The sequence below is a fragment of the Bradyrhizobium sp. KB893862 SZCCT0404 genome, assembly GCF_018130885.1.
Lineage (GTDB): Bacteria > Pseudomonadota > Alphaproteobacteria > Rhizobiales > Xanthobacteraceae > Bradyrhizobium > Bradyrhizobium stylosanthis.
The window spans coordinates 1-55,901 of sequence record NZ_JAFCLT010000008.1; the positions used below are offsets into that span (position 1 = coordinate 1).

A 55,901-nucleotide genomic window follows, 5' to 3' on the forward strand; every position below is an offset into this window, starting at 1 on the left:
CCGACCGACTGCTCGGTGGCGGCCTGGATGCTGGAAATCTGCTGGCCGATCTCGCCGGTCGCCTTCGCGGTCTGCTCGGCAAGCGCCTTCACCTCCGAGGCGACCACCGCAAAGCCGCGGCCGGCTTCGCCTGCGCGCGCCGCCTCGATGGTGGCATTGAGCGCGAGGAGATTGGTCTGGCCGGCGATGGTGTTGATCAGCTCGACCACGTCGCCGATGCGCGCGGCGGCCTTGGACAGTTCCCCGACGCGCTCGTTGGTCCTGCTGGCCTGCCCCACCGCCTCGCTGGCGATGCGTGCGGATTCCTGCACCTGCCGCGCGATCTCGGAAACCGAGGACGAGAGCTCCTCGGTGGCCGAGGCAACGGCCTGAACATTGGCCGAGGCTTCCTGGGAGGCGCTGGCGACTTCCGTCGACAGGTCCTGGGCGCGCGTCGCGGTCGTCGTCAGCGTACCGGCGGAGGCTTCGAGCTCGTTCGACGCCGACGACACGGTGTTCACGATCTCGCCGACCGCCTGCTCGAACTGGTCGGCAAGCCTGACCATATCCTGCTTGCGGCTCTCCGCCTGGCGCGCTTCGACCTCGACCTGCTCGTGGCGCAGGCGGTCGGTCTCGACCATGCTCTCCTTGAACACCTGGATCGCCTTGGCCATGTCGCCGATCTCGTCGCGATTTCCACGGCCGGGAATCTCGACCTTGAGGTCGCCACCGGCCAGCCGCCCCATCGCGCGGGTCATCGTGGCCAGGGGACCGACGATGCTGCGGGCAATCAGGAAGGCAACGATGCCGCCGAACAGGATCGCAAGGCCACCGGCGACCTCCTGGATCCAGGTCGTGTTGGCAATGACGCTATCGGCGGCTGCGCGCGACTTCTGGTAATCGGCCTTGAGCCCGGTTTCCGCGACCTTGAGCCTGTCGACGCTTTCGCCGATCAGCGGCGCGATATTGTTGCGGTAGATCTCGTCGGCCTGGAGGATCGCCGCGGAGGTGGCCTCGAAGGCCACCTTGTAGGCCGCAAGCGAGGTCTTGATCGGCCCGAGCGCGGCCTTGACCTCGTCAGGCAATCCCTCCTGCTCCAGCGTCGTGAGGCGCTGCTGCGCCCGTTCGACGTTGGTGCGGAACGTCGCCGGTCCCTTGGCGTCGCGCACGGCGAGGAAACGCCAGTTCGCGACGCGGACCAGCAGGATCTTGGCTTCGAGCTCGGTCACGAAGGCGCTCACATAGGAATCGCCGGTCGCAGTGGCCGCAGCGACCACCTTGCTGGTGTTGGCGGTGAGTTCGTCGCCGCCGGCGAGCAGAGTGGCCTTGCCCTTGGTCGTCGCGTCGATGGCGGCGCCCATGCGCTCGCGCAGGGATTTCAGCTTCTCGATATCGCTGGTGAGGCCGTTGTAGATCTTGAGCCGCTCCTCGGAGACGGTCGATTTGGCCGCGGCCTTCAACAGCTCGACCGTTGCGGTTTCCCGTTCCGCGGCTTCCTTGAAGGCCGGCGCATCGGCGTCATAGATGTAGCGCAGATTGGCGCGCCGGAGCGCCTGCAGGTTGATCGAGATTTCCTGGACGCGCGCGGTGTTGTCCGAGAGAGTGGACAGGCGCGCCATCTGGTCCTGGACCGCCCACAGATTCCAGACCGCGACCGCGGCCATCACCAGGCCAAGGCCCACGAGAACCGAAAATCCGGCGTAGAGACGCCCCCGAATTCCCAAACGCAAGCTCGGCATCGCTGTCACCCATCGCAGCAGGAAAGAGAAAGCAGCCGACGCCCCTCTCGGGATTGCAACGGTGGCCCGCCGCAACCACGCCCTCGAGAATCGTGCTGCACTGCTCACAGTGCGCAACAATTGTTAATTGAGGCTGTATTTTACCGGTGCCGAATACGGAGAAACGACGAAGTCATCGTCAGCTTCAGCAAAGCTGAGCAATAAAGCGGCAGCGCGATCAGTGCCTGATCGCGCAATCGCCTTGAAAGGCCACGCGCATGGGAGTGGCCTTCTGCTTTTGATGTCAGGCGGCGTGGACCGAGTTCAGGAACTTGGTGACTTCCTGCTTCAGGCGGTTGCTGTCCGACGACAGCGAGCGCGCCGCCGACAGCACCTGCGAGGAGGCCGAGCCGGTCTCGGAGGCGCCGCGCTGCACGTCACCGATATTGGTCGAGACGCGCTGGGTGCCGCGGGCCGCCTGCTGGACGTTGCGGGAGATCTCCTGCGTCGCCGCGCCCTGCTGCTCCACCGCCGCCGCAACCGTCGAGGAGATTTCCGACAGCCGCTCGATGGTGCCGCTGATCTCCCTGATGGATCCGACCGACTGCTCGGTGGCGGCCTGGATGCTGGAAATCTGCTGGCCGATCTCGCCGGTCGCCTTCGCGGTCTGCTCGGCGAGCGCCTTCACTTCCGAAGCCACCACCGCGAAGCCGCGGCCGGCTTCGCCTGCGCGCGCCGCCTCGATGGTGGCGTTCAGCGCGAGGAGATTGGTCTGGCCGGCAATGGTGTTGATCAGCTCGACCACGTCGCCGATGCGGGCGGCGGCCTTGGACAATTCGCCGACGCGCTCGTTGGTCTTGCTGGCCTGCCCCACCGCCTCGCTGGCGATGCGGGCGGATTCCTGCACCTGGCGCGCGATCTCGGAGACCGAGGAGGACAGTTGTTCGGTCGCGGAGGCAACGGCCTGCACGTTGGCGGTGGCCTCCTGCGAGGCGGACGCAACTTCCGTGGAGAGATTCTGGGCGCGCGAGGCGGTTGCCGTGAGCGTGCCGGCGGACGCTTCGAGCTCGTTCGAGGCCGACGACACGGTGTTCACGATCTCGCCGACCGCCTGCTCGAACTGGTCGGCGAGCTTGACCATGTCCTGCTTGCGGCTCTCGGCCTGCCGCGCCTCGACCTCGACCTGCTCGTGACGCAGGCGCTCGGTCGCGACCATGTTGTCCTTGAACACCTCGATCGCCTTGGCCATGTCGCCGATCTCGTCGGTCTTGCCACGGCCGGGGATCTCGACCGCCAGATTGCCGCCGGCCAGGAGGCCCATCGCGCGCGTCATCGAGGTCAGCGGCCCCACGATGCTGCGGGCGATCAGGAAGGCGACGATCAATCCAAACAGCGTGGCAAGTCCGCCCACGACCTCCTGCACGGTGGTGGTGCCGTCGATCGCGGCCTCGGCCGCGGTGCGCGACTCCTTGTAGTCCTTCTTCAGGGTGGTTTCGGCGGCCTTGAGCTTGCCGATGCTATCGACAATTAGCGGCGCGAGGTTCTTGTGGTAGATCTCGTCGGCCTGAAGCATCGCCGCCGACGTGGTCTCGAACGCGGATTTGTAGATTCCGAGCGCGGTCTTCACCGGGGCGAGCGTGGTGCGCAGCTCGCTCGCCTGCGGGCTCTTTTCGAGCGCCGAAAGACGCTGCATCGCCCGGTCCACATTGGTCCTGAAGGCGGCGGGTCCCTTGGTGTCGCGCAGGGCCAGGAAACGCCAGCCGGAGATTTGAACCTGAAGCAGCCTGGATTCGAGGTCCGCGACGAGGGCCGCGGTGTCCTCATCGACCGCGGCGCGCGCCACGTCGACCAGCTTGCCCATCTTGACGGTCAGCTCGTCGCCGCTCGGCAGCAGCGTCGCCTTGCCGGTTCGCGCCTCGTTGACGGCGTCCCCGAGATTGTCGCGCTGGCTCCGCATTTTGGCGATGTCGCCGACGAGGCCTTCGTAGAGCGCGCGCCGCTCCTCGGACGCCGTCCCCTTGGACCCGACCTTCAACAGCTCGGTCGCCGCGGTTTCACGCTCCGCAGCCTCCTTCATCGCAGGTTCGCTGGCGTCATAGATGTAGCGCAGATTGGCGCGCTGGATCGCCTGGAGATGGGTCGATATCTCGAGCACGCGCGCCGTGCTGTCCGAAAGCGCCGATTGCTTGGCGACCTGATCCTGTACGGCCCGCAAATTCCAGACGGCGACCACCGCCATCACCAGACCGACGACCACCAGGGCCATGAAGCCTGCGTACAGGCGTCCCCTGATCCGCAAACGAAACTTCGGCATTCCCATTCCACCAGATGCATGCGACTTCGAGCGGCCGAATTCGTTCGACGATCGTCAGCGGCCACCCCGGCAGCCGCGTCTCGCATCTTTGCGATCCACGCTGCACCGCGACACAATGGAGGACACTCGTTAATTGAACCTTCCAATTTTTCGCGCAGACTGTTTGCGACGCGCACAACTTATGCTGATTTTATAGCCAGAAGCCGGCGCCACGCGCCGGCCTGCCAGCAATCGGCGGCCGTCAGGCGCTGGCCTGCGTCATTTTGCCGAGCGCGTTCTCGACCACTTCCAGCGTGTAGGGCTTCTGGATCACCGGCGCCGAGGCGAGGTCCACCGGGATCGGCGCGCGCTCGCCATAGCCGGTCGCGAAGATGAAGGGCACGCCGATCTCCTTCAGCCTCTGCGCCACCTTGATGCTGCTCTCGTTGCCGAGGTTGAGGTCGAGCAGGGCAAAGCTCGGGCGGGTGCGCTCGATCGCCCGCAGCGCCTGATCGACGCTCGCGGCGGTGTCGACGTGGCGCGCGCCGAGGTCGAGCAGGATCACCTCCGCCGCCATCGCGATGATGAGATTGTCCTCGACGATCAGCGCCGTGTCGGAAATCCGCGGACGGGCGGCTTCTTGTTCTTCTATGCGCATGGCGGCTCCCGCAATGGATGGCACCAGTTCGACGAAGTTCGGGGGAATGACGAATTTGGCCTGGACCCCCAATAGATCGAAGCGGATCTCGGCCTCGCCCTTGAGGTCGAACGGCACGGAGCGTTCGATGATGGTGGTGCCGAAGCCGCGCCGCGAGGGCGGCTGCACCGGCGGACCGCCGCTTTCCTTCCACTCGATCACCAGACTCGAGCTCGGGTCGAGCGTCCAGACCACCTCGACCTGGCCGGTGGAATCGGCGAGCGCGCCGTATTTGGCGGAATTGGTCATCATCTCGTGCACGACGAGCGCGAGGGTCGCGAACGCCTTGGGATCGAGCGCCACGTCGGGCCCGCCCATCTTCACGCGCCCGGCGCGTGAGCCGAGATAGGCGCCGGCCTCGGATTCGACCAGGCTTCGGAGCGCGACCGGTGCCCAGTTCAAATTGGTGATCTGGTCGTGGGCCCGCGCCAGGGCCTGGATGCGGCCGCCCAGCACGCCGGCGAACTCCTCCACGCTGGTGGCGGTGTCCTTGCTCTGCGCCACCAGCGCGCGAACGAGGCTCAGGATGTTGCGGACGCGATGGTTGAGCTCGGCGATCATCAGCTCTTGCCGCTCCTGCGCGCCGCGGCGCTCGCGCGCAGCAAGGTCGGACAGTTGCAGGATCACCTCGAGCAGCGTGACGCGCAGGCTCTCCGCGATACGGATATCGGCCGCCGACCACGGCTTCGACTGGCCCGCCACCGTCTCCTGCCAGAGCTCGAAGCTCTTGCGCGGGGTCAGGCGCGGCCCGTTCGGTCCCTCCTCGTAGACCTTGTCGGCGGCGCCGGCCCAGTTCACGGACCGCGTGACCTCGCGGCGGAAGAAGATCAGGCAATCGCGCGGGGTTCGCGAGATCGGAATGGCGAGAAAGCCTGCGGCGCGGTCACGGAAGGACTGGCCGGCGGCATAGACCTTGGCGATCTCGGCACTGGCGAAGATCCGGCCCGGCGAGGTCCGGTTGATGAAGGCGACGAGATCCTTCACCTCCTCCTCGGTCGGGGTCTCCCCCTGCAGCGCGATCTTGTTGTCGGACCAGACCGCGACGCCGTCGCAGTCGATCATCTTGCGATAGTCGCCGAGGAAATCGACGATCGCGCGCCGGCTGTGCTCGTGCGAGGCCGCGGTCTCGATCAACCGCTCCTGGACCTGATGGGCGCGGCTCTCATAGGCGACGTCGCCCTCGCGCTCGCGTCCCTCCACGATCCAGGAGAACATCTGGCCGAACAGCTCGGCCGCCGTGCGCTTCTCGAACGAGATGTAGCGCGGCGAGTAATGGTGGCAGGCAAACAGGCCCCAGAGCTTGCCGTCGCGCAGGATCGACACCGACATCGAGGCGCCCACGCCCATGTTGCGCAGATACTCGATATGGATCGGCGAGACCGAGCGCAGCACGCTCATCGAGAGATCGAGCAGCGCCGCATTGTGCGTGGCGGTCGAGACCAACGCGGCGGGCCTTGCATTGATGTCGGCAATGATGCGCAGCCAGTTGCGCTGATAGAGAATGCGGGCCTGCTTGGGAATGTCGGAGGCCGGATAATGCAGGCCGAGGAAGGATTCGAGTCCCGTCTCCGCGGTCTCGGCGATGACCTCGCCCGACCCGTCCGGATGGAACTGATAGACCATGACGCGGTCGAAGCCGGTCAGCACCTTGAGCTGGCGCGCGGCTTCGCGGGCGAGGTCGCTCATGCCGCGCGTCTTGCGGATGCGCTCCAGCATCAGGCGGACCAGTTCGCCGGAATTGACACCGGGCTCGTCGACGCTCGGCTCCGCCTCGATGACGAGATAGGCGGCGGAGAAATGAATGGAGACGTCGTAAGGCGGCTTGCCGGCCTGGAGCTCGACGCCGAACAGGCGCTCGGTCGCATCGGGACCGCTCAGATGATCGACGCGGCTGCGGATGGTCTCGACCGCGGCGTCCGTGAAAACGCGCGACAGCGGCTGCTGCAAGAGGTCGGCGACATCCGTCCCGAGGAAGTCGCCGGCATTCTCCGAAGCCATGCAGATCGTGAAGTCGGAGAACACGGTGAGCAGGAAGCCGTAGGGCTGCACGCTGCCGGGAACGTGGATCGGCTCGCGATCGCAATTGGTGAGATTGACCGCCTCGTTCATGCGCGGTCCGCCGCCTGCTCGAACGCGGCGAAGGCCAGGCGCGCCGCCTCGATCGCTTCGTCCTCGTCGCAACTTCCGTCGTCAGCGAGCTTCGACAGAAAGCTCTGCCAGAGCCGCTTGCCGGTGCCGTGGCTGAGATAGGCGGTCGCCTCCCCGACGCGCGGATCGGCGGAATCCGCGACCGTCTTGAGAAGGAATTTCGCCCCGAGCCTGGAGCCCTCCAGCACATACATGGTGCCGAGCACGCCGCTCTGCGTCAGCGGCGACACCGGAACGGGCCATGGCATGGCGCTGCCGAGGCGGCCGAGGTCGGCCGCGATCGCGGCACTGCGCGACCGTTCCGTCCAGTCCGGAAACGTCCTTGCGACGCCGGCGTCGACGAGCGCAGCTTCGAGCGGCAGCAAGGCGGCGGCACTGGCTTGCAGGAAGCGGCGGTAACCGGAAAACACCGTGAGATCGAACGCCGAGAGCTGCGCGTCGAGCTCGCGGTGCGCAGCCGACGTTGCGTCTCGTAGCCGTTCGCGGAGTCCGGAGAAGCTGCGGCCTACCTGCGTTGAAACGTCCGAAGCCCCAGCCAGCATGAATTTCCCGAGAACGCAGGTTGCCACGGGCGCGATTGCGCCCGGAAACCAAGGGAACGCCGGCGGAACGCAAAGGTTCCCGCCGGCGATGGCGCCTCGGATGACGCGGACGGTCAGTGTCCGCTTTCCTCTATTTCCGCCGGATGGGCTTCCTAAGCTCGTACTCGATCTCGGACCGCGACATCCCGAAATCCTGAAGCTCCCTCTCGGTCATCGCAGCGAGCTGGCACCGGACCCGGGAGCGCTTTCGCCTGATGCGCAGGCGGTCCACCAGCATCTGCCAGGACCGTGCGAGCACCCCGGGCTGTGAACAGCGATGACCGGTGGACGCGACATCGTCCAACCCGATCAGCTCGCCGCTCTCGCGGGCGCTTGCGGAAATTGGCCAAGCGCCTTCTCGGTGAGGACCGAGTCGCAATATTCGCGGATCTCCTTGATCTTGCCGTCCTCCAGACGAAACACCAGGCAATAGTCGTTGTCGTAACGCACGCCCTCGGGCGTGAAATTGTCGCCCTTGGCTTCCACCACGACGATGTCGCCGTCGGCGATGAAGCGGTGGGCGACGGTGCGCGTCCGGTCGCGCAGGCGGGTGCGCACATAGCCGTGCAGGTCGTTGAGGATCGCCTCCTTGCCCGTGAAGGTGCGCGACCAGGAATACTGGCCGGTCACGACCCATCTGGCATCGTCGGCCAGGCTTGCGGTGAACAGGGAGCGATCGCGCACGGCCGGATCGGCGCTGGCGGCGGCGGCGAAAATGTCCTGCAGCAGTTTCTTGTTGGCGCTCGCACTCATGGCGGCATCTCCTTTGGTGAGTACGGAGAGATCATCGCTGCAGGTTGATAATTCTTCAAATCGATAGCTGGTATGATATGTATTCATCTCATGAATTTGACTTCGCTCGACCTCAACTTGCTGACCGCACTGGATGCGCTGCTGCGCGAGGCCAATGTCAGCCGCGCGGCCATGAGGATCGGCCTGTCGCAGCCGGCGACGAGCCACGCGCTGCAACGCCTGTGCGACATCTTCGGCGATCCGCTGCTGGTGCGGACCGGCGCGCGGATGGAGCTGACGCCGCGGGCGCAGGCCCTGCGCGCGCCGCTGGCGCAGGCGCTCGACCAGGTGCGCGGACTGTTCGTGCCCGAGGAATTCGATGCCGCACGCAGCGAGCGGCAATTCCGCCTGATGATGCCGGACCTCGCGGTCGAGCTGTTGATGCCGCCCTTGATGGAGAAGGTGACGCGGGCCGCCCCCAACGTCCGCATCGACGTCGTGCCGTGGCGGGGGTCTGCGATCTTCCATGCCGAGTTCGCCCGCACCATCGATCTCGTGATCTCGATCGGCAACGGCTTCAAGGGCTTTCATCGGCAATTGCTCTACACCGACGCCGACGCGCTGGCGGTGCGGCGCGGCCATCCGATGGCCGCGAAGCTGAAGCGGCGCGAGACCTTCCTGGCCGCCCGCCATGTCGGCGTGATCATTCGCGGCGGGGCTGAGGACCTGATCGACACCTGGCTGCGCACCAAGGGCATCAACCGCCACATTTCACTGGTCGTGTCAGGCTATCTCGAGGCGCTGCACGTCGCCGCCCGCACCGACCTCGTCGCCTTCGTGCCGCGCCGGCTGATCGCCGCGCTGTCGAAGCAGCTCGGGCTCGTCGCGGTGACGCCGCCGCTCGATCCGGGGATCGACGAGCAGTTCATGTTCCATCCGACGCGGGCCCAGATGGACCCCGGCTCGATCTGGCTGCGAAGGCTGATGCTGGAAACAGGGCGGGAGCTGGAGCAAACCAGGCGCAAGTCGCAGGGCGGATGAGCTGCCGTAGGGTGGATTAGCCGAAGGCGTAATCCACCACTGTTTGTCTCCGCGGAAACGAAAGTTGGTGGGTTACACCCAGCAGATGCGCGTCGCGCATCCGCTGGGCTAACCCACCCTACGAGAACGATTACGCCTTCTGCGCGGCCATCACCTTGCGCACGGCCGGACGGTCGGACATGCGCTTGAAATGGTCGGCGATCTTCGGCGTGGCGTTGATGTCGACGCTGTCGCCTTCGAGCCAGGTCGAGAGCGTGTAGAGATAGGGGTCGCAGATCGTGAACTGATCGCCCATGACCCAGGGTCCCCTGAACATCTTCTCTTCGATCAGCTTGAAGCAGGCGGCCATGGTCTGCGGCACCTTCGCCTTCATGTCGGCGAACGAGCTCTCTTGCGTCGCCCAGCGCGCGCCGCGCATCTTGTGGGCGTGGTTGATGTGCACGGTCGAGCACAGATAGGAGTTGAACGACTGCACCTGGGCGAAGTCGAAGGGGTCGTCGAGCGGTGCGAGCTTCGCCTTGGGGAAGGTCTGCGCGATGTAGGCCAGCATCGCCGGTGTCTCGGTCAGGACGCCGCGGTCGGTCACCAGCGCCGGCACCCGGCCTTTCGGGTTGATGGCGAGATAGTCCGGGCTGTTCTGCTGGTTGTCCTTGAAGCTCAGCCGTTCGGCCGTGTAGTCGGCGCCGGCCTCCTCCAGGGTCATGTAGGTGGCGAGCGCGCAGGTGCCGGTTGCGTAGTAGAGCTTGAGCATGTCTGACCTCATGGGAAAGCCGGAAAATAACGGCTGCCGTCCCCCAGGTCTATAGCACGACATTCTACGTACCGTGCTCTTCGCAGTTGCCCACATCCGCCCGCCTGTGCCAAGACGCCAGCAAGTGGAGGGGTTTGGACATGACGGTACTCATCGCCGGTGGCGGCATCGGCGGACTGACGCTTGCGCTGAGCCTGCATCAAATCGGCGTGTCCGTGAAAGTGTTCGAGAGCGTCGCGGAACTGAAGCCGCTCGGCGTCGGCATCAACGTGCTGCCGCACGCGGTGCGCGAGCTGATCGAGCTCGGGCTGATGGACAGGCTCGACGCCAGCGGGGTGCGCACCCGCGAGCTCGCCTATTTCTCCAAGCACGGCAAGCCGATCTGGAGCGAGCCGCGCGGGCTGGAGGCCGGCTACAAATGGCCGCAGTTCTCGATCCATCGCGGCACGCTGCAGCAGCTCCTGCTCGACACCGCGGTGGAGCGGCTGGGGCGCGAGAACATTCTCACTAGCCATCATCTGACCGGATGGACCGAGACCGAGAACGGCGTCCGCGCCGACTTCATCGACAAGGCGACCGGCAAGGCCGCCGGCACCTACGAAGGCGCGATCCTGATCGCCGCCGACGGCATCCACTCCGCCGCGCGCGAAAAGCTCTATCCCAATGAAGGGCCGCCGATCTGGAACGGCCGCATCCTCTGGCGCGGCGTGACGCCCGCCAAGGCCTTCCTCACCGGCCGCACCATGATCATGGCCGGGCACGAGATCCTGAAATTCGTCTGCTACCCGATCTCGAAGCAGCCGGACGCTTCAGGCAACCATTTGATCAACTGGGTCGCCGAGCGCCACATGCCGCCGACCTATCAGTGGCGGCGCGAGGACTATAACCGCACCGCGCGGCTCGAGGAGTTCCTGCCCTGGTTCGAGAGCTGGCAGTTCGACTGGCTCGACGTGCCCGGGCTGATCCGGAATTGCCCGCACGCCTATGAATATCCGCTGGTCGACCGCGATCCGGTCTCGCAATGGACTTTTGGCAAGGTCACGCTGATGGGCGATGCCGCCCATCCGATGTACCCGATCGGCTCGAACGGCGCCTCGCAGGCGATCCTCGATGCCCGCACCATCACCCGCGAGATCCTGACCCACGGCCCGACGCAAGCGGCGTTGCTCGCCTATGAGGCCGAGCGCAGACCCGCGACCACCGACCTCGTCCTGCTCAACCGCAAGAACGGCCCCGAGCAGGTGATGCAGCTCGTCGAGGAGCGCGCGCCCGACGGCTACAAGGTCGTCACCGACGTGCTGTCGCAAAAGGAGCTGGAAGACATCGCGGCGAACTACAAGCGTGTCGCGGGTTTCCAGGTCGAGGCGCTGAACGCGAAGCCGCCGATCGTGAGCAAGGACGCGCGGGCAAGGGCGTAGGACTTCGCGCCAAGCGAGATGCGCATGAGTGCGCCCTCGCCCCTTGCGGGAGAGGGCAGCTCCGCTGGTGCATGCAGACTCGCCTTTGGTGAGGGGTTGTCTCCGCGCGCATCTCTCCCAATTGAGTACGCGGAGAGAGACCCCTCATCCGGCGCCGTAGCCGAAGCTTCGCTTCGGCGTTCTTAAGCACGGCGGCCGAAGGCCGCCTATGCCACCTTCTCCCGCAAGGGGAGAAGCGAAGAGGAGCGCGCAGCCAGACTATTTTCCCACCACCCGCGCCGCCTCGAGCAGCCGCTCGCTCGCGCTGGCCGTCGCCAGCACCGTGCCGTCCTCCGCCATCAACTTCGCCTCGACGAATGCAATGGTCTTGCCGAGCTGCGTCACCCTGGCTTCGCCAATGATCGTCCCAGGCTTTGCGGGGCTGAGAAAATTCACGGTCATGCTGATCGTGGTGGTGTAGAGCCGGCCTTCGCTCATCACCAGCACGGCCGGGCCCATGGTGTCGTCGAGCATGGCCGAGAGCATGCCGCCCTGGATGAAGCCGGCGGGATTGCAGAACTCCGGCTTGCCCTCGAAGGCAAGCCTGATCCAGCCCTCCTGGGGGCGGGCGTCGAGCAGGCGCCAGCCGAGCAGCTCGGCGCAGGGCGGCCGTGGGAAGTTGTCGAGCGCGGTCTTGATCATGCGAGCCTCCGTTGCCGCCGACATCTAGCGTCATCCTGCTGACACCCTAGTGGCAGCAGGCGACGCCCCGCAGCGCTGCGTCCCCGGCGAAATACGGAGAACTGTACGGATTCGAGGCATTCCGTGCGGCATTAAGCCGGTTTCAACCACCCGGTTTCACGACAGATTCAATACGATCCAATTGGGAAATCCGCCGGTAAGCGGTTGGAAGTTACCAGCATGGGACAAGCGACGGTCAAACCGGAGCCTTCCATGCGAGCCCTTCTGAAGCGGGCGGCAGACCGCCTGCACGCGATCGAAGATCGACTGACCGTGCGGACGCAGATCGCCGCCGCCGTCGCCGCGCTGTCCATCGTGCTCGTCGGCACGCTCGCCGCCGGCGCCGCCCTCGTCAGTTACCGGCACACGGCCGCGCTCATCGAGAGCAACCTCGCCGGGATCGCCTCCACCACCTCGGCCCGGCTCGACCGCTTCATGGCGACGCGGCAGCAGGAGATGAAGCTCTTCGCCGAACTCCAGCCGATGCAACGGCTGTGGCAGGGCAATCCCGCGGAATTGCGCAGCGCGCTCGAGGCGCTGCAACACTCGTTCGACTTCACCTGGATCGGCTTTGCCGATCTCGACGGCAATGTCGTCGCCTCGACCGGCGGCCTGCTGCAGGGCAAGTCCGTCGCTGCGCGTCCGTGGTTCAAGCAGGGTCTCGAAAGGATCGCCGTCGGCGACGTGCACGAGGCCATGCTGCTGGCCTCGCTGCTGACGCAGCGCGCCAACAACGAGCCCTATCGCTTCGTCGACATCGCCGTTCCCGTCCGCGACGCCTCCGGCAAGCTGCTCGGCGTGCTCGGCGGCCACCTCGACTGGAACTGGGCGAGCAACCTGATCAAGGACGTCGAAGCCAATGACGGCGACACCGACACGCAGCTCTCGATCCTGAGCAAGGGCGGCGTGGTCCTGGTCGGGCCGCAGAAGGAAACGACGCGCTATGCCGGCGAGGATCTCTCCGGCATCCTGAATGCCCGCGACGGCACGTTCCGCGAAACCGCGGATGGACGGCAGTTGCTGACCGCCTTCCATGTCGGCCGCGGCTATCGCGATTATCAGGGGCTGAACTGGATCGTCACCGCGAGCCAGCCGGCGAGCGTCGCGCTCGCCGCCGCGATCTCCTCGGCGCAGATGATCATGGCGATCGGCGCGGTCACCGCCCTGATCGCCTTGTCGCTGGCCGTGCTGTTGGCGCGGCGGATCGCAGGCCCGATCATCGCGATCACGCAGGAGGCCGACCGGATCGGACGCGCCCATGGCCCGACCATGCTGGCGCGGCAGAGCGGCTCGGCCGAAGTGGTGCAGCTCTCGCGCGCGCTGCGCTCGCTGCTGCGCCGCATCGGCCTTGCCGAGGAGCGCACCAAGGAGGCCGAACTGCGCGCCACCGAGAACGCGATGCAGCTGCAGGAGGACATGCTGAAGCTGCGCCAGCTCGCCGACACCGACTTCATGACCGGCCTGATGAATCGCCGCTCGTTCCTCGCTGTCGCCGACGACGCCGTGGCGTTCTGCCGCCGCTACAAGCGCAACATGGCGACGCTGATGATCGACATCGATCATTTCAAGAAGATCAACGACACCCACGGCCACGCCGCGGGCGACGACGCCATCAAGCGCGTCGCCGAGATCGTCAACCAGTCGATCCGGACCACCGACAAGGCCGCCCGCTTCGGCGGCGAGGAATTCGTGGTGCTGCTGCGCGAGATCGACCAGGAGACCGCGATCCTGCTCGCCGACCGCATCCGGGCATCGATCGAGAGCGCGACGGTGCGCCACGGCGACACCGTCATTCCCCTCACCGTCTCGGTCGGGCTTGCGCTGTTCGACGAAGGTGACCGCGACGTCCAGGACGTGATCGAGCGCGCCGACCAGGGCCTCTATGTCGCCAAGAAGACCGGGCGCAACCGCACCTTCCTGATGCCGGCCGAAGACGAGCGCGCCGCGCGCGCAGCGTGAGGCGTTTCAGTCCAGCGCGTGCGCGATCACCTTGCGCATGACGTTGGGCAGCGCTTCGCCGGCCAGCGTCGCAATCGGCACCCAGCGCATGCCCTCGGGCGCGCGGGTGCGGGCCTCGGCCTTCGCCGTGTAGACCACCAGCTCCAGCGGAAAATGCGTGAAGACGTGGGTGACGACGCCCACCTTGCGCTGCCAGCGCGACAGCCCCTTCAGCGCGGGCGCCTGCTGTTTCGCCGTTGCATCCTCATGTCCGGCGAGCCAGTCCGAGCCCGGCACTTCGGTCATGCCGCCGAGCAGGCCCTTTTCGGGCCGCGAGCGGACCAGCAGCTCATCGCCGCGCGTCACCACGAAGGCGGCGCCACGCCGCAGCGTTCCGCTCTTCTTCGGTGCCTTGCGCGGAAACGTCTCCTGCGTGCCCAGCGCGCGCGCGGTGCAATCCTCGGTGAACGGGCATAGCGAGCAGGCCGGCTTCTTCGGCGTGCAGATCGAGGCGCCCAGATCCATCAGCGCCTGCGCGCTATCGCCGGCGCGCGAATTCGCCAGCAGTGTCGTTGCCAGTTGCTGGATCAGCGGCTTTGCTGCCGGCAGCTCTTCTTCAACGGCAAAGAGCCGCGACACCACGCGCTCGATGTTGCCGTCCACGGGCATGGTGTGGCGGTCGAAGGCGATCGCGGCGATCGCCGCCGCCGTGTAGGGGCCGATCCCCGGCAGCGCGCGCAGCCCCTCCTCGGTATCGGGAAAGGCGCCGCCGTGCTCGCACGTCACCGCCACCGCGCAGGCGTAGAGATTGCGAGCGCGCGAATAATAGCCGAGCCCGGCCCACATCCGCAGCACGTCATCCTGGGACGCACGCCCCAGCGCCGTGACATCAGGCCAGCGCGCGACGAATTTCTCGAAATAGGGCCCGACCGCCTTCACCGTGGTCTGCTGGAGCATGATCTCGGAGAGCCAGACGCGGTAAGGGTCCGACGCCTCTCCGGGCCCGGCGCGCCAGGGCAGCCGGCGGCGGTGGCGGTCGTACCAGGCGAGCAGGAGGGTCGGACGGGCCAGCGACGCGCTTGCCGCCTTGCTCTGTTCCTTCTTGCGCGCAGTCGTGGAGGACATGCGCCCTTCCTAGAGGAGGATTTCGGCTGTGGCCAGCGGGACCGGACCGTTGCGTGCTATAACGTCATACGTTATACACAGACATGATCCAGAGCTTCGCCAACTCCGAGACAGAGTTGATCTGGTCCGGGCGGCGAAGTCGAAAACTGCCGCCCGACATTCAGAATGCAGCCTTGCGAAAACTGCGTCTGTTAAATCAGGCGCGGGTGTTGGCCGATCTCAGGGTTCCCCCGGGCAACCGGCTCGAAGCCCTGAAAGCCGACCGCCAGGGCCAGCATTCGATCCGGATCAACGATCAGTGGCGCATCTGTTTTGTTTGGGACGACGGAGGACCGAGAGATGTCGAAATCGTCGACTACCACGACTAGGAACGGGCTCCTCCGCAATCCCCATCCCGGCGAGATCCTGCTCGAGGAATTCCTGAAGCCGATGGAGCTCAGCCAGAACGCGCTGGCACGGGCCGTTCACGTTCCGCCGCGGCGGATCAACGAGATCGTGCTGGGCAAGCGCGATATCAGCGCCGATACCGACCTGCGGCTCGCCCGCTATTTTGGTTTGTCGGAGGGCTTTTTCCTTGGGCTCCAGATGGACTACGATCTGATGCAGCGGCGGCGCGAGATTGATCGCGACCTCAAGGCCATCCGGCCTCGCGCGGCGGCATAGCGGACGCCCCATGTCCAAATCCGGCCCCATCTACAAGCCAGGTCCGATCAGCGCCAAACCGCTCGGGATCCTGCTCGACGACGTCTTTGCCGAGGCCTATGCCAAGCAGGGCTTTGCGGCGCGCGAGCTGGTGACGCGGTGGGCGCAGATCGCGGGGCCGGAGATTGCGGCCCATGCCGAGCCGCTCAAGATGCAATGGCCGCGGCCCGTCGAGGGCCAGCCGCAGGAGCCGGCGACGCTGGTGCTGCGGGTCGAGGGTCCCATGGCGCTGGAGATCCAGCACTCCGCGGACGTAATCCTGGAACGGGTCAACCGCTTCTTCGGCTGGAGCGCGGTCGGCAAGCTGGCCTTCCGCCAGGCTCCCCTGTCGCGGCCGCGGGCCCGGAAACGGCCCGGCCCGCCGGACCCCAAATCGGTCGCCAAGGTGGCCGAGAGCCTAGGGGAGATCGAGGATGAAGAACTGAAGACGGCGCTGGCCCGGCTCGGGGCCGCCATCAAGCGAAATTGAGCCTCATTTCGCGGGCAATCTGGGCCCGTTCCTGCCGCTCGCCATTGCCTCAAACCACGTTTCAAGCTAGCGACAGGCCGCCCGGGAACCTTGCCAAACCTCGGGGCGAGACCACGCCAATTCGGGAGCCGACCTTGATCATCACCCGCCGCGCCTTCACCACGATGCTGTCGCTGACCGGGCTCGCCGCGCTCGCCGGGCTCTCGCCGCTGCGGTTCGTCTCCGAGGCCTTCGCGCAGTCCGCCGCCGATGTCGCCAAGCCGGTGTCGCTGCCCGACATGGCGCTCGGCCCGAAGGATGCCGCCGTCACCATCACCGAATACGCCTCGATGACCTGCCCGCACTGCGCGGCCTTCAACGAGCAGGTGTTCCCCAAGATCAAGTCGGAATACATCGACACCGGCAAGGTGCGTTACATCTTCCGCGAGTTCCCGCTCGACATCAAAGCCGCCGCCGGCTCGATGCTGTCGCGCTGCATCGCCAAGGACGACGCCGCGAAATACTTCGCCGTCACCGACATGCTGTTCCGCCAGCAGAGCGACTGGGTGATGAAGAACACCACCGAGACCCTGACGCGGATCGGCAAGCAGGCCGGCCTGACCCAGCAGCAGGTCGAAGCCTGCCTGAAGGACCAGGCGCTGCTCGACAAGATCGCCGCCGACCAGAAATACGCCAGCGACGTGCTCAAGGTGGATTCGACGCCGACCTTCTTCATCAACGGCGAGAAGATCAAGGGCGAGGCCTCGTTCGAGGAGTTCGCCAAGAAGATCAATCCGCTCCTGAAGAGCTGATTCGCTCGTCAAGATCCTGATTCGCATCTCGAAAGCCGTATCTTTCCCGGCATAAATCCCTTGGGAAAAGCGGCTTTCGCCGGTTGCCCTCGCGGCGCACCGCGGCCATTGTCCAGCCGCATGAGGCGCCTCGCGCGACTCGCCCGGATAACGACAGTGCCTTCCATGGTATTGTCCCGGCAGGGGGATTCGCGCCTGCCAACAGAGATGCGTGCTTATGAAAATCACCCGCCTGCGCCTTCACGGCTTCAAGTCCTTCGTTGAGCCCACGGACTTCGTCATCGAGCCCGGACTGACCGGCGTTGTCGGCCCCAACGGCTGCGGCAAGTCGAATCTCGTCGAGGCGCTGCGCTGGGCGATGGGTGAAACCTCGTACAAGAGCCTGCGCGCCGCCGACATGGACGCGGTGATCTTCGCGGGCTCCGGCAACCGTCCGGCGCGCAACCACGCCGAAGTGACGATGACGATCGACAATGCCGATCGCACCGCGCCGGCGGCGATGAACGACAGCCAGCTGCTCGAAATCTCGCGCCGCATCGAGCGCGAGGCCGGCTCGGTCTATCGCATCAACGGCCGCGACGTGCGCGCCCGCGACGTGCAGATCCTGTTCGCGGATGCCGCCACCGGCGCGCGCTCGCCGGCGCTCGTCCACCAGGGCAAGATCGGCGAGATCATCCAGGCCAAGCCCGAGCAGCGCCGCCGCGTGCTGGAAGACGCCGCCGGCGTCGCCGGCCTCCACGCCCGCCGCCACGAGGCCGAGCTGCGCCTGAAGGCCGCCGAGACCAACCTCACCCGCGTCGAGGACGTGATCGGCCAGCTCTCCGGCCAGATGGAAGGCCTGAAGAAGCAGGCCCGCCAGGCCGTGCGCTACCGCGAGGTTGCCGCCAAGGTCCGCAAGGCCGAAGCCACCCTGTTCCACCTGCGCTGGATCGGCGCCCATGCCGACGTCAACGAATCCGGCCAGACCCATGATCTCGCCGTACGCGAGATGGCCGAGCGCACCCAGCACCAGGCCGAAGCCGCCCGTATCCAGGCGATCCGCGCCGCCGAAATGCCGGCGCTGCGCGATGCCGAAGCGCGCGCCGCCGCCGGCCTGCAGCGCCTGACCAATGCCCGCGAGCTGCTCGACCGCGAGGAAGAGCGCGCCAAGGAGCGCGTCGCCGAGCTCGAGCGCCGCCTCGCGCAGTTCGAGGGCGACATCTCCCGCGCCCAGCAGCAGACCATGGACGCCGACGTCGCGCTGCAGCGGCTCGACACCGAAGACGCCGAGCTGAAGGAAGAGATCAAGTCGCGCGTCGAGAAGCGTTCCGGCGTCGACGAGCGCGTCGGCGAAGCCGAGGCCGTGCTGACCGAAACCGAGCAGCAGTTCGCCGAGCTCACCACTGCGCTCGCCGACCTCACCGCCAAGCGCAACCAGCTCGAAGCCAACGTCCGCACCCATCGCGACAAGCTCGCCCGGCTCGACCAGGAGATCGCAAACGTCACCGCCGAAGAGCAGAAGCTCGCAGCCGATACCGGCGGCTTCGGCGATCTCGACGAACTGACCGCTCTGGTCGAGACCGCGGAGCAGACGCTGGCGGCCTCCGAAGCTGCGGCGCAGGCCAGCGAGGCCGCGCATGTCGCCGCGCGCCAGACGCTGGAATCCTCGCGCTCGCCGCTGGTCGAAGCCGACAAGCGCGCGCAGCGGCTCGAGACCGAGGCGCGCACCATCTCCAAGATCCTCAACGGCGAGACCAAGAATCTGTGGCCGCCGATCATCGACGGCATCACCGTCGACAAGGGTTTTGAAAAGGCGATCGGCGCCGCGCTCGGCGACGATCTCGACGCGCCCGTGGATCCGTCGGCGCCGATGCGCTGGACCAATGCCGGCGTCACCGAAGGCGATCCGGAGCTGCCCGAAGGCGTCACCCCGCTCGCCAACCACGTTCAGGCGCCGGCCGAGCTGGCCCGCCGCCTCGCGCAGATCGGCGTGGTGCCGCGCGAGCGCGGCGCCGAGCTGGTCTCGCAACTCAAGACCGGCCAGCGGCTGGTCTCGCCCGAGGGCGACGTCTGGCGTTGGGACGGTTTCGTCGCCGCGGCGCACGCCCCGACCGGTGCCGCGCGCCGTCTCGCCGAGCGTGCCCGTCTCGTGGACATCGAGAACGAGCTGGAGCAGGCCCGCATCGACGCGCAGATCAAGCGTCAGGCGCTGGAGAACGCCGAGTCCGAATTGCAGATGGCTGCGAGCACCGAAGGTGCCAGCCGCGAAGCCTGGCGCGCCGCGCAGCGCGAGCTGAACGTCGCGCGTGAACGTCATGCCACCGCCGAGCGCGAGATCAGCCGCCATGCCGCGCGCAAGGCGACGCTGTCGGAAGCGCACAGCCGTCTCGCCGCCGACCGCGCCGAGGCCGAAGCCGCCTACGAATATGCCGAGGCCGGCATCTCCGAGCTGCCGTCCAGCGAGGACACCGAGACCCGCCTCGCCGCCGTCCGCAGCGACATCGAGGCCCATCGCCGCATGGCCGCCCAGGTCCGCGCCGAGGCGCAGGCGCTGGCGCGCGAGGCCGAGCTCGCCGACCGCCGCGTGCAGGCGATCCTGGCCGAGCGCACCGAGTGGGCGAACCGCAAGGAGAGCGCGGCCTCCCACATCGACACCATCCAGGCCCGTATCGCCGAACTCACGATCGAGCGCAGCGAGCTCGAAAACGCGCCGCAGGTGTTCGCCGAGAAGCGCAGCGCGCTGATCACCGAGATCGAGTATGCGGAGAACGACCGCCGCATGGCCGCCGACGCGCTCGCCACCGCGGAAACCGCGATGGCCGAGACCGACCGCGTCGCCAAGCTGACGCTGGAGGCGCTCTCCAGCTCGCGCGAAGCCACCGCCCGTGCCGAAGAGCGCATGGAAGGCGCGCGGCGCCGGCTCGAGGACATCGAGCGCGAGATCCGCGACATGCTCGAGGTTGAGCCGCAGGCCGTCGCCGGCCTCGCCGAGCTCGAGCCCGGCGCCGAGTTGCCGCCGCTGCACGACATCGAGGAAGACCTCGAAAAGATGCGCCGCGACCGCGAGCGCCTCGGCGCCGTCAATTTGCGCGCCGAGGAAGAGCTGCGCGAGGTCGAGACCCAGCACACCGGCCTCGTCACCGAACGCGACGACCTGGTCGAAGCCATCAAGCGGCTGCGCCAGGGCATCCAGAGCCTCAACAAGGAAGCGCGCGAGCGGCTCCTGACCTCGTTCGAGGTCGTCAACAACCACTTCAAGCGCCTGTTCGTCGAGCTGTTCGGCGGCGGCGAAGCCGCGCTGCACCTGATCGAGAGCGACGATCCGCTCGAAGCCGGCCTCGAGATCATCGCCAAGCCGCCGGGCAAGAAGCCGCAGACGCTGTCGCTGCTCTCGGGCGGCGAGCAGGCGCTGACCGCCATGGCGCTGATCTTCGCAGTGTTCTTGACGAACCCTTCGCCGATCTGCGTGCTGGACGAAGTCGACGCGCCGCTCGACGACCACAACGTCGAACGGTACTGCAACCTCCTGCACGAGATGACCGGCTCGACCGATACGCGCTTCATCATCATCACGCACAACCCGATCACCATGGCGCGGATGAACCGTCTGTTCGGCGTCACCATGGCCGAGCGCGGCGTGTCGCAGCTGGTGTCCGTCAGCCTGTCCGAGGCCGTGGACATTCTCGACCAGAACGTGGCGTGATATCTCCGGCGTCATTCCGGGGCTCGCGAAGCGAGGACCCGGAATCTCGCGCGACAATCTCCAGATCCCGGGTTCGCGCTTCGCGCGCCCCGGGATGACGGTGGGCAAGCATGATCTCACCCACCCTCCCCGCCGAACTGAAAGCCGCCCTCGACGGCAAGCTGCAGGGCTTCTCCCGCACCGACGCCGCACAGCGGTCGCAAAAAATCTCCACCACCTATCGCAAAGGCGGCGGCTCCGGCACGATCAAGTCCGAGGCCGATGCCCTCTCCTACGCGCTGGCACGCATGCCGGCGACCTACGCGGCGGTCGCTGCGAGCCTGAACGCGCTGACCGAGATCGTACCTAGCCTTGCCCCGGGAACCCTGCTCGACGTCGGCGCAGGTCCGGGCACCGCGAGCTGGGCCGCAGCCGAGGCGTTTCCGTCGCTGCAGGATTTCACGCTCCTCGACGCCAACGCCACGCTGAGCCGGCTCGCGCTTGACCTCGCGCGCGACAGCACGCGCCTCGCGGAGTGCCGCTACCTGCCGGGCGATGCGGGCGGCAACCTCGCTGAAGTCTCGCAGGCCGACCTCGTGATCGCCAGCTACATCATCGGCGAGCTCGGCGAAGCCGATCAGCGCAAGCTCACCGAGGCGATGTGGGCGAAAGCGCGCCACGCGCTGGTCGTGATCGAGCCCGGCACGCCCGCCGGCTATGCCCGCATCCTCGCGCTGCGCCAGCAACTGATCGCGGCCGGCGCTTTCGTCGCCGCGCCCTGCCCGCACGAAAAGCCCTGCCCGCTCGCCGCGCCCGACTGGTGCCATTTCTCCCAGCGCCTGCCGCGCTCGCAGGCGCACCGCCAGATCAAGGGCGCCGAGGTGCCGTTCGAGGACGAGCGTTTTATTTACGTCGCCCTCACCCGCACTCCGCCTGACAGCCGCGCCGCGCGCGTGCTGGTGCCGCCGGATGTCGGCAAGGCCGAGATCACGGCAAAGCTCTGCACCGAGGACGGTGCAGCACTGACCAAGGTCCCGCGCCGCGACAAGGCTGCCTACGCGAACGCCCGTCGCTGGCGCTGGGGCGACGCGGTGATTGCCGAAAGTTAACCTCGTTCGGGGCTTTCGCCTTGAACTCGGACGGTTCCTGATCCGACCAAGTCTTACCTCCGTTCCGCGCCGGGGCTCTCGCTCTGCGCCAATTTGGTTTACCCTAGCGCCCGCCTTCTTCCCCTTCAGGAGTTCTCCATGTCGACCGGCTGGATCGTTCTCGGCGTCATCGTCGTTCTCGTGTTCCTGGCGTTCAGCGCCTACAACCGCCTGGTCGCGCTGGGCCAGCGCGTCGGCCAGGCCTTTGCCGACATCGACGTGCAGCTCAAGCAGCGCCACGACCTGGTCCCGAACCTGGTCGAGACCGTGAAGGGCTACGCCTCGCATGAGCGCGGCACGCTCGACGACGTCATCAAGGCGCGCAATTCCGCCATCTCGGCGCAGGGCCCGGCGCAGATGTCCGCCGCCGAGAACCAGCTCTCCGGCGCGCTCGGCCGGCTGATCGCGCTGTCGGAGGCCTATCCGGACCTCAAGGCCAACGCCAATTTCCAGCAGCTCGCATCCGAGCTCTCCGACCTCGAGAACAAGATCGCGGCGAGCCGCCGCTTCTTCAACAATGCGGTCCAGGAATACAACACCGGCATCCAGCAGATGCCTGCCGCGCTGTTCGCCGGCATGTTCGGCTTCACCAAGAAGGACTTCTTCGATCTCGGCGCCAGCCGCACCGAGGTCGAGGCGGCGCCGCAGGTGAAGTTCTGATTGCCCCGCATGCCCATCGTTTTCCTCCGTCATTCCGGGGCGATGCGTAGCATCGAACCCGGAATCTCGAGGTTCCGGGTTCACGCCTTCGGCGCTCCCCGGAACGACGGACTTTGATAAAGACGCGTCATGGCCGCGTATGGTCTCTACACGCACATCGCCTCGAACAAGTTTCGTTCGATGCTGCTGCTCGCCGGCCTGTTCGCGCTGGTCTATGTGCTGGTCTATGCCGGCGCACTGGTCGCTGAAGTCCTGATCGACAGCAATCGCACCGTCGCCTTCTACCTGAGCCACGCCTTCAGTGACCTGAAGGTCGCTGCGCCCGTCGCGACGATCGTGACGGCGGTCTGGGTCGTGATCGCCTATTTCTTCCACCAGTCGATGATCGACGCGGTGACCGGCGGACACGACGTCACCCGGCAGGAAGAGCCGCGGCTCTACAACTTGCTCGAAAACCTCTGCATCTCGCGCGGCATCACCATGCCAAAGCTGAAGATCATGGACAGCCCGGCGCTGAACGCGTTCGCGACCGGCCTCAATCCGCGCCAATATTCGGTCACCGTCACCACCGGCCTCCTCAATGCGCTGAACGACAAGGAGATCGAGGCGGTGCTGGGCCACGAGCTGACCCACATCAGGAACGGTGACGTGCAGCTGATGGTGGTCGCCGTCATCATCGCCGGCGTGGTCGGCTTCTTCGGCGAATTGTTCTTCCGCGTGTTCACCAATTTCAGCTGGAATTCCGGCGGCTCGTGGTCCTCGGGCTCCTCCTCCTCGTCGCGCTCGTCGTCCTCGTCGTCGAGCGACAGCAAGAGCTCCGGCGGCGGCGCGGTGATCGTCATCATCATCGCGGTCGTGCTGATCGTGGTGGCCTGGCTGATGTCGCAGGTGGTGAAGCTGGCACTGTCGCGCTCGCGCGAATATCTCGCCGACGCCGGCTCGGTCGAGCTGACCAAGGATCCCGATGCCATGATCTCGGCGCTGCGCAAGATCGAGAATCGCGGCGAACTGCCGGGCGCGACCTCGGCGGTGATGGAGCTCTGCGTCGACAATCCGCGCGAGGGCTTTGCCGACCTGTTCGCAACCCACCCCTCGGTGCAGTCGAGGGTCGACGCGCTGGTCAAGTTCGCCGGCGGCCATGATCCCGGTCCGCTGCCCGACCCGGCCGAGGAGACGGATCAGTCCGAGACGGAACAACCCGCGGCGCAAGCCAATCCACAGGACGCCCCGCCGGCGCCCCCGCATGGCCCGTGGGGCGATGCGCCCGCCCCGGCCAGCCCACCGCCCATTCCCGCACCGAGCCCCTCAGGAGCCCCGGGCGGCAATCCGATGGGACCGTGGGGCCGTCACTGAGCGAGGTGATCGGCCGCGGTGCGTGGCGGGTTTCACACTGACCTGGAAAAACCTCGGGAATTGCCGCAAGCAGGGCTCGAGGAATTGAATTCTCCCTTGTTTCTGCCATGTTCGCGCCCAACAGCAGACTTGGGACCTTCTTGGGACATCGATTTGGGGCCCGGCCGATTGCGACCTCGCGATCGGGGGCGCGCGTTAGGGGACAGCAATGGCAAAGCCGGCAGTGGTTGTGGTGGGCGCGGACAAGGGCGGGGTCGGCAAGACCACGGTGTCGCGCACCCTGCTCGATTATTTCTCAGCCAACAACGTACCGACCCGCGCGTTCGACACGGAGTCGCCGCGCGGAACCCTGAAGCGCTTCCACCCCGATATCACCGAGATCGTCGACATGACGACGACGGCCGACCAGATGAAGATCTTCGACACGCTCAACGCGGTCAGCCCTTCGGTCACCGTCATCGACGTCCGCGCCGGCCTGCTCTCGCCGGCCCTGGCTTCGCTGCGCGACATCGGCTTCCTCGACGCCGCCAAGGCCGGCCAGATCACCTTCGCGGTGTTCCATATCCTCGGGCCCTCGATCGCCTCGCTGGAGGAGATCGCCGAGACCGCCGGCTTCATGACCGGCGCAAAATATTTCCTGGTGAAGAACTTCATCAACGACACCCAGTTCTTCCAGTGGGACCAGGCGACCTACAATTCCTATTTCCACCGCATCAAGGACGCCACCGAGCTGACCATCCCGAAGCTCAACGAAATGGCCTATGAGCAGGTCGAGGTGTCCTCCGTTCCGTTCCTGAAATTCGTCGCCAACAAGGGCATCAACGACGAGGCCGCGAACTATTCGTTCGTGCTGCGCGGCTATGTCCGGCACTGGCTGGCCAATGTCTGGAGCGAATACGACCGTATCCGCCTGACCGACATCGTCGGTTCGAAGCCCGCGACCCGCAACAGCGAAAAATAGTTGCACCACCCGGGCTGATACGGCTGGATTGGGGCGGCAAGTTCGCTCAGATAATAGCCGCAATGCCCGTGACACCCGTCTACATCATCTGCTCGCCCCGCCCGCAGGTCGGCAAGACCCTGCTGGCGCGGCTGCTGGCCGAATTCCTGCTGCTCAAGAACGGAAACGTCGCGGCCTTCGACGTCAATCTGAAGGAGCCGTCGCTGCTCGATTACCTGCCGAAGGTGACCGAGACCGCCGACGTGATCGACACCTACGGCAAGATGCAGCTGATGGACCGCGTCATCGTCGACGACGGCCTCGCCAAGGTGATCGACCTCGGCTTCCACGCCTTCGACGAGTTCTTCAAGATGACCGACGAGATCGGCCTGCTCAAGGAAGCGGCGCGCCGGCACGTCGCGCCGCAGATCATGTTCGTGGCCGATACCGACCGCGTCTCGGCCCGCGCCCACGAGATGCTGCGTGGGCAGATCCCACGAATGAGCCTGATCACGGTGGACAATGAATACGTCGTGCGCGGCGAGTTGCCGCCTGCGATGGAAGGCGGCCGGCTGTTCCGCCTGCCCGCCCTGCCCGGTTTCCTGAAGACCTATATCGACCGGCTGAACTTCTCCTTCACCGGCTATCTGCGGCAGGAGAAGGATTCCTCGACCGAGCTGCACCAATGGACCCGGCGGAACTACCTTGCGTTCCGGGAGCTGGAGCTCAACCTGATCCTGCAGCGGTCCTAGCGCGAAGCGCCCCTCGCCGTTCAGTGCCCCTCGAACGTCATCAGCGTGCGCACCGGCACGTCCATGGCGCGCAGCTTGGCGGCGCCGCCGAGCTCGGGCAGGTCGATGATGAAACAGGCGGCGACCACGTTGGCGCCGATCTGGCGCAGCAGCTTCACCGCGCCTTCCGCGGTGCCGCCGGTGGCGATGAGGTCGTCGACCAGGATGACGCGCTCGCCGGGCTGGATGGCATCGACATGCATCTCCATCTCGTCGATGCCGTATTCGAGCGAGTAGGCGATGCGCACCGTGGTGTGCGGCAGCTTGCCCTTCTTGCGGATCGGCACGAAGCCGGCCGAGAGCTGGTGCGCCACCGCGCCGCCGATGATGAAGCCGCGCGCTTCCATGCCTGCGACCTTGTCGATCTTGTTGCCGGCCCAGGGATTGACGAGTTCATCAACCGCGCGGCGGAACGCGCGCGCGTCCGCGAGCAAGGTCGTGATATCGCGGAACATGATCCCCGGCTTGGGATAGTCGACGATGGTGCGGACGCTCGCCTTCAGGTCGTGGTCAAAGGTCATTCGCTTCTCGTTTCGTTGTCATTTCGGCGCGGCTCAAAGAGCCGAACTCCGGTGCGCAATTGCGCACCTGAGAATCTCGAGATTCCGGGTTCGATGCTACGCATCGCCCCGGAATGACGAGCATGAAACATGCACTCAATTCGTCCCCGCATCCAGCCGGAACGCATTCTCGACAATCTTCAAGCCCACCTCGCCACTGAGCGACATCAGCGATTCCGGGTGGAATTGCACGCCGGCGACCGGCAGGGTCTTGTGCTCCAGCGCCATGGCAACGCCGTCCTCGGTGCTGGCGGTGACGCTCAGAACGTCCGGCATGCTGTCGCGCTCGACGAACAGCGAGTGGTAGCGGCCGATGACGATCTCGTTCGGCAGATTGCGCATCAGCCGTCCGCCGCGCACCTGCACCCGCGAGGGCCGGCCGTGCGCGGGATGGGTGAGCTGGCCGAGCTCGCCGCCGAAGTATTCACCAATCGCCTGCACGCCCAGGCAGACGCCGAACACCGGCAACTTCTTCTCCAGCGCCGCGTCGATCGTCTTCTTGATCCCGAAATCCTCGGGGCGGCCGGGCCCGGGCGACAGCACGAGCAAATCCCACTTCTTCTGCTTGAGCATGTTGAGCGCATGCACATAGCGGACCACGGTGACGTCGGCGCCGACCTGGCGGAAATAATCGGCCAGCATGTGCACGAAGCTGTCGTCGTGGTCGATCAGCAGCACCTGCTTGCCCGATCCGGTGGCATCGGGTGCGAAGGTCGAGAGGGGCTTTGGCGGATCGCCGCGCAAGGCCTGGAACAGGGCGGCGGCCTTGACCTGGCACTCGCGGTCTTCCGCGGCGGGATCGGAGTCGAACAGGCAGGTGGCGCCGACGCGCACTTCGGCGAGACCATCCTTCATGCGGATGGTGCGGATGGTGAGGCCGGTGTTGATGCTGCCGTCGAAATTCACCGCGCCGATGGCGCCGGCATACCAGCGCCGCGGCGAACGCTCGTGGTCCTCGACGAACTGCATCGCCCAGAGTTTTGGCGCGCCGGTGACGGTCACCGCCCAGGCGTGGGTGAGGAACGCATCGAGCGCATCGAAGCCCGGGCGCAGCATGCCCTCGACGTGATCGACGGTGTGGAACAGTTTTGAGTAGGTCTCGATCTGGCGGCGCGCCAGCACCTTGATCGTGCCTGGCACGCAGACGCGCGCCTTGTCGTTGCGATCGACGTCGGTGCACATGTTGAGCTCGAACTCGTCCTTCTCCGAGTTCAGGAGCTTGCGGATCTGCTCGGCATCGCCGATCGAATCCGTACCGCGCGCGATCGTGCCGGAGATCGGGCAGGTCTCGACGCGGCGCCCGTCGGAGCGCACGAACATTTCCGGCGAGGCCGAGACGAGGAATTCACCCTCGCCGAGATTCATCAGCGCGCCATAGGGCGACGGGTTGATGACGCAGAGGCGCTGGAAGACTTCGGCCGGCGAGCGGTCGCAGGGTTCGGCGAAGAGCTGGCCCGGCACGGCTTCGAACAGATCGCCGCGGGCAAAGGCGGCGCGCGCGGTCTCGACCGTGGCCTGATACTCGCCGGGGGCGTGATCGGCAAAACCCTGACGCGGCGTCTTCTGATACGGGCTGTCGGCGGTCTCGCGCGGCAGGCCTTCGGTCGATTTGCCCTTCCAGGCGAAGTCGTAAGAGAGCACCACGCCGCGGCCGGTGGCGCGGTCGTAGGCCAGCAGGCGATCGGGGACATAGAGCACGATGTCGCGCTGGTCGGCCTCGCGCGGACGCTTCTGCACGAGATCCTCGATCTGGAAGACGAGGTCGTAGGCGAAGGCGCCGAACAGGCCGAGCAGGCCGTCATCGTTGGCGGAGAAAGCGGCAATGATGTCGCGCACCAGCGACATCACGCTGGCGCGCCGGGTACGCTGGTCTTCCTCGACCGGCGCCTCGCCGCGGACGATGTGGCCGGCCAGGCGGTTCGCCGTCTTCTCGGAGATCACGACGCAGGGCTCGCGCAGCACGTCGCCGAGGAAGGCGATCAGCACCTGCCCGCGCCCGTTCAGCGCTTCCAGCCTGAAATCGACGCCCGTGGTCTCGAGCTTGAGCGGCGGATCGGAGAAGCCGAGGTCGAAGCTCTCGTAGCGGCCGGGCACGGTCGTGCCCGAGGACAGCACCACGCCGCGGCGGCGGTCGAGCAGGTTGATGAGATCGTCGAGCCTGTTGGCGCCGCCGGTAAACTGCTCCGCCACGCGCGTGATCGCCAGACCCGCGCGGGTCACGTAGTCGCTTCGGGCCGGGAGGGCAAAGACTGTCCTGTTCATGGGGTCCTCTTACGAAACTTGCCGAGGGAACGCCACACAGGACAAACGAGAAGGCCGCCGCGCTGTGCAGGCGACCTCAGACGATTTTGGGAAAAAAAATCGCACCGGCCACCTCTTAGGAGGTGCGCCACCAACGACGGGATGGGCGGGCTGCGGTGCTCATGGGCGGATACTCACCATGGCGAGGGGGCGGCGTCAAGGGTGGCACGGTGCCGTAGCCCGGATGGAGCGCAGCGTAATCCGGGGTTCGTGCCACGACGAGACAGCCCCGGATTACGCTGCGCTCCATCCGGGCTACAAGACTCCAGCGCCCCTACCCCAGATGCTTCCGGAAAAACTCCGTGGCCCGGCCCCAGGCCAGCTCGGCGGCTTCGCGGTCGTGCACGGCCTGGCGCTGCTCGTTGACGAAGGCGTGCTCGGCGTCATAGCGGAACAGCTCGAGCGACTTGCCGGCGGCCTTCATGGCCTTCTCGAAGCCGCTGACCAGCTCCGGCGTGCACCAATCGTCCTTGTTGGCGAAATGGGCCTGCAGCGGGATCTTGACGTCGGCGGGCTTGGCCGCCTGCTCCGGCGGGATGCCGTAGAACACGACGCCGGCGGCGAGCTCCGGCACATGCACCGCGCCGATGATGGTGACGGCGCCGCCGAGGCAGAAGCCGGTCAGCCCGACCTTGGCGCCGTTGCGCGACAGGTACTGCGCGGCGCCGCGCACGGTCTGCGTGGTGGCGTCCATGAAGTCGAGCGAGTTCATCTCTTTGCCGGCCGCATCCGTGTCGTGATACGGCACCACCTTGCCCTTGTAGAGATCGGGCGCGAGCGCATCGAAGCCGGCGAGCGCGAAGCGGTCGCACAGGCCCTTGATCTGGTCCGACAGGCCCCACCATTCCTGGATCACGACCACGCCCGGCGCGTTGCCGCGCGCGGCATTGGCGAGATAGCCCGAGGCGTCCTTGCCGTCCGGGCGCTTGAAGGTGACGGTGGTTCCCATGGTGGTCCTCCGGTGAGTGTCTGGGGGAGCGGTTGGCGGTATTTTGGCGGGTGCTGGCGCGTGAGGCAATCCACACTCTCGTCATTCCGGGGCGGTGCGCAGCACCGAACCCGGAATGACGGAGACCCGAGCAACAAAAAAGCCCCCTTGCGGGGGCTTCTTCATTTTCTGTCTCGCGCCGCTCAGTGCGAGTCGGCCCAGACCTTCTTCTTGGTGAAGTACATCAGGCCGGCGAAGATGATCAGGAACACGAACACCTGGAAGCCGAGGCGCTTGCGGGCTTCCATGTGCGGTTCGGCGGTCCACATCAGGAACGTGGTGACGTCCTTGGCGTATTGCGCGACCGTGGTCGGCGAGCCGTCGTCATAGGTCACCTGGCCGTCGCTGAGCGGCTTCGGCATCTTGATGGCGTGGCCCGGGAAGTACTTGTTGTAGTACGAGCCCTCCGGGATGGTGACGCCCTCCGGCACCTTCTCCTCGAAGCCCTGCAGCACCGCCGCGACGTAGTCGGGGCCCTGCTCCTGGTACTGGGTGAAGAAGTCGAAGATGAACCAGGGGAAGCCGCGTTTGTAGGAGCGTGCCTTGGTGATCAGCGACAGGTCGGGCGGCGCCGCACCACCGTTCGCCGCACGCGCGGCCTGCTCGTTCGGGAACGGCGAGGGGAAGTAGTCCGCCGCCCGGCCCGGGCGCTCGAACATGTCGCCCGCATCGTTCGGACCGTCCTTGACCTTGTAGTCGGAGGCGAACGCCGCCACCTGCGCCACCGAATAGCCGGGGCCGCCGGGGTCTCCGAGATTGCGGAAGGCGATGAAGGACAGGCCGTGGCAGCTCGCGCAGACTTCCTTGTAGACCTTCAGGCCGCGCTGGAGCGCACCGCGATCGAACTTACCGAAAGGGCCCGAGAACGACCATTTGTTGCCCGGAGGCTGGTCGCTGCCTTCGGATGCGCGCGCATCCTGCATGCTGCCGAGGAACAGCGCGCCGGCGGCGACGATGGCGACCATCACGGACGCCACGGCCTTGCCGCCCTTGCTCAGGATCGCCTCCGAGATCGAGTTCGGTACCGGCCGCGGCGTCTCGATGCGCGAGAGCAGCGGCAGCACGATCAGGAAGTAGGCGAAGTAGCACACCGTCAGGACCCGGCCGGCGATCACGTAGATGCCTTCCGGCGGCTGTGCGCCGAGATAGCCGAGCAGGATGCAGACCGCGACGAAGATCCAGAAGAACTGCTTGGCCAGCGGCCGGTACTTCGACGACCTCGTCTTGGCGGCATCGAGCCAGGGCAGGAAGCACAGGATGATGATCGCCGAGAACATCCCGATGACGCCCGCGAGCTTGTTCGGGATCGAGCGCAGGATCGCGTAGAACGGCAGGTAATACCATTCCGGCACGATGTGCGGCGGGGTCACGCCCGGGTTCGCCGGAATGTAGTTGTCGGCATCGCCCAGATAGTTCGGCATGTAGAAGATGAACCAGGCGTAGAGCAGCAGGAAGCAGCTGACGCCGAACATGTCCTTGATGGTCGCGTGCGGCGTGAACGGCACCGTGTCCTTTTCCGTCTTCGGCTCGACGCCGTCAGGATTGTTCTGGCCGGCGACGTGCAGCGCCCAGACGTGAAGCACGACGACGCCCGCGATCAGGAACGGCAGCAAATAGTGCAGCGAGAAGAAGCGGTTCAGCGTCGGATTGCCGACCGAATAGCCGCCCCACAGCAGCGTCACGATGCTCTCGCCGACATAGGGAATGGCGGAGAACAGGTTGGTGATGACGGTGGCGCCCCAGAAGCTCATCTGGCCCCAGGGAAGCACGTAGCCCATGAAGCCCGTCGCCATCATCAGGAGGTAGATGATGACGCCGAGGATCCAGAGCACCTCGCGCGGCTCCTTGTAGGAGCCGTAATAGAGGCCGCGGAGCATGTGGACGTAGACCGCGAAGAAGAACATCGACGCGCCGCAGGCGTGCATGTTGCGCAGCAGCCAGCCGAAGTTCACGTCACGGACGATCAGCTCGACCGACTTGAAGGCGAGATCGGCATGCGGCGTGTAGTGCATCGCCAGGATCACGCCGGTGAGGATCTGCATCCCCAGCATGAAGGAGAGGATGGCGCCGAAGGTCCACCAGTAGTTCAGGTTACGCGGGGTGGGATAGACGACGAAGGAAGAGTGCATGAGGCCGAGGATCGGCAGACGCCGCTCGATCCATTGCAGGGCCGGATTGCTCGGCTGGTAGTCGGATGGTCCGCTCATGATGCGATCCTGAGGAAATAGTACGACGAGACGGCGCGAAACTTCGGACGATGGTCCGAAGCTCAGCCGATCTGGATTTTGGTGTCGGAAACGAACTGGTACGGCGGCACCGGCAGGTTCGCGGGCGCGGGCCCCTGGCGGATGCGGCCGGACGAATCGTACTGCGAACCATGGCAGGGGCAGAAGAACCCGTCGTAGTTGCCTTCATGAGCGATCGGGATGCAGCCGAGATGGGTGCAGATGCCGATCACGACCAGCCACTGCTCATGGCCGGCCTTGACCCGGGCCTCGTCGGTCTGCGGATCGGGCAGGCTCGCCACGTTGACGGCGCGCGCCTCGTCGATCTGCTTCTTGGTGCGGTGGCTGATGTAGATCGGCTTGCCGCGCCAGAACACCTTGATGTCCTGCCCCTCGGCGACCGGGCTGAGATCGACCTCGATCGGCGCACCGGCGGCGATGGTCGAGGCATCCGGATTCATTTGAGAGATAAAGGGCCAGAGCGCAGCCGCGCCCCCTACTGCTGCAGCTGCCCCCGTTGCAACGAATAAGAAATCACGGCGTGTCGGATGGTCCGCCGAAGACGCTGTCGTCACGATTCCAACCCTTTCTTCTTATGCTGCCGGCGGAACCGCTCCAGGAGCCCCCCAAAGGTCCCCGGAACAGAGCTGCCGGCGCCCGCGGCCCCCCGCGGCGGCAGAACTTCGCTTGTCCCCACCAGAATAGGGCGAAAACAGCAGTCCAGAATCGTTCTATTGGCACCCTTGCCGGGCGAGCGCAAGCCCGCTAACGGCGGGGAAGCGTGCAATGCACGAATTCCCGGGCCTGCGATGTTTTATTGAGACATTTCCGGCCCTCAACCACCCCGCCGATGCCCATGCAGATCGCACTTTTCCAGCCCGACATCCCCCAGAACACCGGCACGATTCTCAGGCTCTGCGCCTGCTTGGGGCTGGCTGCCCATATCATCGAGCCGGCAGGGTTCCCGGTCTCCGACCGGCATTTCCGCCGGGCGGGAATGGACTACCTCGACCACGTCAGCATCACCCGCCATGTGTCCTGGACGACCTTCGAGGAATGGCGCGCGGCACAGGGCTACCGGCTGCTGCTGTTCACCACCAAAGGCGCCACCGATTACCGCGATTTTCATTACCAGACGTCGGACATCCTGCTATTCGGACGCGAGAGCGCCGGCGTCACCGACGCTGTGGTCGAGGCCGCCGACGCGCGGCTGGTGATCCCGATCAATGCGGGGCTGCGGTCGCTCAATGTCGCCATGACCGCGGCGATGGCTGCAGGCGAGGCGCTGCGGCAGATCCGGAACCCGGCAAGTCCGATAGTTTGAGGAGAGACCATTGAGTTACGCGGTCAAGGAGATCTTCCTGACCCTGCAAGGCGAAGGCGCCCATGCGGGACGCGCCTCCGTGTTCTGCCGCTTTGCCGGCTGCAACCTCTGGAGCGGCCGCGAGGCCGACCGCGCCGAGGCGACCTGCAAGTTCTGCGACACGGATTTCGTCGGCACCGACGGCACGCTCGGCGGCCGCTACGCGTCGGCTGCGGAACTCGCCGACACCATCGCCGCACAATGGACCGCCTCCACCGCCAACCGCTACGTGGTGCTGACCGGCGGCGAGCCGCTGCTCCAGGTCGACGACGCCCTGATCGCGGCGCTGCATGCGCGCGGCTTCGAGATCGGGGTCGAGACCAACGGCACGATCGCGGCGCCCGAAGGGCTCGACTGGATCTGCGTCAGCCCCAAGGGCGGCAGCGAGCTGGTGCTGCGCCGCGGCCACGAGCTGAAGCTGGTCTACCCGCAGGCGCTCGCCGCGCCCGAGACCTTCGAGGGCCTCGCCTTCGAGCGCTTCTCGCTGCAGCCGATGGACGGCCCCGAGGTCGCCGAGAACACCGCGCGGGCGATCGACTACTGCCTGCAGCATCCGCAATGGCGGCTCAGTGTGCAGACGCATAAATCGCTCGGCATCAGATAGGGATTGGGTTTTCGAACAGATGTGGGAATTGACGAAATCGTTCCGCTTCGAGGCGGCGCACTCGCTGTCGGGGACGACCTTTGGCCCGGCGAGCGAAGAGATCCACGGCCACTCCTTCCGCGCCGAGGTGACGGTGCGCGGCACGCCCGATCCCGACACCGGCATGGTGGTCGACCTCGGCCTGCTCCAGCGCGCCATCGAGGACGTGCGCCTGACGCTCGACCACAAGTTTCTCAACAAGATCGAGGCGCTGGGCAAGCCGACGCTGGAAAACCTGTCGCGCTTCGTCTGGGAGCGCCTGGCACATATCGGCAAGCTGACCCGCGTCAGCATCCACCGCGACAGTTGCAACGAGAGCTGCACCTATTACGGTCCGCAAGGCTAGTTACGACCTCGGTCTCGTAGGGTGGGCAAAGCGGAGCGTGCCCACCATTCGAGACGACGGCGAGAGATGGAGGGCACGGCGCAAGGGCGCCTTTGCCCACCCTATGTGAGATGTGGAATGCAGATGGACGCCTCGACAATCGAAGACCGCAAGTCCCGCGCCCGCGCCTGGTTTGAAACCTTGCGCGACGACATCTGCGCGAGCTTCGAACGGCTCGAGGACGACGCGCCGCAAGGTCTCTATCCGCTCGAGGCCGGCCGCTTCAAGCGCACGCCCTGGCAGCGCACCGACCACACGGGCGCGGCGGGCGGCGGCGGCGTGATGTCGATGATGTCCGGCCGCCTGTTCGAAAAGGTCGGCGTGCACTGCTCGACCGTGCACGGCGAGTTCGCGCCCGAGTTTCGCGCGCAGATCCCGGGCGCGGCGGAAGACCCGCGGTTCTGGGCCTCCGGCATCTCGCTGATCGCGCATCTGCGCAATCCGCACGTGCCGGCCGTGCACATGAACACGCGCTTCGTCGTCACCACAAAAGCCTGGTTCGGCGGCGGCGCCGATCTCACGCCGGTGCTCGACCGCCGGCGTACGCAGGACGATGCCGACACCCTCGCCTTCCACGCCGCGATGAAGGGCGCCTGCGAGCAGCCCAACGGCATTGCCGACTACGACAAGTACAGGAAATGGTGCGACGAGTATTTCTACCTGCCGCACCGCAAGGAGGCGCGCGGCATCGGCGGCATCTTCTACGACTGGCACGACAGCGGCGACTGGGACGCCGACCTCGCCTTCACCAAGGATGTCGGCCGCGCCTTCCTGAAGATCTATCCTGACATCGTCCGGCGCAATTTCGCCAGCGCCTGGACGGAAGCCGACCGCGAGGAGCAACTGATCCGGCGCGGGCGCTATGTCGAGTTCAACCTGCTCTACGACCGCGGCACCATCTTCGGGCTCAAGACCGGCGGCAATGTGGACTCCATCCTGTCGTCGCTGCCGCCGGAGGTGAAATGGCCATGAGCGCAATCAAGCAACTGCCGCGCGCCATGCTGATCGACATGGACGACACCATCCTGTCGGCCTATGGCCGGCCGGAGATCGCCTGGAACACGATCGCGGAAGAATTCGCCGAGGAACTCGCGCCGTTGCCGCCGGCGCAGGTCGCAACCACGGTGCTCGCCTATGCGCGGCAGTTCTGGTCGACCGCGGGAGCGGAGTGGCGCATGAAGCTTGGCGAGGCGCGGCGGCTCACGGTGCGCGGCGGCTTTGCGACGCTTGCCGCCGAAGGCCACCGCGCCCTGCCCGACGACCTCGCCAACCGGCTCGCCGACCGCTTCACCACCTACCGCGAGGAAGCGATCTTCGTTTTCCCCGGCGCGCATGATGCGATCGACGCCTTCAGGGCGCGCGGCGTCAAGCTCGCGCTGGTCACCAACGGCGCCGCCGACATGCAGCGCGCCAAGGTCGAACGCTTCGAGCTGACCCATCGCTTCGATCACATCCAGATCGAGGGCGAGCACGGCTTCGGCAAGCCGGAGGAGCGCGCCTATCTGCACGCCATGGAGGCGCTCGGCGTCACGCCTGCGGAGACCTGGATGATCGGCGACAATCTGGAATGGGAAGTCGTGACGCCGCAGCGCCTCGGCATCTACGCGATCTGGATCGACGTCCATGGCGACGGCCTGCCCGAAGGCTCGGCCGTCAAGCCCGACCGCATCATCCGCTCGCTGACCGAGCTGGTGCCGGGGCCGGTCTAAATCAAAACTTCGAAAACAACCCCATGCACAGTAGAGCGCTGCTGCAAGATCAAGGGGTTACGGATTTTACGAAACCCGTTTGCGCCGTCGGGCAAAACAGGGGCATAATGCCATCCTCGCCGGGCTTGCGAGCGGCCATTTTGTGAGCGGCCCTCGCCTGCTTCCATCCTTCGAGACGCCCGCTGACGCGGGCTCCTCAGGATGAGGTCGTGTGCTGCGGCGGGATATCAAACCCTCATGGCGACAAGCCTGCCGATCGATGATCCCGCATCGCCGCGGCCGTAAGGCACGTCCGGCGACCTTCCTACGGTCGTGTGCGATCGGCTTTCCGCCGTCCGTTTTCAGCGTGTCATGACCGCCTGCTAGCTTCCGCGCCGCGTCGATCAACCGAAAGGACAATCCATGGAATTGAAAGCCGGCGATGTCGTGATGCTGAAATCCGGCGGGCAGCCGCTGACCGTCGCGGAGATCAAGGAGGAGGAAGTGCTCTGCGTCTGGATGGGCATGGAAGGCGACCTGTTCCGCGAGACGCTGCCGCTCGCCACCCTCGCGCGCGTCGAAGAAGAGGACGACGAAGACGAGGATGAAGACGAAGACGAGGACGACGAATAGGCGCACCCCAAGCCGCATCCTTGCCGAAGCATTCCGCTTTTGAACTCCCGATGTCCGCTGCTCTGCGGTAGCAGCGCAATAGCGGACATCGCCGGATGTCGAAGGACCAAGATTAGAACACGCCGGCAGGCATTCCACGCGAAACTCAGGGCAGACATCTTGCTGTCCACTCCGCCTGCGAGCTGCGAAGCGCAATGCGGCGCGTCCTGCCACCGCTGCCGCTAGGTTCGCGGCGTTGGCTGCGGCGACGGTGTTGCGGCGGGCTGCTGCGATGACGGAGCAGGAGCTTGCTGCTGAGTCGTGACCGGCTGCTGATCGCCGCCGCCATGTGGAACACACGTTCCCACATTGCTCAACAACCGCTTGGCTTCAATTTCACGAGCCTTCTTGTAGTCCCTGCGCCTGTCGATCCCTGCCGCGGCCATGCGATCCCATGCGTCGAAGGCGTCGGCATAGTGCTGTCGCATCTGCTGTTCAGCGGCAAGACACTCGCTGAACTTGTCGAACACCAGATCCGTGTTGATGGGCGAGACGCCTCCGACCAGGACCACCAGCATCCACTTCATGGCTTCTACCTACGTTCGCACCCGCTGACCGGGAACGACGAGGGAGCGGCAAAGTTCCGAACCGAGACTCTCCGAGCATACTGGTCTCTCGGCTCGCCCAAACCATGCTGTCGAGAGCAAAGCCGATCGGGAGGCCGTCGATGCTCTTCATGTTCTTCAGGCGCAAGTACTTGCGCAAATCGTCGACGCCCTGCGCCACCCGGTCGTGCCCGATCTCAGCGGACGGCTGGAGTAGGCGTTCCCGGGGACGCAGACAGGGCGTGAACGCCATCGGGATTCAATGAAATCAGCGGCAGGAAGTTGACTGCGGCCGAAGCGCTTGTCACTCGCGCGTGCCGATTATCCAGTATGTACCATTGGCCCTCGATAAAGGCTGCCAGGACAGCGTGATCCAGGCCGGCGTCGCGGTCGCGGCCCAATATGATTGCAAGCTCATCGCGCGAGGTGCCCGCTTCGAGAAGCGCAACATATTTCGCGATGGCGTAATCCTCGCAATCGCCCTTGGCGGTTGCGAAGGTCGCAAGCGGCGGTGTCCATCGATCGATTTCACCGTGCTGGACAATGTCCCTGACGTAACGGATGGCGAGATTGACGCCCTGATTGGCCTCTTCGAGTCTGTCGCGGCCGGACTTCGATCTGACGGCATTGACGAGGCGCAGGAATTGCGCGGCATTCGAGGGACATCGCGATGCGTCGGCACGGCAGCGTTGGAGAACGCTACGATCGTTGTCGATGCCGGCTTCGAGGGCGCGCCATTTGCGCGACAGCATGCCCTCGGGAGCCCGCAATGCGAGGGCGCCGAACGGCTCGTGACCTGCATCCCCTGATCCGGACACGACGGGGCGCCCTTCAGTCACGACCTGCGCAGAAGCGGACGGCGTCTGACTGACGGCATCGCCGTGGAGGCTGCGCTCGCGGTCGCGCGCCGCAAGCACCTCGTTGATGGTGAAAGTGAAACGGGGGTCGACGGACTCGCCGGCCTGCGGCCGCAATAGGTCATTCGTGTTGACGCTAGCCTGCTGGCCAGATGAGGGAGATATCGACGCAAGCATCGAAGCGATGAGAGCAATGGCCGGCGCGAGCAAGCGCAGCCGCAGGATGAGGTGCGGCATGGCGTCCCCAGGGTGAACCCAGCTAGCTGATCGTTCGATCACTCCGAGCCGCGCATTGAAGCGGGGCATCGTGACCGGAACCGTTCCGTTGATGGCAAGGAGTCTGCCTCAGCTTATTCAACCTAAGCTAGACGAGAAGGTTCCGGGCGCGCGTCGAAATTCTATTCAACCTGCGAGGTCTCCGAAGGTCGTCGCCTTCGGCCGCACCAGAAGGACAGCTCGCTGATGGAAAGACAGGCCGGCTGAAACGGCCCTTGCTTCGTCGTCCTGACCCGCCCCTCATCGTCGGCGAGCGCTTCGTAAGCCGGCGGATGGGGCGCGCGCTACCCTATGACGCGGGCTACTGCTTCGCCCCTTCGGCGGCAGCCGTGGCCATATATTTCGAATAGAATTCGGCAACCCGCGCGCGCCACATTCCGACGAATGCTCCGGATGTCAGCTTGTCGACCGACTTCCACGCCTGCTTGACGGCCGGGAGAGTATTCCGCCAGATCGCACGCTTGCACCATTTCTCGCCTTTTTCCCGGCCCTCGCCGGTGGCGCACATGGATTTCCAGGCGATGCGATCGGGCTGGCTGATGTGCTCGGCGGCACCTTCCCAGCCCTGTTGATGGATCAGGTAGAGATCGCTCAAGGTCGGCTTCTGGTGCGTCACCCACTCGAACAGCACACCTTCTGTGATGACCTTGTAGGCCGCCGCAACGGCGTTGTCGCGGGGACTGCGGATCTGCCCCGACCCGAACTTGCTGAACTCGTATTCGCTCAGCTGGAACAGGCCGATATACGAGCCGGTGCGTTGCTTGGGATCGAAGCCGGACTCGATCTTCGCGACCGCCTTCATGAAATGGAAATCGAGGCCGAAGGCATCGGCCGCGCGCTTGATCTCCTCGATCGGCGTTCCCACCACAGTGTCCTTGAGCGACTTCAAGACCGTCTCGGCCGGCTTCTCGGCAGGCGGAGATTCGGACCACACGTAATAGATGAGATACCGGAAGTCCTGGCTCGCCGGTGCGGGGCTGGACGCATCATCGAATGCACCGGGCATTGCCGGCGCCGGCTGCGCGGTATCACGGTGCTCCAATGCTTCCGATGTCGTCGCGGCGGAGTCGTCATCGATCTTGGCTTGGGCCATCACTGACAGACCGGAAGCCTGCCCGGGCGCCGCGCCAAGCGTTGCTCCAGGCTGTGCTTCAGGTCGCGCAGGCATCTCCGATACGGCGGCGGAGGACGAAGGCGCAACAGGCGTCTCGGCGCTCACGGCCCCCGTGGCACCGGGCACGCTCGCCCCTGGCGTGCTTGCGCCGGCCTCATGAAGCATCCCCGTGAATGCAATGACACCCACGATGCAGGCAGCCTGCAAGGCTTTCATTGCCCCCAACTCCGCGGCAGGGTTCCCGAAGGAAGGCTACTCCCATATTCCCCGCCGTCCAAGGCGGGACGGCCGCGCTGACGCTTAACCGAAGCTCGCTGTTACCGAAATGAGACATCTTTATCGCCGCACCGCCGTCGTCCCCAGCGGTACGCCCATGCCGCACGAGGTCTGGCTAGAAGAACCCAGCGCTGAGATCCAAACCTGATGTCAGCGACAACAGCCACACGAACAGGATGGCACCGCACAGCAGCGCGGTCTGCTTGAGCAGCTCGGCCCGCAGCGACGATACGGGAAACGCCCGCATGAGAGCGTTTGCGATGACGGCAGCGACGAGAGCCCGCATGACGGCTTCCAGCGGACTACCGGCCTGCCATCGAGCGACGCGCGTCCCGCACGAGCTCGCGCATCTGCCGCCGATGTCTGCGAGCGTCTTCGATCTCCCAAAAGGTCCAGACGAAGCACGCTCCAAGGCAGACTGAGATCGCAACGAGCAGGAATGCCTGATCGGCGGCGCTCTTGATCATGAAATGTCCAATGCAAATCGAATTTCAAAACGAACGAAATGCGTTGAAGAACGCTCCGGTCAGGGAACGTTGACGTCCGGCATCGGAGCGGTGGGGCGGATCGAGACCTCGGCCGGCTGCAGCAGCGCAAAGGCTGCCAGCACGATCAAAGCGGCGCATGGCAGCGTGATGAAAAAGCCGGGAAACCATCGCCTCTTCGCGTCGCCGGGCGTGTCGAGCCGGCGCGCGCCCATTGCTGTGCGCATCGTTGATCTATCTCAATATCGCTACGGTGAGAGGACCGATCCTCCCAGCACCCAGGCCGACTATGGCGTCACGCGATACGCCTGAAAACTACCTAGAAAGGTGGCCTGCCGTCGCTTATGAATGTTCGCGCGGGTCGCGATCCGCACATGCTTTGGTAATGAGATGCACCTCTCCACGGATCCCACCAATCCGCACAATCAAGAAATCTACGCACTCTGGGATCAACTCGCCGACTTCTCGGTCGGCAATGGCGATGCCGCGCTGACGCACCTGCTGTCCGCACTGTGCACGATGTTGTCGGCACGCAATGCGCTATGGGGCGTGCTGGTGCGGTTGCCGTCGCCGAAGCGGGCCGATCCCCTGCTCGGCTGGCGTCCGCGCCTCGTCCGGGTGCTGGACCCGATACCGGCCGTCGCAGCGTCCGTGCAGAAGCAGTACGACAAGCTCTGGTCCGACAACGTCGATTTGTCCCAGATCATCTCCATGGCGGGAGACGAGCCGTTCCGCGTCCGCCTGCTGTTCGAAGCGCTGCCGCCGGCATGGTTCGAGGGCGAGCACTATCGGCGGCACTATCTGGACGTCGGCTTCGCCGACAGCATTTCCGTGCGCATTGCGCTCAATGACGACGTGAGGGTTCGCCTGTTCGTGTTTCGCGATGCGCAGGCCCCCCGCTTCACGGCGCAGGACGCCCAGCTTCTGGGCTTCGTGATGCGCGGCTTGAGATGGTTTCAACGGCAGCAACTGCTCAGCCACGGCCTGCTCATCGCCAACGCGTCCCTGACGCCCGCCGAACGCAAGGTGCTGCTCGCCCTGCTCGACGGGCACACGGAAAAGCAGATCGCGCAGAAGCTCGACCAGAGTCCGAACACCACCCACTTCCACGTCAAGTCGATCTACGGCAAGTTCGGCGTCAGCAATCGCGCGACGCTCACCGCGCTGTGGCTCGGCAAGCTGCGATAGCGAACTGCGGCCGCGGTCTCATGGTGATCCGGCCGGGGCTTCCAGCGTCCTCACTCGATCACTTCGTCGATGCGGGCGAGAAGTGCCACTCGTCTCGGGCTCGGAAAACTACGTTTGCGAATACTCGCGCCGGCGAGTTTCGCGCCGCATCTGAGCGATCAGGAATTCACGTGACCGTGCTTGCGGTGAGCCGGCACCTTCGTCGCGTCAAGCGCCTCGCATCAGCAATTGGACCGGTTAATTGCGAAATCATACACCGGCCTGCCATCCGGCGACACGTAGACCAGATGTAGCGTGACGCCGCGGAATATTTCCGTACGAAACGTGGGACAAAAATAGTCCTTCTGGACGCCCTCGTGGTGAGCGCGATCTGCAAGCATGGCATTCATCGCGGCCGCGTCTCGTATTGTATAGCTTTCCTCGACCACGCCGTCGTGGGCGGCCGCCTGGTCAAGACGAAACCATCCACTCGGCCGTGCTTTTCGTGCCTCCTCGACGCTGGCGACTTTCCTGGCCAGTTCCACAAGCGTGGCAGGATCAGCGGGCTCCAGCTTCGGCAACACCTCGCACACGGACATATCGATCCTGTAGTCGAGCGGCTCGCTGCCATCGGAGGGCGTCAGGATTTCGTGGATCACGACGCCCTGCGCCATCGCGGCCATATTGCGTTCGGTGCAATAGCGCGTGGCTTTGGTTACGCGGACCCGCTCGCTGTTGAAGCCATTCCTGAAGACTGAAAAGAGGGACGGATCTCTTGTCACCCACCTCAATTCCACGATCTGATCGTGGGACGTCGCGGATTCAAACGCGACCGGTGTGTTGGGCGGCATCCTGGTCCCGCGCACGTCCATCTCATGCGCGATCTCTGCAGCCAGTCGCTCGGCAAGTCTTGGCCGCTGACTGTCGGCGGTTTGGCTTTTGACCTCGGCCCCGCCGGCCATCGCGACGACGAGCACGAAGAAGAATATCGGGCGTAATCCGATCATGACTTGCCCCACAGCTTGTAGTTGAGGAAATGACTAAAGTGTCAGCAGAAGTCAAGCTTGTCGCGATTGTGCCGGCATCATCTAAGCGATCAGTTGCTTCGCCGCCGCGGAGATCATCACCAGCCCGCCGGTGATCACGGCGACATCGAGGATCGCGGCGTGGATATGCACCGGCATCCGCTCGACGAAGGCCTTGGCGAGGAAGGCGCCGGGGATCGCGATGCCGCCGATCAGGAGCGCGAAGGCGAGCACCTGCGCGGTCACCGCGCCGGCGAGGCCGAATACGGAGATCTTGATGAGGCCTGTGCCGAGCGAGATCAGCGCGTCGGTGGCGATCACGGCGGCGCCCTCGAGGCCCGCGGCCATCAGCAGCGAGAGCAGGATCACGCCCGATCCCGACGTGCCGCCGACCAGCACGCCGTAGCCCACCGAGCCGGCAGCAAGACCGGTATCGCCGATCCTGACCTGGCGCCGTCGCAGCACGCGGCGCAGCGGCACGCTCAGGATCAGCATGCTGCCGATCACCAGCGCGGCGCCGGCATTGGTGAGGCGCGTATAGCCGTAGGCGCCGAGCGCGGTCGTCAGCGCCGCGCAGGCGAGCACGATCAGCGCACGGCGGCGGTCGGCATAGCGGAGATAGGCAACAGCACGGCTCGCATTGGTCAGCATCGCCGAGATCGCGATGATCGGCACCACCGGCTCGGCGCCGACCAGCGGCACCAGCACCAGCGGCATCAGCGCGCCGGTGCCGTAGCCGGCGAGACCACCGATGATCGAAGCAAACAACGCCATCAACGCGACCAGCAGGAGCTGAAAAATCGAGATGTCGGCGAAGCCTGAGACGATGGTCACGTTTTCCCGTCGCGGCTGACGCGTGCCGCAGCTTGATCGGCGATGGAAGCGAGCGCGGCTTCCTCTAGGGGAAAATCCGCCGCAAGCCAAGCGTCCTCGGCCAGTGTCAACACATATTGAGCGGTTGATGATCGCAGGCGGGTCTGCGCCTTGCGATCACTCCTGCAATCAGAACCGAACAGGCTCTAGAAGCGATAGTTGAGGCCGACGCGCGCGGTGCTGAAGGTGGCGCGGCCGACATTGGCGCTGATCGAGGCCGGCGTATCGCCGGGAATGAAGACCGCCAGAGCCGTTTCGGTGATTTTCTTCCCGGCAAGGCTTACATATAGATATTCGGCCTTGAGGGTCGTGCGCTCTCCGAGAGCGTATTCAAATCCACCGCCCACGGTCCATCCCGCAGTGACGTCGCGCGACACGCCGGAAAAGCAGGTGGCACCGCTCGCGCATGTGAAGCCGCTGTTGTCGGGCAGTCCATTGGCTGTGAAACCGACGGTACTGTTGTTGATGTAGCTTCCGCTGCGCGTGACCTGGCCATAGGCCAGACCACCGGTGACATAGGTCAACAGCGTGCTGGTCGGCAGGTAGCCGAGGCGGGCCCGCACCGTGCCGAACCAGTCGACCCGCTCGTCAAAGGGTGCCGAGTATGGGCCTGGAATGGGCACTGGGGGCATGACACCGGAACTGATGCCTGAGCCTTTGATGCCGGACCAGTTGAAATCGGCCTCAAGGCCGACAAGCCAGACCGTGCCGAGCTGTCGGTTGTAGCCGAACTGCAGTCCGCCGAACGCACCCGACGTCTTGAACGACGCTGCTGGCGGGATGCCCCCAAAAACAGACCAGAGACGGGTCGCGTCATCGTTCGGGGCAAAACTCAGGTCGCGATCGGCCCAGCCGTAGCCAACGTTCACACCGGCGTAAAATCCGGTCCAGTCATAGACGGGGACGGGCTTTGCCTTCACCGGCAGGTCGGCAGCCGACGCCGGCGACAGCATCATGGCCGAAACGACAGATCCGGCCGCGATCAATTTTCTCATGCTTGGCATTCCCAGCGAGTCCCTCGTTCGGAATCACTACCGGGTCGCGCCCGGGTCGTCTTGTCCGCGAAGGTGCCGGAGTTGATCGAAACGGCACGGCAGCGGGATCGCCGCTGAATGTTGTTTGGGCGCAACGGTCGGCAGCCGCAGACTTGACCTGTCCGGCGCTGAACTTGACCTGAGATGCACGACTGTCCGCTTTTGCGGCAGCTTGGTGGAAAGGGAGGTGGATGCCTTTCGCGCGGCGATCATGATACGAGTGGAACCGGCGCGCGAGGATTTTGGACGGATATGCCTAAGATTGAATTTTCATCGGACCAGCTTCCATCACATCTGAATGACAGAGCCCGATTCCGCCTTTGGCACGACATATGGATGGAGCAGCTCGGCAATGCGGACATGAAGCATGCCGAGGACCAGCCATTCTACACCGCGTCGACGAATGTTCTGCTCGGCGAGTTGAGCGTCAGCCGGTTTGCCACGACGACGGGGCATTACGTGCGCACGCGCAAGCACGTGACCAATGATCGCGACGATATTCTCGTCGGCTTTTATCGCAGCCCTCAGCCGCAATTGTGGACGGTGGGAAACCAGGGCGTCGAGCTGAAACAGGGAAGCGTGGTCGCCTTCAACGTCGCCCAACCGGTCTCGAGCTTCACGAACGGCCTCACGGCCTGGAATCTGGCGTCCATACCTCGTGCGCAAATTCTGAAGCTCGTTCCGCATGCCGACAACCGTCCGGCCACGTTGCTCGACCCGGCCAATCCGGCGGTACGACATCTCGAGCGCACCATCGATTTTCTCCTCGATGCCGACGAGGTCTGCGAAGACCAGGCGTTGACACGTCACGCGCAAGCCATGCTCGGGGATTTGATCGTGCTGGCACTCGGCGCGCGCGGTGAGGTCGCGGAGGTTGCGGCGGAACGCGGCTTGCGCGCCGCGCGGCAGCGCGAGCTGACCGCGATCATCGAAAAGCGCTTCGCCGAACCGTCCCTGTCGATCACGACCATCGCGGATGCCCTTCATCTGTCGCGTCGCTATGCAAGCGATTTGCTGCTCGAAGGCGGCGCGACATTCTCGGAGCGCGTCCTCGAACTGCGCCTGCAGAAGGCACGGGCGATGCTGTCGGACGTTCGCTACGACGACACGAAGGTGAGTGACATCGCTTTCGCCTGCGGCTTCAATGAAGTGACCTACTTCAATCGCCGCTTCCGCGCTCACTTCGGCTGCTCACCGACGCAATATCGCATGGGAACGAACCACAGCGACCCATAATCGGATTTTCCGCCGGGCGCGGACCCGACGCTCTGCGCAAGTCTGCAAACAACACCATCAACTGTCGGCGAAGCCTGAAGCGATGGTCACGTTTTCCCGTCGCGGCTGACACGTGTCGCAGCTTGATCGGCGATGGAAGCGAGCGCGGCTTGCTCCAGGGGAAAATCCGCCGCAAGCCAAGCGTCCTCGGCGAGCGTCAACACATGTCCGAGCGCGGGCCCTTCGGCGAGACCGCGCGCGATGAAGTCGGCGGCCTTCAGCGGGAACTTCGGCGCAGTCCAGCGCTGCGGCAGCCCGGCGAGCGCGCGCCAGCGCGGCGAATGCACCTCGCCCGCGGCCCGCGCCCAGCCGAGCAACGCGCGATCGTGATAGCGCTCGGGGCCGAGCCGGTAGAGCAAGCGCCGTGCATGGGCCTCGTCCATGGCGGCGAAGCGCCACCAGCGATGGCCCATCGAATCCAGCGCCTTGGCCTCGGCATTGGAGAGCCGCAGGCGTGTCGCGACGCGCTTGGCATCTTCCGTGACGGCCACCGTCAGGGCGGCGAGGCGCCGCGTGGCGCTGGCGGACAGACCGAGCTCGCGCTCGATCACGATCATCGCTTCGAGCGGCCCGGTATAGGCGACGCCGCCGATCAGCGCCTGCAGCAATCCGCCATCGGCCATCGCCAGCGCGGCCGCGGAGGCGCCGCCTGCGACCAGCAGCTTCAGCATCTCCATGCGCACGCGCTCGGCCGACAGGCTGGCGAGCCCCGCGCGGCCGCGGATGCAGGCGAGAGAGCCGTCGCGGTCGGGCTCGCCGGCGCCGAAGGCGGCGTGGATGCGGAAGAAGCGCAGGATGCGCAAATAATCCTCGGCGATGCGCTGGTCGGGATCGCCGATGAAGCGGACGCGACGCGCCCTGGCGTCCGCGATCCCGCCGACATAGTCGTGCACGATCCCTGCCGCATCGACCGACAGGCCGTTCATGGTGAAGTCGCGCCGCTCGGCGTCCTTGACCCAGTCGCGGCCGAACGCGACCTTCGCCTTGCGGCCGAAGGTCTCGGTGTCCTCGCGCAGCGTCGTGACCTCGTAAGGCAGGCTGTCGATGACGAGCGTGACCGTGCCGTGGTCGATGCCGGTCGGCACGCTCTTGATGCCGGCAGCCTTGGCGCGCCGCACGACTTCGTCCGGCAGGGCGGTGGTCGCGATGTCGATGTCGCCGGGCACGAGGCCGAGCAGCGCGTTGCGCACGGCGCCGCCGACCACGCGCGCCTCCTCGCCGTCCGCGTTGAGCAGTTGCAGGACGCGCGCGGTGCCGCCTGCCGTCAACCAGGGCGCATCGGCAAGGATCGGTGCAAGGATCGGCTCCGCGCTCATCGCCCAGCCCCTATTTTTCCGTGCCCGGCACGAACTTGCCGTTGTCGATATGGGCGGGAATGTAGGTCGAATCCGGTCCGCCGCCGGAGAAATGCGCAAGGCCGATCAGGCCGGCGATCACGAGCGCCAGCGCGACCAGGGCGAGGCGGGCGACGATGGTGACCGGCCAGGACGATCGCGCGAACAGGCCGGACCGGGTGGCGGCCAGGAACAGCGCATAGACGGCAAAAGGGATGAGGAAGATTCCGATCTCGGTCAGGACCGGCCGGATCATGACGAGTAGATCCGCTCATACAGCACGCGCAGCATCCCGGCCGTCGCACCCCAGATGTAGCGCTCCGCGAACGGCATGGCGTAGTAGAAGCGCTCCATGCCGCGGAATTCCTTGCTGTGCAGCTGGTGGTTCGCCGGGTCCATCAGGAAGGATAGCGGCACCTCGAACGCGTCATCAACCTCCGAATGGTTGATGGTGAGCGCAAAGCCGGGCCGCACTTTCGCGACCGTCGGCAGGATGCGGAAGCCGAAGCCGGTGCCGTAGAGATCGAGATAGCCGATCGGCTCGACGAAGTCCCTGGACAGGCCGACCTCCTCCTCGGCCTCGCGCAGCGCCGCATCGAGCGGCGACGAGTCGGTCGCGTCGATCTTGCCGCCGGGAAAGGCGATCTGGCCGGCGTGGTCGTTGAGATGGGCCGAGCGCTGCGTCAGCAAAATGGTCGGCTCGGGATGGTCGACCACCGCGATGAGCACCGCCGCGGGGCGCACCGGCTGCTCGCGCGCGATGATCTCCAGCATCTTGTCGGTGCCGGGATCGCCCGAGGCCGGGATGATGTTGGGGTCGTAGAGGCCGGGCGGCACGTCGAAGCCGAGCCGGGCCCGCGAGCGGGCGAAGAAATCCGCCGCGCCGGTCGTAACGGGGTCGCTCTTCAGAATAGGCTTGTTCAAAGCGCGGCCCTCACCTGCTCCGCGTCGGCCATGGCGAAGAATTCGCCGGCCGACTCGACGCCGAACATCGGCTGGCCATCGACCATCCGCTCCTCGCCCATGTCAACCAGATCGTAGTAGAGCGCGCGGGTCACCTTGGCCCAGAGATCGGCGCGGACGTGCAGATACGGCGTCAGCCCGCCGTCCGCCGCCTGCTCGAAGCGCAGCCGGTGCGCGGCGTCGCAGGTCACCCAGTCGTCGACATTGGTGCGGAAGCTCAGCACGCGATGGTTGTCCTCGCCCGCCTTGAGCATTTCGACCGCCATGAACGGCGCGTCGTCGACGCGGATGCCGACCTTCTCCACCGGCGTCACGAGGAAATGCTTGTCACCCTCGCGCTTCAGGATGGTCGAGAACAGGCGCACGAGGGCGTGACGCCCGATTGGCGTCCCCATGTAGAACCAAGTACCGTCGGACGCGATTCGGATGTCGAGATCGCCGCAAAACGGCGGATTCCACAGATGCACCGGAGGCAGGCCCTTTTTGGCGCCTTCGGCACCGGCAGCACTTCTGGCGGCGGCAGTCAGCCCCTCGAGACCACGATCGGCGCTCTGCCCTTGGTTCGCCATGGTTTGCCCTGACTTTGTCATTTGGCACGGATGTCGTTTGGCACGATTGGTGCAGGTCTACGTTGTATGCCGGTGGACGGTTCCACCCCGGATTTATCCGGTGTGGGAGGTCGCCACTTCGTGATGCCGTACATAACCCGAAGCCGATAAGGTGGGGATAGGTTAATTCAACGAATACATGGCCTTCCTGCAAGTCTAGCATAGGCCCATGATCTGGCGTGATGACCTGACGTGACCACGCAAGCGAGCCGCATGGCGGGCTGAAGGAGCGAGCGAATGGCGGAGAGTGTCGAGAAACTCGAGGACGGGATCGTTCGTTCGGCCGAGCAGGTGTCGGGTCAGATTCGCGCGGCGAAAGAGGCGATCGGCTCCGTCATCTTCGGCCAGGACCGCGTGGTCGAGAACACGCTGGTCACGATCCTCTCCGGCGGCCACGCCCTTCTGATCGGTGTCCCCGGCCTTGCGAAAACAAAACTGGTCGAGACGCTCGGCGTCACGCTGGGTCTGGACGCCAAGCGCATCCAGTTCACGCCCGACCTGATGCCCTCCGACATCCTCGGCGCCGAGGTGCTGGACGAGAGCACCGCGGGCAAGCGCGCCTTCCGCTTCATCTCCGGTCCGGTGTTCGCGCAGCTCCTGATGGCCGACGAGATCAACCGCGCCTCACCGCGCACGCAGTCGGCGCTGCTGCAGGCGATGCAGGAGCAGCACATCACCGTCGCCGGCGCGCGTCATGACCTGCCAAAACCCTTCCACGTGCTCGCGACGCAAAACCCGCTGGAGCAGGAAGGCACCTATCCGTTGCCGGAAGCGCAGCTCGACCGCTTCCTGATGGAGATCGACGTCGACTATCCCGACCGCGACGCCGAGCGCCGCATCCTGTTCGAGACCACCGGCGCGGAAGAGACGCTCGCCAAGGGCTCGATGAGCGCAGATGCGCTGATCACCGCGCAGCGCCTGGTCCGCCGCCTGCCGGTCGGCGATTCCGTGGTGGAGGCGATCCTCTCGCTGGTGCGCTCGGCCCGTCCGGGCGCAGAGAGCGGCGAAGCCGGCAAGTTCATCGCCTGGGGCCCCGGCCCGCGCGCCAGCCAATCCCTGATGCTCGCCGTGCGCGCCCGCGCGCTGATCGACGGCCGCCTCGCGCCCTCGATCGACGACGTGCTCGACCTCGCCGAGCCCGTGCTCAAGCACCGCATGGCGCTGACGTTCCAGGCGCGCGCCGAAGGCCGCACGATTCCGGACGTGATCCGGCAATTGAAGACACGGATCGGTTGATGGCGGCAGAAAACGGGCACACGGCGAAGGAGATCATCGCGATACGACGTGCCGATGGCGAAAGCCGTACGCTCGCCGCATCGCTGCCACGCCTGGTGCTCGAAGCCCGCCGCATCGCCGCCAACGTCATCCACGGCCTGCATGGACGGCGCCGCGCCGGCTCCGGCGAGAATTTCTGGCAGTACCGCCGCTTCGTCTCCGGCGAGCCGGCGCAGAACGTCGACTGGCGCCGCTCGGCGCGCGACGACCATCTCTATGTCCGCGAGCTCGAATGGGAAGCCTCGCACACGGTCTGGATCTGGCCGGACCGCTCGCCGTCGATGGCCTTCGCCTCGAAGGCCGCGCGCGAGTCCAAGCTCGAGCGCACGCTGATCGTCGCGTTCGCGCTGGCCGAGCTGCTGGTCTCCGGCGGCGAGCGCGTCGGCATTCCCGGGCTGATGGCACCGACCGCGAGCCGCAGCGTCATCGACAAGATGGCGCAGGCGATGCTGCATGACGATGCCGACCGCCTCAGCCTGCCGCCGTCCTTCGTTCCCGCGGCGCTCGCCGAAATCATCGTGCTGTCGGATTTCTGGTCGCCGATCGCGGAGATCAAGGACACGCTCGCGGGGCTCTCCAGCTCCGGCGCGCACGGCACGCTGGTGCAAGTCGTCGATCCCGCCGAGGAATCGTTCCCCTATTCCGGCCGCGTCGAATTCGTCGAGCCGGAAGGCTTTGGCGTCATCACCGCCGGCCGCGCCGAGACATGGGCGCAGGACTACACCGCGCGCCTCGCGCTGCATCGCGACCAGATCCGCGCCGAGACCTCGAAGCTCGACTGGCTGTTCACGACGCATGCGACCGACCGCTCCGCCGCCGAGCTGCTGCTGTATCTGCACGCCGGCATGCAGGTGAGCAAATCGGGCGCGCGCACCACCACCATCAAGGCGGGGCCGGCCGCATGATGGGATTGCCGCTCGCCTTCACCGAACCGCTGCTCCTGATCGGCCTCGTCAGCCTGCCGGTGCTGTGGTGGCTGCTGCGCGTGATGCCGCCGCGGCCGCGCCGGATCGAGTTTCCGCCGACCCGCCTGCTGTTCGACATCGCCCCGCGCGAAGAGACGCCGTCGCGGACGCCGTGGTGGCTGACCGCGCTGCGCCTTTTGGCTGCGGCTCTCGTCATTTTCGCCGCTGCCGGGCCGATCTGGAATCCGCAGGTTGGAGCTGCCGGCAGCAAGGCGCCGCTGATGATCATGCTCGACGACGGCTGGAGCGCGGCCTCGAACTGGGACGTCAGGGTCAGGGCCGCCGACGAGCTGATCGCCAACGCCGACAACGACCGCCGCGCCATCGCGCTGGTGCCGCTGTCCGAGCCGAACCGCGACATCACCCTGATGCCGGCGGGCGCCGCGCGCGTCGCGCTACGCCAGCTCGCGCCAAAACCCTATTCGATCGACCGCGTCGAGACGCTCGCCGCCGTCGACCGCTTCCTGAAAGCCAACGGCGATTGCGAGATCGCCTGGCTCTCCGACGGCGTCGACACCGGCCGCGGCGAGGAGTTCGTGGCCGGCCTCGGCAAGACCCTGGGGGATCGCAGCCTGACCATCTTCGAAGGCGGCACCTCCTCGCCGCTTGCGCTGGTGGCGGCCGAGAACGCCGCAGCGAAGATGACGGTGAAGGTGCTGCGCACCGACAGCGGCATCGCCGCCGGCACCGTGCGCGCGCTCGACCAGAAGGCCTCGCCGATCGGCGAAGCGCGCTTCGCCTTCGGGCCGCAGGACAAGGAGACCGACGCATCGTTCGACCTGCCGGTCGAACTGCGCAACGACATCACCCGGCTCGAGATCTCGGGCGAGCGTTCCGCCGGCGCGGTGCAGCTGCTCGACAAGCGCTGGCGCCGCCGCGCCATCGGCATCGTCTCGGGCTCGACCAGCGAGACCGCGCAGCCGCTGCTGGCGCCGACCTTCTACCTCACGCGCGCGCTGGCGCCGTTCGCCGACGTCAGGCTCGCCGACAAGGGCTCGCCGCAGCAGGGCATCACGCAGTTCCTCGACCAGAAGCTGCCGATGATCATCCTCGCCGATGTCGGCACCATCGCCCCCGAGATCCGCGAGCGCCTCAATGCCTGGATCGACCAGGGCGGCGTGCTGGTGCGCTTCGCCGGCCCGCGGCTCGCGCAAGCCGAAGACGATCTCGTGCCGGTCAAGCTGCGCAAGGGCGGCCGCACGCTCGGCGGCAGCCTGACCTGGGAGAAGCCGCAGCATCTCGCCTCCTTCGCCGCCGACGGCCCGTTCGCCGGCGTCACCGTGCCCAAGGATGTTACCGTGAGCCGGCAGGTGCTGGCCGAGCCCGACGCCGTGCTCGCCACCAAGAGCTGGGCCTCGCTTGAGGACGGCACGCCGCTCGTCACCGGCGAACATCGCGGCAAGGGCATCGTCAGCCTGTTCCACGTCAGTGCCGACATGCGCTGGTCGGACCTGCCGATGTCCGGCATCTTCGTCGAGATGCTGCGGCGTGTCGTCGACATGTCCGGCTACACCTCCAAGCCCGGCGCCGGCGTGGCCAGCGAGGGGACCACTGAAACAGTGGCGCCGCTGCATATCCTCGACGGTTTTGGCGCCTTCGGCCCGCCGCCGGCGACCGCGAAGCCGCTGCCTGCGGACTACCGCGACCGCGCCACATCAGATCATCCGCCGGGCTTCTATGGTCCTGCAGAAGGACCGCTCGCCGTGAACACGCTTGCCAGCGCCGACCGCATCGCCGCCCTGAACACTGCGAGCCTGCGCGCCCGGCACGCCACCTACACCAATGCCGAGCCGCGCGATCTGCGCGGCTGGCTGCTGTCGACCGCGCTCGGCCTGTTCCTGATCGACGCCATCATCGTCGCACTGCTCGGCGGCGGCCTCGCCGCGCTGCTGCGCCGCCGTGCCGCCCCCGCGATGATCGTCCTCGGCCTCGTGCTTGCGGGCTCCGTTGCGCTGTCGCCGGCGCCGTCGCGTGCCGACAGCGCGGCCGACGAGTTCGCGATGAAGGCGGTGTCGCAGACACGTCTCGCCTATGTCGTGACAGGCAATGCCGACGTCGATTCGATCGTCAAGGCCGGGCTCACCGGGCTGACGCTGTTCCTGGCGCAGCGCACTGCGCTGGAAGCCGGAGATCCCGTCGGCATCGATCCCGCGCGCGACGAGCTCGCCTTCTTCCCGCTGATCTACTGGCCGATCGTGCCCGGCGCGCCGAAGCCGCCGCAGGACGCCATCAACAAGATCGACGCCTACATGAAGCAGGGCGGCACCGTGCTGTTCGACACCCGCGACGCCTACGAGGCACCTCCGGGCGACAACACCGCCTCGCAGACGCCGGGCATGCGCACCTTGCGCGAAATCCTGTCCTCGCTCGATGTGCCCGAGCTCGAGCCGGTGCCGCGCGAGCACGTGCTGACCAAGACCTTCTACCTCCTGCGCGACTTCCCCGGCCGCTTCAACACGGGCCAGACCTGGGTCGAGACCCTGCCGCGCGATGAGGACGACGACAGCGCACAGCGCCCCGCGCGTGGCGGCGACGGCGTCTCGCCGATCATCATCACCTCGAACGATCTCGCCGGCGCCTGGGCCGTGCGCCCCGACGGCCAGTACATGCTGCCGGTGACCAGCGGCGACCCCCGCCAGCGCGAATTCGCCTACCGTGCCGGCGCCAACATCGTGATGTACACGCTGACCGGCAACTACAAGGCCGACCAGGTGCACGCGCCGGCCCTGATCGAACGGCTGGGGCAATGATGCGGGTGTTGAAATCGAATGTCCGCCAGAATGAAGCCGTCATGCCCGGCCTTGTGCCGGGCATCCACGTCCTTCTTGCCGCATGGCAAGGCGTGGATGGCCGGGACAAGCCCGGCCATGACGATGCCGAGAGAGTGACGCCATGAATTACGGCATCGCGTTCACGCCGCTTGTTCCCTCGATCGTGCTCTGGCTCGCGCTGGCTGCGATCGTCGTCATCGCGCTGCTGCTGGCGGTGGCGCGTGCGCGCGGCGCAGCCGTGCGCGTGGCCGCGCTGGCGCTGTTCCTGCTGGCGCTCGCCAATCCCTCCTTCACGCGCGAGGACCGCGATCCCCTCACCTCGGTCGCGGCGATCGTCGTCGACAAGAGCCCGAGCCAGAATTTCGGCAACCGCAATCGCGAGGCCGCGCAGGCCCAGGAAGCGCTAGTCGACGGGCTGAAGAAGATCAAGGGGCTCGAAGTCCGCGTCGTCGAGGCCGGGCAGGCCGACGGCGAGACCGACGGCACACGGCTGTTCGGCGCGCTCGCCTCGGCCCTGGCGGACGTGCCGGTCGATCGCGTCGCCGGCGCGTTCCTGATCACCGACGGCCGCGTCCACGACATTCCCGCGAGCGCCTCCGCGCTCGGCTTCCAGGCGCCGGTGCATGCGCTGATCACCGGACAGAAGGACGAGCGCGACCGCCGCATTGCGATCACGGCGGCGCCGCGCTTCGGCATCGTCGGGCAGACCCAGACCATCACCTATCGTCTCGACGACCAGGGCGTCTCAGGCGAGCGCGCCAAGGTCACGGTGCGCCGCGACGGCGAGGTCATCAACGAGCGCACGCTCTCCAGCGGCCAGAGCGCGAGCGTCAACGTCGACATCAAGCATGCCGGTCCGAACATCGTCGAGATCGAGGCCTCGCCGCTCGAGAAGGAACTGACGCCGGTCAACAACCGCGCCGTCGTCGCCATCGACGGCGTGCGCGACAAGCTGCGCGTGCTGCTGGTCTCGGGCGAGCCGCATTCGGGCGAACGTACCTGGCGTAACCTGCTGAAGTCCGACGCCAGCGTCGACCTCGTGCACTTCACCATCCTGCGTCCGCCGGAGAAGCAGGACGGCACGCCGATCAACGAATTGTCGCTGATCGCGTTTCCGACCCGCGAGCTGTTCCAGCAGAAGATCAACGAATTCCAGCTGATCATCTTCGATCGCTATGCCCGCCAGGGCGTGCTGCCGATCGCCTATTTCGATAACATCGCGCGCTATGTGCGCGCCGGCGGCGCGGTGCTGGTCTCGGCCGGTCCCGACTACGCCTCCAACACCAGCATCTGGCGCACGCCGCTGGACTCGGTGCTGCCGGCCGAGCCGGTCGGCGTGAGCGAGAAGCCGTTCTATGCGCACCTGTCCGACATCGGCAAACGCCATCCGGTGACACGCGGGCTGGAAGGCTCCGCATCCGAGCCGCCGCGCTGGAGCCGCTTCTTCCGCACGGTGGACACCCGCAATTCCGTCAACCCGCCTGTCATGACGGGCCTCGACGGCAAGCCGCTGTTGTTCCTGTCGCGCTTCGGCGAAGGGCGCGTCGCGCTGCTGCTCTCCGATCACATCTGGCTGTGGGCGCGCGGATATGAGGGCGGCGGTCCGCATCTCGATCTGCTCAGGCGGATGTCGCACTGGCTGATGAAGCAGCCGGACCTCGACGAGGAAGCGCTGCGCCTCCAGGTGCAAGGCAAGAATCTCGTCGTGGTTCGCCAGACCATGTCGGACAGCGTCCAGCCCGTGAGCGTGACCTCGCCGTCGGGCGTGTCGCAGGACCTGACGCTGAGCGCCGGCGATCCCGGCGAGTGGCGCGCCACCCTGCCCGCCAACGAGCTCGGCCTGTGGCAGGCGACCGACGGCACGCTGAAGGCGCTGATCAATGTCGGCCCGACCAATCCGAAGGAGTTTTCGGAGGTCACCTCCACCACCGAGACCCTGAAACCGCTGACGCAAGCGACCGGCGGCAACGCCGTGCGCGTCGTCGACGGCAGCAGCGTCGAGCTGCCGCGCATCGTGCCGTCGCGCTCGACCAGCGTCTTCGCCGGCGACGGCTGGATGGGCGTGCGCATGCGCGACGCCAGCGTGGTGAAGGGCGTCGGCGTGCTGCCGATCTTCGCCGGCCTCATCGGCCTCCTGCTGCTGCTCGGCGCGTTCGCGGCGACGTGGATGCGCGAGGGGCGGTAGGCCGCTGGATTGAAGTCGGATCGAGTTCTGCCACCAGCGTAGCTCTCTCCGTTCCCTCCCCCCTTGCGGGGGAGGGGCAGGGGGGTGCCACACGGGGATTCTTTCCGTGACTCACTACTCGCGATGCATCGTCAACAATCGGTACCTTTTGCTGGGCTACCCCTCTCCCTAGCCCCCCCCGCAAGGGGGGAGGGAACGCACCTCCGTCGCGGCGATAGGCCGGGCTCAAGTCGCTAGTTGCCCGAACGACACATCGGGCCGGCTGCCTGAGCTCGGGGGGCCGACCGCCGTTGACATCCGCCGACCAATCGCGCGATGTTACATTATAACATCGCAACGCCCTCGGATTGGCGCCTCGCGATGTGGGGTGGCAGATGAAGTGGTTCCGGTCG

53 protein-coding genes (1 of these 53 running past the window's edge) are annotated in these 55,901 nt (G+C 66.0%); 27 read left to right on the plus strand and 26 right to left on the minus strand.

Going from position 1 to position 55,901, the window contains the following annotated elements:
- The 6 genes from JQ617_RS27600 to JQ617_RS27625 all read right to left on the minus strand — a co-directional run.
- Window positions 1-1,718 (minus strand): HAMP domain-containing methyl-accepting chemotaxis protein (locus tag JQ617_RS27600; RefSeq protein WP_212029076.1); only part of this gene is annotated, 1,718 nt, incomplete at its 3' end.
- Window positions 1,719-2,001: 283 nt separating this feature from the next.
- Complete coding sequence (locus JQ617_RS27605) at window positions 2,002-4,011, minus strand: methyl-accepting chemotaxis protein (protein ID WP_212029077.1); 2,010 nt, start codon at window positions 4,009-4,011, stop codon at window positions 2,002-2,004.
- A 241-nt stretch (window positions 4,012-4,252) separates the two neighbouring features.
- On the minus strand, window positions 4,253-6,796 hold the full coding sequence (locus JQ617_RS27610; protein WP_212029078.1) for an HWE histidine kinase domain-containing protein: 2,544 nt from the start codon (window positions 6,794-6,796) through the stop codon (window positions 4,253-4,255).
- Window positions 6,793-7,377, minus strand: coding sequence for a biliverdin-producing heme oxygenase (locus JQ617_RS27615; RefSeq protein ID WP_212029079.1), 585 nt, complete (start codon window positions 7,375-7,377; stop codon window positions 6,793-6,795). The genes JQ617_RS27610 and JQ617_RS27615 overlap by 4 nt, the downstream gene beginning before the upstream one ends.
- Before the next feature lie 130 nt (window positions 7,378-7,507).
- Window positions 7,508-7,654, minus strand: a complete 147-nt coding sequence (locus JQ617_RS40275; RefSeq protein WP_283842093.1) for a DUF1127 domain-containing protein — start codon at window positions 7,652-7,654, stop codon at window positions 7,508-7,510.
- 71 nt (window positions 7,655-7,725) lie between these two features.
- Entirely contained in the window at window positions 7,726-8,169 is a 444-nt protein-coding gene (locus JQ617_RS27625; RefSeq protein WP_212029080.1) for a nuclear transport factor 2 family protein, read from the minus strand.
- 90 nt (window positions 8,170-8,259) lie between these two features.
- Here JQ617_RS27625 and JQ617_RS27630 point away from each other — a divergent pair, with 90 nt between their 5' ends.
- Window positions 8,260-9,189, plus strand: coding sequence for a LysR family transcriptional regulator (locus JQ617_RS27630; RefSeq protein WP_212029081.1), 930 nt, complete (start codon window positions 8,260-8,262; stop codon window positions 9,187-9,189).
- Window positions 9,190-9,319: 130 nt separating this feature from the next.
- Here JQ617_RS27630 and JQ617_RS27635 read toward each other — a convergent pair whose 3' ends face one another.
- Window positions 9,320-9,940, minus strand: coding sequence for a glutathione S-transferase family protein (locus JQ617_RS27635; protein ID WP_212029082.1), 621 nt, complete (start codon window positions 9,938-9,940; stop codon window positions 9,320-9,322).
- Window positions 9,941-10,080: 140 nt separating this feature from the next.
- Here JQ617_RS27635 and JQ617_RS27640 point away from each other — a divergent pair, with 140 nt between their 5' ends.
- Window positions 10,081-11,358: a flavin-dependent oxidoreductase gene (locus JQ617_RS27640; protein ID WP_212029083.1), complete on the plus strand. Its 1,278-nt coding sequence runs from the start codon at window positions 10,081-10,083 to the stop codon at window positions 11,356-11,358.
- Window positions 11,359-11,616: 258 nt separating this feature from the next.
- On the opposite strand, the gene JQ617_RS27645 is transcribed toward JQ617_RS27640, so the two are convergent.
- Window positions 11,617-12,039, minus strand: coding sequence for a PaaI family thioesterase (locus JQ617_RS27645; protein WP_212029084.1), 423 nt, complete (start codon window positions 12,037-12,039; stop codon window positions 11,617-11,619).
- A 252-nt stretch (window positions 12,040-12,291) separates the two neighbouring features.
- Between JQ617_RS27645 and JQ617_RS27650 the strand changes: the two genes are divergently transcribed.
- Window positions 12,292-14,037: a sensor domain-containing diguanylate cyclase gene (locus tag JQ617_RS27650; protein WP_212029085.1), complete on the plus strand. Its 1,746-nt coding sequence runs from the start codon at window positions 12,292-12,294 to the stop codon at window positions 14,035-14,037.
- A gap of 6 nt (window positions 14,038-14,043) precedes the next feature.
- On the opposite strand, the gene mutY is transcribed toward JQ617_RS27650, so the two are convergent.
- Window positions 14,044-15,141: an A/G-specific adenine glycosylase gene (mutY, locus tag JQ617_RS27655; protein WP_212029086.1), complete on the minus strand. Its 1,098-nt coding sequence runs from the start codon at window positions 15,139-15,141 to the stop codon at window positions 14,044-14,046.
- 83 nt (window positions 15,142-15,224) lie between these two features.
- Here mutY and JQ617_RS27660 point away from each other — a divergent pair, with 83 nt between their 5' ends.
- The 10 genes from JQ617_RS27660 to JQ617_RS27705 all read left to right on the plus strand — a co-directional run bounded on the left by JQ617_RS27660 (window position 15,225) and on the right by JQ617_RS27705 (window position 25,617).
- On the plus strand, window positions 15,225-15,509 hold the full coding sequence (locus JQ617_RS27660) for a type II toxin-antitoxin system RelE/ParE family toxin (protein WP_063692033.1): 285 nt from the start codon (window positions 15,225-15,227) through the stop codon (window positions 15,507-15,509).
- On the plus strand, window positions 15,481-15,804 hold the full coding sequence (locus JQ617_RS27665) for a HigA family addiction module antitoxin (protein ID WP_063692035.1): 324 nt from the start codon (window positions 15,481-15,483) through the stop codon (window positions 15,802-15,804). The genes JQ617_RS27660 and JQ617_RS27665 overlap by 29 nt, the downstream gene beginning before the upstream one ends.
- Before the next feature lie 10 nt (window positions 15,805-15,814).
- Window positions 15,815-16,312: a DUF721 domain-containing protein gene (locus JQ617_RS27670; protein WP_212029087.1), complete on the plus strand. Its 498-nt coding sequence runs from the start codon at window positions 15,815-15,817 to the stop codon at window positions 16,310-16,312.
- A gap of 134 nt (window positions 16,313-16,446) precedes the next feature.
- A complete protein-coding gene (locus JQ617_RS27675) occupies window positions 16,447-17,103 on the plus strand; it encodes a DsbA family protein (RefSeq protein ID WP_212029088.1) in 657 nt (218 codons plus the stop codon).
- 217 nt (window positions 17,104-17,320) lie between these two features.
- Window positions 17,321-20,785, plus strand: a complete 3,465-nt coding sequence (gene smc / locus JQ617_RS27680; protein ID WP_212029089.1) for a chromosome segregation protein SMC — start codon at window positions 17,321-17,323, stop codon at window positions 20,783-20,785.
- A 110-nt stretch (window positions 20,786-20,895) separates the two neighbouring features.
- Window positions 20,896-21,873 carry a small ribosomal subunit Rsm22 family protein gene (locus JQ617_RS27685; RefSeq protein WP_212029090.1) on the plus strand — a complete coding sequence of 326 codons (978 nt, stop codon included), beginning with the start codon at window positions 20,896-20,898 and terminating at the stop codon, window positions 21,871-21,873.
- Between the two features lie 138 nt (window positions 21,874-22,011).
- Window positions 22,012-22,572 carry a LemA family protein gene (locus JQ617_RS27690; RefSeq protein ID WP_145667834.1) on the plus strand — a complete coding sequence of 187 codons (561 nt, stop codon included), beginning with the start codon at window positions 22,012-22,014 and terminating at the stop codon, window positions 22,570-22,572.
- A 129-nt stretch (window positions 22,573-22,701) separates the two neighbouring features.
- The gene (locus JQ617_RS27695) at window positions 22,702-23,925 is read left to right on the plus strand and encodes a M48 family metallopeptidase (RefSeq protein ID WP_212029091.1); all 1,224 of its coding nucleotides are present in this window, start codon (window positions 22,702-22,704) and stop codon (window positions 23,923-23,925) included.
- Window positions 23,926-24,133: 208 nt separating this feature from the next.
- Entirely contained in the window at window positions 24,134-24,886 is a 753-nt protein-coding gene (locus JQ617_RS27700; RefSeq protein ID WP_212029092.1) for a P-loop NTPase family protein, read from the plus strand.
- A gap of 62 nt (window positions 24,887-24,948) precedes the next feature.
- Window positions 24,949-25,617 (plus strand): P-loop NTPase family protein, encoded by a 669-nt coding sequence (locus JQ617_RS27705; protein ID WP_063692048.1) that lies wholly within the window; start codon window positions 24,949-24,951, stop codon window positions 25,615-25,617.
- Window positions 25,618-25,637: 20 nt separating this feature from the next.
- Here JQ617_RS27705 and JQ617_RS27710 read toward each other — a convergent pair whose 3' ends face one another.
- The 5 genes from JQ617_RS27710 to petA form a co-directional block, all read right to left on the minus strand.
- Complete coding sequence (locus JQ617_RS27710) at window positions 25,638-26,177, minus strand: adenine phosphoribosyltransferase (protein WP_063692050.1); 540 nt, start codon at window positions 26,175-26,177, stop codon at window positions 25,638-25,640.
- Between the two features lie 135 nt (window positions 26,178-26,312).
- Window positions 26,313-28,478, minus strand: a complete 2,166-nt coding sequence (locus JQ617_RS27715; protein ID WP_212029093.1) for an anthranilate synthase component I — start codon at window positions 28,476-28,478, stop codon at window positions 26,313-26,315.
- A gap of 313 nt (window positions 28,479-28,791) precedes the next feature.
- Window positions 28,792-29,466, minus strand: a complete 675-nt coding sequence (locus JQ617_RS27720; RefSeq protein ID WP_063692054.1) for a dienelactone hydrolase family protein — start codon at window positions 29,464-29,466, stop codon at window positions 28,792-28,794.
- A 182-nt stretch (window positions 29,467-29,648) separates the two neighbouring features.
- Window positions 29,649-31,712 (minus strand): cytochrome b/c1, encoded by a 2,064-nt coding sequence (gene fbcH, locus JQ617_RS27725; RefSeq protein ID WP_063692055.1) that lies wholly within the window; start codon window positions 31,710-31,712, stop codon window positions 29,649-29,651.
- Window positions 31,713-31,774: 62 nt separating this feature from the next.
- Window positions 31,775-32,305, minus strand: a complete 531-nt coding sequence (gene petA, locus JQ617_RS27730; protein WP_063692057.1) for a ubiquinol-cytochrome c reductase iron-sulfur subunit — start codon at window positions 32,303-32,305, stop codon at window positions 31,775-31,777.
- A gap of 281 nt (window positions 32,306-32,586) precedes the next feature.
- On the opposite strand from petA, the gene JQ617_RS27735 reads away from it, so the two are divergent.
- The 6 genes from JQ617_RS27735 to JQ617_RS27760 all read left to right on the plus strand — a co-directional run bounded on the left by JQ617_RS27735 (window position 32,587) and on the right by JQ617_RS27760 (window position 36,442).
- Window positions 32,587-33,054: a tRNA (cytidine(34)-2'-O)-methyltransferase gene (locus tag JQ617_RS27735; RefSeq protein ID WP_212029094.1), complete on the plus strand. Its 468-nt coding sequence runs from the start codon at window positions 32,587-32,589 to the stop codon at window positions 33,052-33,054.
- A gap of 10 nt (window positions 33,055-33,064) precedes the next feature.
- Window positions 33,065-33,697 carry a 7-carboxy-7-deazaguanine synthase gene (gene queE, locus JQ617_RS27740; RefSeq protein ID WP_212029095.1) on the plus strand — a complete coding sequence of 211 codons (633 nt, stop codon included), beginning with the start codon at window positions 33,065-33,067 and terminating at the stop codon, window positions 33,695-33,697.
- Between the two features lie 19 nt (window positions 33,698-33,716).
- Entirely contained in the window at window positions 33,717-34,082 is a 366-nt protein-coding gene (locus JQ617_RS27745; RefSeq protein ID WP_063692063.1) for a 6-pyruvoyl trahydropterin synthase family protein, read from the plus strand.
- A 123-nt stretch (window positions 34,083-34,205) separates the two neighbouring features.
- Complete coding sequence (gene hemF / locus JQ617_RS27750) at window positions 34,206-35,093, plus strand: oxygen-dependent coproporphyrinogen oxidase (RefSeq protein WP_212029096.1); 888 nt, start codon at window positions 34,206-34,208, stop codon at window positions 35,091-35,093.
- The gene (locus JQ617_RS27755; RefSeq protein WP_212029097.1) at window positions 35,084-35,830 is read left to right on the plus strand and encodes an HAD family hydrolase; all 747 of its coding nucleotides are present in this window, start codon (window positions 35,084-35,086) and stop codon (window positions 35,828-35,830) included. Before hemF ends, JQ617_RS27755 begins: the two co-directional genes overlap by 10 nt.
- Window positions 35,831-36,232: 402 nt before the next feature.
- On the plus strand, window positions 36,233-36,442 hold the full coding sequence (locus JQ617_RS27760) for a YodC family protein (RefSeq protein ID WP_212029098.1): 210 nt from the start codon (window positions 36,233-36,235) through the stop codon (window positions 36,440-36,442).
- Between the two features lie 221 nt (window positions 36,443-36,663).
- Here JQ617_RS27760 and JQ617_RS27765 read toward each other — a convergent pair whose 3' ends face one another.
- The 5 genes from JQ617_RS27765 to JQ617_RS27785 form a co-directional block, all read right to left on the minus strand.
- Entirely contained in the window at window positions 36,664-37,008 is a 345-nt protein-coding gene (locus JQ617_RS27765) for a hypothetical protein (protein WP_212029099.1), read from the minus strand.
- A gap of 215 nt (window positions 37,009-37,223) precedes the next feature.
- Window positions 37,224-38,120, minus strand: a complete 897-nt coding sequence (locus JQ617_RS27770; protein ID WP_212029100.1) for a transglutaminase-like cysteine peptidase — start codon at window positions 38,118-38,120, stop codon at window positions 37,224-37,226.
- Window positions 38,121-38,460: 340 nt separating this feature from the next.
- Complete coding sequence (locus JQ617_RS27775) at window positions 38,461-39,252, minus strand: lysozyme family protein (protein WP_249157636.1); 792 nt, start codon at window positions 39,250-39,252, stop codon at window positions 38,461-38,463.
- Window positions 39,253-39,664: 412 nt separating this feature from the next.
- Window positions 39,665-39,835: a response regulator gene (locus JQ617_RS27780; protein ID WP_349630655.1), complete on the minus strand. Its 171-nt coding sequence runs from the start codon at window positions 39,833-39,835 to the stop codon at window positions 39,665-39,667.
- Between the two features lie 240 nt (window positions 39,836-40,075).
- Window positions 40,076-40,261, minus strand: coding sequence for a hypothetical protein (locus JQ617_RS27785; RefSeq protein ID WP_212029102.1), 186 nt, complete (start codon window positions 40,259-40,261; stop codon window positions 40,076-40,078).
- Window positions 40,262-40,424: 163 nt separating this feature from the next.
- Between JQ617_RS27785 and JQ617_RS27790 the strand changes: the two genes are divergently transcribed.
- A complete protein-coding gene (locus JQ617_RS27790; protein ID WP_145667806.1) occupies window positions 40,425-41,222 on the plus strand; it encodes a helix-turn-helix transcriptional regulator in 798 nt (265 codons plus the stop codon).
- Between the two features lie 221 nt (window positions 41,223-41,443).
- On the opposite strand, the gene JQ617_RS27795 is transcribed toward JQ617_RS27790, so the two are convergent.
- The 3 genes from JQ617_RS27795 to JQ617_RS27805 all read right to left on the minus strand — a co-directional run bounded on the left by JQ617_RS27795 (window position 41,444) and on the right by JQ617_RS27805 (window position 44,094).
- Window positions 41,444-42,208 (minus strand): hypothetical protein, encoded by a 765-nt coding sequence (locus tag JQ617_RS27795; RefSeq protein ID WP_212029103.1) that lies wholly within the window; start codon window positions 42,206-42,208, stop codon window positions 41,444-41,446.
- An 81-nt stretch (window positions 42,209-42,289) separates the two neighbouring features.
- Window positions 42,290-43,060, minus strand: a complete 771-nt coding sequence (locus tag JQ617_RS27800) for a sulfite exporter TauE/SafE family protein (protein WP_212029104.1) — start codon at window positions 43,058-43,060, stop codon at window positions 42,290-42,292.
- A 185-nt stretch (window positions 43,061-43,245) separates the two neighbouring features.
- Complete coding sequence (locus tag JQ617_RS27805) at window positions 43,246-44,094, minus strand: outer membrane protein (RefSeq protein ID WP_212029105.1); 849 nt, start codon at window positions 44,092-44,094, stop codon at window positions 43,246-43,248.
- A gap of 375 nt (window positions 44,095-44,469) precedes the next feature.
- On the opposite strand from JQ617_RS27805, the gene JQ617_RS27810 reads away from it, so the two are divergent.
- Window positions 44,470-45,369 (plus strand): AraC family transcriptional regulator, encoded by a 900-nt coding sequence (locus JQ617_RS27810; protein WP_212029106.1) that lies wholly within the window; start codon window positions 44,470-44,472, stop codon window positions 45,367-45,369.
- Between the two features lie 86 nt (window positions 45,370-45,455).
- Here JQ617_RS27810 and JQ617_RS27815 read toward each other — a convergent pair whose 3' ends face one another.
- From JQ617_RS27815 to JQ617_RS27830, 4 genes are read right to left on the minus strand one after another with little or no spacing between them, the layout of a single operon-like run.
- Window positions 45,456-46,724 (minus strand): CCA tRNA nucleotidyltransferase, encoded by a 1,269-nt coding sequence (locus tag JQ617_RS27815; RefSeq protein WP_212029107.1) that lies wholly within the window; start codon window positions 46,722-46,724, stop codon window positions 45,456-45,458.
- 10 nt (window positions 46,725-46,734) lie between these two features.
- On the minus strand, window positions 46,735-46,998 hold the full coding sequence (locus JQ617_RS27820) for a DUF6111 family protein (RefSeq protein ID WP_212029108.1): 264 nt from the start codon (window positions 46,996-46,998) through the stop codon (window positions 46,735-46,737).
- A complete protein-coding gene (locus JQ617_RS27825; protein ID WP_212029109.1) occupies window positions 46,995-47,666 on the minus strand; it encodes a CoA pyrophosphatase in 672 nt (223 codons plus the stop codon). Before JQ617_RS27825 ends, JQ617_RS27820 begins: the two co-directional genes overlap by 4 nt.
- Complete coding sequence (locus tag JQ617_RS27830; RefSeq protein ID WP_212029110.1) at window positions 47,663-48,274, minus strand: DUF1285 domain-containing protein; 612 nt, start codon at window positions 48,272-48,274, stop codon at window positions 47,663-47,665. Before JQ617_RS27830 ends, JQ617_RS27825 begins: the two co-directional genes overlap by 4 nt.
- Before the next feature lie 276 nt (window positions 48,275-48,550).
- On the opposite strand from JQ617_RS27830, the gene JQ617_RS27835 reads away from it, so the two are divergent.
- The 6 genes from JQ617_RS27835 to JQ617_RS27860 all read left to right on the plus strand — a co-directional run.
- Window positions 48,551-49,549 (plus strand): AAA family ATPase, encoded by a 999-nt coding sequence (locus JQ617_RS27835; protein ID WP_063692094.1) that lies wholly within the window; start codon window positions 48,551-48,553, stop codon window positions 49,547-49,549.
- Window positions 49,549-50,493, plus strand: coding sequence for a DUF58 domain-containing protein (locus JQ617_RS27840; protein WP_212029111.1), 945 nt, complete (start codon window positions 49,549-49,551; stop codon window positions 50,491-50,493). Before JQ617_RS27835 ends, JQ617_RS27840 begins: the two co-directional genes overlap by 1 nt.
- A complete protein-coding gene (locus JQ617_RS27845) occupies window positions 50,490-53,303 on the plus strand; it encodes a DUF4159 domain-containing protein (protein ID WP_212029112.1) in 2,814 nt (937 codons plus the stop codon). The genes JQ617_RS27840 and JQ617_RS27845 overlap by 4 nt, the downstream gene beginning before the upstream one ends.
- On the plus strand, window positions 53,300-53,449 hold the full coding sequence (locus JQ617_RS27850; protein ID WP_212029441.1) for a hypothetical protein: 150 nt from the start codon (window positions 53,300-53,302) through the stop codon (window positions 53,447-53,449). The genes JQ617_RS27845 and JQ617_RS27850 overlap by 4 nt, the downstream gene beginning before the upstream one ends.
- Complete coding sequence (locus JQ617_RS27855; RefSeq protein ID WP_212029113.1) at window positions 53,446-55,509, plus strand: hypothetical protein; 2,064 nt, start codon at window positions 53,446-53,448, stop codon at window positions 55,507-55,509. The genes JQ617_RS27850 and JQ617_RS27855 overlap by 4 nt, the downstream gene beginning before the upstream one ends.
- A gap of 374 nt (window positions 55,510-55,883) precedes the next feature.
- On the plus strand, window positions 55,884-55,901 hold the beginning of the coding sequence (locus tag JQ617_RS27860) for a DUF2946 family protein (RefSeq protein ID WP_212029114.1). Its footprint extends 387 nt past the window's final position; 18 of the gene's 405 nt are visible here — the first part of the coding sequence; it begins with the start codon at window positions 55,884-55,886; the stop codon falls past the right edge of the window.

What these genes read in the sequence shown, in the direction of transcription:
- JQ617_RS27605 (WP_212029077.1), bottom strand. Translation starts at nt 4,011, where the DNA reads ATGCCGAAGTTTCGTTTGCGGATCAGGGGACGCCTGTACGCAGGCTTC.
- JQ617_RS27610 (WP_212029078.1), bottom strand. Translation starts at nt 6,796, where the DNA reads ATGAACGAGGCGGTCAATCTCACCAATTGCGATCGCGAGCCGATCCAC.
- JQ617_RS27615 (WP_212029079.1), bottom strand. Translation starts at nt 7,377, where the DNA reads ATGCTGGCTGGGGCTTCGGACGTTTCAACGCAGGTAGGCCGCAGCTTC.
- JQ617_RS40275 (WP_283842093.1), bottom strand. Translation starts at nt 7,654, where the DNA reads ATGCTGGTGGACCGCCTGCGCATCAGGCGAAAGCGCTCCCGGGTCCGG.
- JQ617_RS27625 (WP_212029080.1), bottom strand. Translation starts at nt 8,169, where the DNA reads ATGAGTGCGAGCGCCAACAAGAAACTGCTGCAGGACATTTTCGCCGCC.
- JQ617_RS27630 (WP_212029081.1), top strand. Translation starts at nt 8,260, where the DNA reads ATGAATTTGACTTCGCTCGACCTCAACTTGCTGACCGCACTGGATGCG.
- JQ617_RS27635 (WP_212029082.1), bottom strand. Translation starts at nt 9,940, where the DNA reads ATGCTCAAGCTCTACTACGCAACCGGCACCTGCGCGCTCGCCACCTAC.
- JQ617_RS27640 (WP_212029083.1), top strand. Translation starts at nt 10,081, where the DNA reads ATGACGGTACTCATCGCCGGTGGCGGCATCGGCGGACTGACGCTTGCG.
- JQ617_RS27645 (WP_212029084.1), bottom strand. Translation starts at nt 12,039, where the DNA reads ATGATCAAGACCGCGCTCGACAACTTCCCACGGCCGCCCTGCGCCGAG.
- JQ617_RS27650 (WP_212029085.1), top strand. Translation starts at nt 12,292, where the DNA reads ATGCGAGCCCTTCTGAAGCGGGCGGCAGACCGCCTGCACGCGATCGAA.
- mutY (WP_212029086.1), bottom strand. Translation starts at nt 15,141, where the DNA reads ATGTCCTCCACGACTGCGCGCAAGAAGGAACAGAGCAAGGCGGCAAGC.
- JQ617_RS27660 (WP_063692033.1), top strand. Translation starts at nt 15,225, where the DNA reads ATGATCCAGAGCTTCGCCAACTCCGAGACAGAGTTGATCTGGTCCGGG.
- JQ617_RS27665 (WP_063692035.1), top strand. Translation starts at nt 15,481, where the DNA reads ATGTCGAAATCGTCGACTACCACGACTAGGAACGGGCTCCTCCGCAAT.
- JQ617_RS27670 (WP_212029087.1), top strand. Translation starts at nt 15,815, where the DNA reads ATGTCCAAATCCGGCCCCATCTACAAGCCAGGTCCGATCAGCGCCAAA.
- smc (WP_212029089.1), top strand. Translation starts at nt 17,321, where the DNA reads ATGAAAATCACCCGCCTGCGCCTTCACGGCTTCAAGTCCTTCGTTGAG.
- JQ617_RS27685 (WP_212029090.1), top strand. Translation starts at nt 20,896, where the DNA reads ATGATCTCACCCACCCTCCCCGCCGAACTGAAAGCCGCCCTCGACGGC.
- JQ617_RS27690 (WP_145667834.1), top strand. Translation starts at nt 22,012, where the DNA reads ATGTCGACCGGCTGGATCGTTCTCGGCGTCATCGTCGTTCTCGTGTTC.
- JQ617_RS27695 (WP_212029091.1), top strand. Translation starts at nt 22,702, where the DNA reads ATGGCCGCGTATGGTCTCTACACGCACATCGCCTCGAACAAGTTTCGT.
- JQ617_RS27700 (WP_212029092.1), top strand. Translation starts at nt 24,134, where the DNA reads ATGGCAAAGCCGGCAGTGGTTGTGGTGGGCGCGGACAAGGGCGGGGTC.
- JQ617_RS27705 (WP_063692048.1), top strand. Translation starts at nt 24,949, where the DNA reads ATGCCCGTGACACCCGTCTACATCATCTGCTCGCCCCGCCCGCAGGTC.
- JQ617_RS27710 (WP_063692050.1), bottom strand. Translation starts at nt 26,177, where the DNA reads ATGACCTTTGACCACGACCTGAAGGCGAGCGTCCGCACCATCGTCGAC.
- JQ617_RS27715 (WP_212029093.1), bottom strand. Translation starts at nt 28,478, where the DNA reads ATGAACAGGACAGTCTTTGCCCTCCCGGCCCGAAGCGACTACGTGACC.
- JQ617_RS27720 (WP_063692054.1), bottom strand. Translation starts at nt 29,466, where the DNA reads ATGGGAACCACCGTCACCTTCAAGCGCCCGGACGGCAAGGACGCCTCG.
- fbcH (WP_063692055.1), bottom strand. Translation starts at nt 31,712, where the DNA reads ATGAGCGGACCATCCGACTACCAGCCGAGCAATCCGGCCCTGCAATGG.
- JQ617_RS27735 (WP_212029094.1), top strand. Translation starts at nt 32,587, where the DNA reads ATGCAGATCGCACTTTTCCAGCCCGACATCCCCCAGAACACCGGCACG.
- JQ617_RS27745 (WP_063692063.1), top strand. Translation starts at nt 33,717, where the DNA reads ATGTGGGAATTGACGAAATCGTTCCGCTTCGAGGCGGCGCACTCGCTG.
- hemF (WP_212029096.1), top strand. Translation starts at nt 34,206, where the DNA reads ATGGACGCCTCGACAATCGAAGACCGCAAGTCCCGCGCCCGCGCCTGG.
- JQ617_RS27755 (WP_212029097.1), top strand. Translation starts at nt 35,084, where the DNA reads ATGGCCATGAGCGCAATCAAGCAACTGCCGCGCGCCATGCTGATCGAC.
- JQ617_RS27760 (WP_212029098.1), top strand. Translation starts at nt 36,233, where the DNA reads ATGGAATTGAAAGCCGGCGATGTCGTGATGCTGAAATCCGGCGGGCAG.
- JQ617_RS27765 (WP_212029099.1), bottom strand. Translation starts at nt 37,008, where the DNA reads ATGAAGTGGATGCTGGTGGTCCTGGTCGGAGGCGTCTCGCCCATCAAC.
- JQ617_RS27770 (WP_212029100.1), bottom strand. Translation starts at nt 38,120, where the DNA reads ATGCCGCACCTCATCCTGCGGCTGCGCTTGCTCGCGCCGGCCATTGCT.
- JQ617_RS27775 (WP_249157636.1), bottom strand. Translation starts at nt 39,252, where the DNA reads ATGGCCCAAGCCAAGATCGATGACGACTCCGCCGCGACGACATCGGAA.
- JQ617_RS27780 (WP_349630655.1), bottom strand. Translation starts at nt 39,835, where the DNA reads ATGCGGGCTCTCGTCGCTGCCGTCATCGCAAACGCTCTCATGCGGGCG.
- JQ617_RS27785 (WP_212029102.1), bottom strand. Translation starts at nt 40,261, where the DNA reads ATGCGCACAGCAATGGGCGCGCGCCGGCTCGACACGCCCGGCGACGCG.
- JQ617_RS27790 (WP_145667806.1), top strand. Translation starts at nt 40,425, where the DNA reads ATGCACCTCTCCACGGATCCCACCAATCCGCACAATCAAGAAATCTAC.
- JQ617_RS27795 (WP_212029103.1), bottom strand. Translation starts at nt 42,208, where the DNA reads ATGATCGGATTACGCCCGATATTCTTCTTCGTGCTCGTCGTCGCGATG.
- JQ617_RS27805 (WP_212029105.1), bottom strand. Translation starts at nt 44,094, where the DNA reads ATGAGAAAATTGATCGCGGCCGGATCTGTCGTTTCGGCCATGATGCTG.
- JQ617_RS27810 (WP_212029106.1), top strand. Translation starts at nt 44,470, where the DNA reads ATGGAGCAGCTCGGCAATGCGGACATGAAGCATGCCGAGGACCAGCCA.
- JQ617_RS27815 (WP_212029107.1), bottom strand. Translation starts at nt 46,724, where the DNA reads ATGAGCGCGGAGCCGATCCTTGCACCGATCCTTGCCGATGCGCCCTGG.
- JQ617_RS27820 (WP_212029108.1), bottom strand. Translation starts at nt 46,998, where the DNA reads ATGATCCGGCCGGTCCTGACCGAGATCGGAATCTTCCTCATCCCTTTT.
- JQ617_RS27830 (WP_212029110.1), bottom strand. Translation starts at nt 48,274, where the DNA reads ATGGCGAACCAAGGGCAGAGCGCCGATCGTGGTCTCGAGGGGCTGACT.
- JQ617_RS27835 (WP_063692094.1), top strand. Translation starts at nt 48,551, where the DNA reads ATGGCGGAGAGTGTCGAGAAACTCGAGGACGGGATCGTTCGTTCGGCC.
- JQ617_RS27840 (WP_212029111.1), top strand. Translation starts at nt 49,549, where the DNA reads ATGGCGGCAGAAAACGGGCACACGGCGAAGGAGATCATCGCGATACGA.
- JQ617_RS27845 (WP_212029112.1), top strand. Translation starts at nt 50,490, where the DNA reads ATGATGGGATTGCCGCTCGCCTTCACCGAACCGCTGCTCCTGATCGGC.
- JQ617_RS27850 (WP_212029441.1), top strand. Translation starts at nt 53,300, where the DNA reads ATGATGCGGGTGTTGAAATCGAATGTCCGCCAGAATGAAGCCGTCATG.
- JQ617_RS27855 (WP_212029113.1), top strand. Translation starts at nt 53,446, where the DNA reads ATGAATTACGGCATCGCGTTCACGCCGCTTGTTCCCTCGATCGTGCTC.